This window comes from Agromyces molybdatiresistens (assembly GCF_052748445.2).
This window is the reverse complement of record NZ_CM188258.1, coordinates 2,153,422-2,210,057: the sequence shown is the minus strand read 5'-3', so window position 1 is coordinate 2,210,057 and position 56,636 is coordinate 2,153,422. Positions and strand designations below refer to the sequence as shown.

The 56,636-nt window shown below is 71.8% G+C and carries 54 protein-coding genes and 4 tRNA genes (2 of these 58 only partly in view); 49 read left to right on the top strand and 9 right to left on the bottom strand.

The features are described from left to right. Positions 1–838 carry the 5' portion of a sulfurtransferase gene (locus ACULK2_RS10220; RefSeq protein ID WP_445967143.1) on the bottom strand. 62 nt of this gene lie to the left of the window's left edge, so 838 of the gene's 900 nt are visible here — the first part of the coding sequence; the start codon lies at positions 836–838; its stop codon lies beyond the left edge, outside the window. Between the two features lie 142 nt (positions 839–980). Between ACULK2_RS10220 and zapE the strand changes: the two genes are divergently transcribed. The 3 genes from zapE to ACULK2_RS10205 all read left to right on the top strand — a co-directional run bounded on the left by zapE (position 981) and on the right by ACULK2_RS10205 (position 4,092). Then, the gene (zapE, locus tag ACULK2_RS10215; protein ID WP_445967142.1) at positions 981–2,036 is read left to right on the top strand and encodes a cell division protein ZapE; all 1,056 of its coding nucleotides are present in this window, start codon (positions 981–983) and stop codon (positions 2,034–2,036) included. Positions 2,037–2,266: 230 nt separating this feature from the next. After that, positions 2,267–3,490, top strand: a complete 1,224-nt coding sequence (locus ACULK2_RS10210) for an ammonium transporter (RefSeq protein ID WP_445967141.1) — start codon at positions 2,267–2,269, stop codon at positions 3,488–3,490. A gap of 41 nt (positions 3,491–3,531) precedes the next feature. Continuing rightward, positions 3,532–4,092 (top strand): type II toxin-antitoxin system PemK/MazF family toxin, encoded by a 561-nt coding sequence (locus ACULK2_RS10205; RefSeq protein WP_445967140.1) that lies wholly within the window; start codon positions 3,532–3,534, stop codon positions 4,090–4,092. A gap of 74 nt (positions 4,093–4,166) precedes the next feature. Here ACULK2_RS10205 and ACULK2_RS10200 read toward each other — a convergent pair. Beyond that, a tRNA-Val gene (locus ACULK2_RS10200) sits at positions 4,167–4,242 on the bottom strand. A gap of 304 nt (positions 4,243–4,546) precedes the next feature. Here ACULK2_RS10200 and ACULK2_RS10195 point away from each other — a divergent pair. The 5 genes from ACULK2_RS10195 (at position 4,547) to ACULK2_RS10175 (ending at position 7,580) form a co-directional block, all read left to right on the top strand. Further along, positions 4,547–4,619, top strand: a tRNA-Gly gene (locus tag ACULK2_RS10195). A 52-nt stretch (positions 4,620–4,671) separates the two neighbouring features. Further along, positions 4,672–4,742, top strand: a tRNA-Cys gene (locus ACULK2_RS10190). 34 nt (positions 4,743–4,776) lie between these two features. Further along, positions 4,777–4,848: transfer RNA gene (locus ACULK2_RS10185), tRNA-Val, on the top strand. Between the two features lie 261 nt (positions 4,849–5,109). Next, on the top strand, positions 5,110–7,020 hold the full coding sequence (gene thrS, locus ACULK2_RS10180; RefSeq protein ID WP_445967583.1) for a threonine--tRNA ligase: 1,911 nt from the start codon (positions 5,110–5,112) through the stop codon (positions 7,018–7,020). Further along, on the top strand, positions 7,017–7,580 hold the full coding sequence (locus ACULK2_RS10175) for an HIT family protein (protein ID WP_445967139.1): 564 nt from the start codon (positions 7,017–7,019) through the stop codon (positions 7,578–7,580). The genes thrS and ACULK2_RS10175 overlap by 4 nt, the downstream gene beginning before the upstream one ends. Before the next feature lie 57 nt (positions 7,581–7,637). On the opposite strand, the gene pdxY is transcribed toward ACULK2_RS10175, so the two are convergent. Beyond that, positions 7,638–8,489, bottom strand: a complete 852-nt coding sequence (pdxY, locus tag ACULK2_RS10170) for a pyridoxal kinase PdxY (protein ID WP_445967138.1) — start codon at positions 8,487–8,489, stop codon at positions 7,638–7,640. A 7-nt stretch (positions 8,490–8,496) separates the two neighbouring features. After that, positions 8,497–9,840, bottom strand: a complete 1,344-nt coding sequence (locus tag ACULK2_RS10165) for an aminotransferase class I/II-fold pyridoxal phosphate-dependent enzyme (RefSeq protein WP_445967137.1) — start codon at positions 9,838–9,840, stop codon at positions 8,497–8,499. A gap of 123 nt (positions 9,841–9,963) precedes the next feature. Between ACULK2_RS10165 and pdxS the strand changes: the two genes are divergently transcribed. From pdxS to ACULK2_RS10100, 13 genes are all read left to right on the top strand, one after another. Further along, positions 9,964–10,854 (top strand): pyridoxal 5'-phosphate synthase lyase subunit PdxS, encoded by an 891-nt coding sequence (gene pdxS, locus ACULK2_RS10160; protein ID WP_445967136.1) that lies wholly within the window; start codon positions 9,964–9,966, stop codon positions 10,852–10,854. Continuing rightward, positions 10,848–11,516 carry a pyridoxal 5'-phosphate synthase glutaminase subunit PdxT gene (gene pdxT, locus ACULK2_RS10155; protein WP_445967135.1) on the top strand — a complete coding sequence of 223 codons (669 nt, stop codon included), beginning with the start codon at positions 10,848–10,850 and terminating at the stop codon, positions 11,514–11,516. Before pdxS ends, pdxT begins: the two co-directional genes overlap by 7 nt. 33 nt (positions 11,517–11,549) lie before the next feature. Further along, on the top strand, positions 11,550–11,855 hold the full coding sequence (locus ACULK2_RS10150) for a hypothetical protein (protein ID WP_445967134.1): 306 nt from the start codon (positions 11,550–11,552) through the stop codon (positions 11,853–11,855). 25 nt (positions 11,856–11,880) lie between these two features. Continuing rightward, a complete protein-coding gene (locus ACULK2_RS10145; RefSeq protein WP_445967133.1) occupies positions 11,881–12,408 on the top strand; it encodes a DUF1697 domain-containing protein in 528 nt (175 codons plus the stop codon). Between the two features lie 171 nt (positions 12,409–12,579). Then, positions 12,580–13,293 carry a hemerythrin domain-containing protein gene (locus ACULK2_RS10140; protein ID WP_445967132.1) on the top strand — a complete coding sequence of 238 codons (714 nt, stop codon included), beginning with the start codon at positions 12,580–12,582 and terminating at the stop codon, positions 13,291–13,293. 117 nt (positions 13,294–13,410) lie between these two features. Beyond that, positions 13,411–14,172 carry a YebC/PmpR family DNA-binding transcriptional regulator gene (locus ACULK2_RS10135; RefSeq protein WP_445967131.1) on the top strand — a complete coding sequence of 254 codons (762 nt, stop codon included), beginning with the start codon at positions 13,411–13,413 and terminating at the stop codon, positions 14,170–14,172. Between the two features lie 5 nt (positions 14,173–14,177). After that, positions 14,178–14,813: a crossover junction endodeoxyribonuclease RuvC gene (gene ruvC, locus ACULK2_RS10130; protein ID WP_445967130.1), complete on the top strand. Its 636-nt coding sequence runs from the start codon at positions 14,178–14,180 to the stop codon at positions 14,811–14,813. Continuing rightward, a complete protein-coding gene (gene ruvA / locus ACULK2_RS10125; RefSeq protein ID WP_445967129.1) occupies positions 14,810–15,430 on the top strand; it encodes a Holliday junction branch migration protein RuvA in 621 nt (206 codons plus the stop codon). The genes ruvC and ruvA overlap by 4 nt, the downstream gene beginning before the upstream one ends. After that, the gene (ruvB, locus tag ACULK2_RS10120) at positions 15,427–16,467 is read left to right on the top strand and encodes a Holliday junction branch migration DNA helicase RuvB (RefSeq protein WP_445967128.1); all 1,041 of its coding nucleotides are present in this window, start codon (positions 15,427–15,429) and stop codon (positions 16,465–16,467) included. Before ruvA ends, ruvB begins: the two co-directional genes overlap by 4 nt. A gap of 96 nt (positions 16,468–16,563) precedes the next feature. Continuing rightward, complete coding sequence (gene yajC, locus ACULK2_RS10115; RefSeq protein ID WP_501044915.1) at positions 16,564–16,914, top strand: preprotein translocase subunit YajC; 351 nt, start codon at positions 16,564–16,566, stop codon at positions 16,912–16,914. Positions 16,915–16,976: 62 nt separating this feature from the next. After that, on the top strand, positions 16,977–18,722 hold the full coding sequence (gene secD / locus ACULK2_RS10110) for a protein translocase subunit SecD (protein WP_445967126.1): 1,746 nt from the start codon (positions 16,977–16,979) through the stop codon (positions 18,720–18,722). After that, complete coding sequence (secF, locus tag ACULK2_RS10105; protein ID WP_445967125.1) at positions 18,722–19,735, top strand: protein translocase subunit SecF; 1,014 nt, start codon at positions 18,722–18,724, stop codon at positions 19,733–19,735. The genes secD and secF overlap by 1 nt, the downstream gene beginning before the upstream one ends. Positions 19,736–19,809: 74 nt before the next feature. Beyond that, a complete protein-coding gene (locus ACULK2_RS10100; protein WP_445967124.1) occupies positions 19,810–22,065 on the top strand; it encodes a RelA/SpoT family protein in 2,256 nt (751 codons plus the stop codon). Here ACULK2_RS10100 and ACULK2_RS10095 read toward each other — a convergent pair. The 3 genes from ACULK2_RS10095 to ACULK2_RS10085 form a co-directional block, all read right to left on the bottom strand. Next, a complete protein-coding gene (locus tag ACULK2_RS10095; RefSeq protein WP_445967123.1) occupies positions 22,044–22,619 on the bottom strand; it encodes a type IV toxin-antitoxin system AbiEi family antitoxin in 576 nt (191 codons plus the stop codon). The genes ACULK2_RS10100 and ACULK2_RS10095 overlap by 22 nt on opposite strands. A 151-nt stretch (positions 22,620–22,770) precedes the next feature. Further along, positions 22,771–24,003 (bottom strand): DUF349 domain-containing protein, encoded by a 1,233-nt coding sequence (locus ACULK2_RS10090; RefSeq protein WP_445967122.1) that lies wholly within the window; start codon positions 24,001–24,003, stop codon positions 22,771–22,773. Positions 24,004–24,112: 109 nt separating this feature from the next. Further along, positions 24,113–24,880, bottom strand: a complete 768-nt coding sequence (locus ACULK2_RS10085; RefSeq protein WP_445967121.1) for a peptidylprolyl isomerase — start codon at positions 24,878–24,880, stop codon at positions 24,113–24,115. 115 nt (positions 24,881–24,995) lie between these two features. Here ACULK2_RS10085 and ACULK2_RS10080 point away from each other — a divergent pair, with 115 nt between their 5' ends. The 13 genes from ACULK2_RS10080 to nusB all read left to right on the top strand — a co-directional run bounded on the left by ACULK2_RS10080 (position 24,996) and on the right by nusB (position 38,157). Further along, complete coding sequence (locus tag ACULK2_RS10080; RefSeq protein WP_445967120.1) at positions 24,996–26,432, top strand: replication-associated recombination protein A; 1,437 nt, start codon at positions 24,996–24,998, stop codon at positions 26,430–26,432. 185 nt (positions 26,433–26,617) lie between these two features. Beyond that, a complete protein-coding gene (gene rpsD, locus ACULK2_RS10075) occupies positions 26,618–27,241 on the top strand; it encodes a 30S ribosomal protein S4 (RefSeq protein WP_445967119.1) in 624 nt (207 codons plus the stop codon). 156 nt (positions 27,242–27,397) lie between these two features. Next, complete coding sequence (locus ACULK2_RS10070; RefSeq protein ID WP_445967118.1) at positions 27,398–27,586, top strand: hypothetical protein; 189 nt, start codon at positions 27,398–27,400, stop codon at positions 27,584–27,586. A gap of 69 nt (positions 27,587–27,655) precedes the next feature. Further along, a complete protein-coding gene (gene alaS / locus ACULK2_RS10065; RefSeq protein WP_445967117.1) occupies positions 27,656–30,313 on the top strand; it encodes an alanine--tRNA ligase in 2,658 nt (885 codons plus the stop codon). 2 nt (positions 30,314–30,315) lie between these two features. Continuing rightward, positions 30,316–30,786 carry a Holliday junction resolvase RuvX gene (ruvX, locus tag ACULK2_RS10060; RefSeq protein WP_445967116.1) on the top strand — a complete coding sequence of 157 codons (471 nt, stop codon included), beginning with the start codon at positions 30,316–30,318 and terminating at the stop codon, positions 30,784–30,786. A 4-nt stretch (positions 30,787–30,790) separates the two neighbouring features. Then, positions 30,791–32,902, top strand: a complete 2,112-nt coding sequence (gene mltG, locus ACULK2_RS10055) for an endolytic transglycosylase MltG (protein WP_445967115.1) — start codon at positions 30,791–30,793, stop codon at positions 32,900–32,902. A 2-nt stretch (positions 32,903–32,904) separates the two neighbouring features. Next, positions 32,905–33,741, top strand: coding sequence for a shikimate dehydrogenase (locus ACULK2_RS10050; protein WP_501044914.1), 837 nt, complete (start codon positions 32,905–32,907; stop codon positions 33,739–33,741). Positions 33,742–33,765: 24 nt separating this feature from the next. Next, positions 33,766–34,977 (top strand): chorismate synthase, encoded by a 1,212-nt coding sequence (gene aroC, locus ACULK2_RS10045; protein WP_445967113.1) that lies wholly within the window; start codon positions 33,766–33,768, stop codon positions 34,975–34,977. Further along, the gene (locus tag ACULK2_RS10040; RefSeq protein ID WP_445967112.1) at positions 34,970–35,518 is read left to right on the top strand and encodes a shikimate kinase; all 549 of its coding nucleotides are present in this window, start codon (positions 34,970–34,972) and stop codon (positions 35,516–35,518) included. The genes aroC and ACULK2_RS10040 overlap by 8 nt, the downstream gene beginning before the upstream one ends. Continuing rightward, positions 35,515–36,603 carry a 3-dehydroquinate synthase gene (gene aroB, locus ACULK2_RS10035; RefSeq protein WP_445967111.1) on the top strand — a complete coding sequence of 363 codons (1,089 nt, stop codon included), beginning with the start codon at positions 35,515–35,517 and terminating at the stop codon, positions 36,601–36,603. Before ACULK2_RS10040 ends, aroB begins: the two co-directional genes overlap by 4 nt. A 61-nt stretch (positions 36,604–36,664) precedes the next feature. After that, a complete protein-coding gene (locus tag ACULK2_RS10030) occupies positions 36,665–37,105 on the top strand; it encodes a type II 3-dehydroquinate dehydratase (RefSeq protein WP_445967110.1) in 441 nt (146 codons plus the stop codon). Between the two features lie 75 nt (positions 37,106–37,180). Then, complete coding sequence (gene efp, locus ACULK2_RS10025; RefSeq protein WP_445967109.1) at positions 37,181–37,744, top strand: elongation factor P; 564 nt, start codon at positions 37,181–37,183, stop codon at positions 37,742–37,744. After that, the gene (gene nusB / locus ACULK2_RS10020) at positions 37,744–38,157 is read left to right on the top strand and encodes a transcription antitermination factor NusB (RefSeq protein WP_445967108.1); all 414 of its coding nucleotides are present in this window, start codon (positions 37,744–37,746) and stop codon (positions 38,155–38,157) included. The genes efp and nusB overlap by 1 nt, the downstream gene beginning before the upstream one ends. A 46-nt stretch (positions 38,158–38,203) precedes the next feature. Here the strand turns inward: nusB and ACULK2_RS10015 are convergent, their stop codons facing one another. Then, a complete protein-coding gene (locus tag ACULK2_RS10015) occupies positions 38,204–39,514 on the bottom strand; it encodes a glycosyltransferase (RefSeq protein WP_445967107.1) in 1,311 nt (436 codons plus the stop codon). A 239-nt stretch (positions 39,515–39,753) separates the two neighbouring features. Between ACULK2_RS10015 and ACULK2_RS10010 the strand changes: the two genes are divergently transcribed. Next, positions 39,754–40,278, top strand: coding sequence for a DoxX family membrane protein (locus tag ACULK2_RS10010; RefSeq protein ID WP_445967106.1), 525 nt, complete (start codon positions 39,754–39,756; stop codon positions 40,276–40,278). Between the two features lie 70 nt (positions 40,279–40,348). Here ACULK2_RS10010 and ACULK2_RS10005 read toward each other — a convergent pair whose 3' ends face one another. Beyond that, on the bottom strand, positions 40,349–40,996 hold the full coding sequence (locus ACULK2_RS10005) for a hypothetical protein (RefSeq protein ID WP_445967105.1): 648 nt from the start codon (positions 40,994–40,996) through the stop codon (positions 40,349–40,351). A gap of 135 nt (positions 40,997–41,131) precedes the next feature. Here ACULK2_RS10005 and pyrR point away from each other — a divergent pair, with 135 nt between their 5' ends. The 14 genes in view from pyrR to ACULK2_RS09935 are tightly spaced (at most 20 nt apart) and all read left to right on the top strand, a layout consistent with a single transcriptional unit that may run on beyond the window. After that, complete coding sequence (pyrR, locus tag ACULK2_RS10000) at positions 41,132–41,665, top strand: bifunctional pyr operon transcriptional regulator/uracil phosphoribosyltransferase PyrR (protein WP_501044913.1); 534 nt, start codon at positions 41,132–41,134, stop codon at positions 41,663–41,665. Continuing rightward, positions 41,662–42,615 (top strand): aspartate carbamoyltransferase catalytic subunit, encoded by a 954-nt coding sequence (locus tag ACULK2_RS09995; protein ID WP_445967104.1) that lies wholly within the window; start codon positions 41,662–41,664, stop codon positions 42,613–42,615. The genes pyrR and ACULK2_RS09995 overlap by 4 nt, the downstream gene beginning before the upstream one ends. Then, positions 42,612–43,958, top strand: coding sequence for a dihydroorotase (locus ACULK2_RS09990; protein ID WP_445967103.1), 1,347 nt, complete (start codon positions 42,612–42,614; stop codon positions 43,956–43,958). Before ACULK2_RS09995 ends, ACULK2_RS09990 begins: the two co-directional genes overlap by 4 nt. Beyond that, the gene (locus tag ACULK2_RS09985) at positions 43,951–44,517 is read left to right on the top strand and encodes a PH-like domain-containing protein (RefSeq protein ID WP_445967102.1); all 567 of its coding nucleotides are present in this window, start codon (positions 43,951–43,953) and stop codon (positions 44,515–44,517) included. Before ACULK2_RS09990 ends, ACULK2_RS09985 begins: the two co-directional genes overlap by 8 nt. Further along, entirely contained in the window at positions 44,510–45,715 is a 1,206-nt protein-coding gene (carA, locus tag ACULK2_RS09980; protein ID WP_445967101.1) for a glutamine-hydrolyzing carbamoyl-phosphate synthase small subunit, read from the top strand. Before ACULK2_RS09985 ends, carA begins: the two co-directional genes overlap by 8 nt. After that, positions 45,715–49,008 (top strand): carbamoyl-phosphate synthase large subunit, encoded by a 3,294-nt coding sequence (carB, locus tag ACULK2_RS09975; RefSeq protein ID WP_445967100.1) that lies wholly within the window; start codon positions 45,715–45,717, stop codon positions 49,006–49,008. Before carA ends, carB begins: the two co-directional genes overlap by 1 nt. Next, the gene (gene pyrF / locus ACULK2_RS09970; RefSeq protein WP_445967099.1) at positions 49,005–49,880 is read left to right on the top strand and encodes an orotidine-5'-phosphate decarboxylase; all 876 of its coding nucleotides are present in this window, start codon (positions 49,005–49,007) and stop codon (positions 49,878–49,880) included. Before carB ends, pyrF begins: the two co-directional genes overlap by 4 nt. Continuing rightward, entirely contained in the window at positions 49,873–50,859 is a 987-nt protein-coding gene (gene gmk, locus ACULK2_RS09965) for a guanylate kinase (RefSeq protein WP_445967098.1), read from the top strand. Before pyrF ends, gmk begins: the two co-directional genes overlap by 8 nt. Then, complete coding sequence (gene rpoZ, locus ACULK2_RS09960; protein WP_092669843.1) at positions 50,852–51,109, top strand: DNA-directed RNA polymerase subunit omega; 258 nt, start codon at positions 50,852–50,854, stop codon at positions 51,107–51,109. Before gmk ends, rpoZ begins: the two co-directional genes overlap by 8 nt. A gap of 19 nt (positions 51,110–51,128) precedes the next feature. Continuing rightward, on the top strand, positions 51,129–52,409 hold the full coding sequence (gene coaBC, locus ACULK2_RS09955) for a bifunctional phosphopantothenoylcysteine decarboxylase/phosphopantothenate--cysteine ligase CoaBC (RefSeq protein WP_445967582.1): 1,281 nt from the start codon (positions 51,129–51,131) through the stop codon (positions 52,407–52,409). Continuing rightward, a complete protein-coding gene (metK, locus tag ACULK2_RS09950; protein ID WP_445967097.1) occupies positions 52,406–53,599 on the top strand; it encodes a methionine adenosyltransferase in 1,194 nt (397 codons plus the stop codon). Before coaBC ends, metK begins: the two co-directional genes overlap by 4 nt. Before the next feature lie 20 nt (positions 53,600–53,619). Further along, positions 53,620–55,578, top strand: coding sequence for a primosomal protein N' family DNA-binding protein (locus ACULK2_RS09945; protein WP_445967096.1), 1,959 nt, complete (start codon positions 53,620–53,622; stop codon positions 55,576–55,578). Between the two features lie 17 nt (positions 55,579–55,595). Further along, positions 55,596–56,549 (top strand): methionyl-tRNA formyltransferase, encoded by a 954-nt coding sequence (fmt, locus tag ACULK2_RS09940; RefSeq protein WP_445967095.1) that lies wholly within the window; start codon positions 55,596–55,598, stop codon positions 56,547–56,549. After that, positions 56,546–56,636, top strand: partial view of an RsmB/NOP family class I SAM-dependent RNA methyltransferase gene (locus tag ACULK2_RS09935; RefSeq protein ID WP_445967094.1) — the 5' portion only. The gene runs 1,382 nt beyond the window's last position; 91 of the gene's 1,473 nt are visible here — the first part of the coding sequence; its start codon is at positions 56,546–56,548; its stop codon lies beyond the right edge, outside the window. Before fmt ends, ACULK2_RS09935 begins: the two co-directional genes overlap by 4 nt.

Genomic DNA, 56,636 nt, shown 5'->3' with positions numbered 1-56,636 from the left:
CCCACTCGGTCCACGACCCGTCGTAGTTGCGCACTCCCTCGAAGCCGAGCAGGTGCGTGAGCACGAACCAGGTGTGACTCGATCGCTCGCCGATCCGGCAGTAGGCGATGACGTCGTCGCCGTCCTGCAGCCCGACCTCGTCGCGGTAGATCGCGTCGAGTTCGGCGCGCGTGCGGAAAGTGCCGTCCTCGGCGGCGGCGCGGGCCCAGGGCACGGATGCCGCGGTGGGGATGTGGCCGCCGCGCAGTGCGCCCTCCTCCGGGTAGGCGGGCATGTGCGTGCGCTCGCCCGTGTACTCCTCGGGGGAGCGCACGTCGATGAGCGGGTTGCCGAAGTGCGCGAGCACGTCCTCCTTGAATGCGCGGATGGCGCGGTCGTCGCGTTCCACGACCGGGTACTCGACGGGCTCGCGTGCGGGAGCATCCGTCGTGAGCCGGCGCCCCTCGGCGATCCACTTGTCGCGCCCGCCGTCGAGGAGACGCACGTCCTCGTGGCCGAAGAGCGTGAACACCCACAGCGCGTACGCAGCCCACCAGTTGTTCTTGTCGCCGTAGATCACGACGGTGTCGTCGCGTGCGATGCCCTTGCCGCCGAGGAGCTCGGCGAACTGCTCGCCGGAGAGGTAGTCGCGCACCACCGGGTCGTTGAGCTCGGTGTGCCAGTCGACCTTCACGGCGCCCGGGATGTGCCCGACCTCGTAGAGCAGGACGTCCTCGTCGGATTCCACGACCGCGAGCCCCGGCTGTCCGAGCCGTTCGGCGAGCCAGTCGGTGGTGACGAGGCGCTCGGGGTGGGCGTACTCGGCCAGCTTGGCGGCGGGGTCGAACTCGACGGACATGGGGAACCTCCAGTGGTCGCCCGGTCGGGCGATGCGGATCGGGGAGCGGACTAGGCTGGTGACCCGTCCACACCGAATCTACGCGGCATGCCGGTCGTCGTCACCGCACATGTCACGAGGTGCAACAGGAGATCCCACGCGAATGAGCACCCCCGCGGCATCCGTCGTCGAGCACCTCGTCGACCGCAACCCGTCCATCACGGGTGCCGAGATCGCCTCCGAGCTGGTGCCCCCGCCGCAGTTCGAGCACGCCTCCTTCGAGTCCTACCGTCCCGACCACGACTTCCCGTCGCAGCAGGCCGCGCTCGACCGGCTGAACGCCTTCGCGGGCGCCTGGCGCGCCGCGCAGCGGCCGGGCGGGTTCTTCTCGCGCAAGCGCCCCGCGCGCATCGAGCTCCCCGGGGTGTACCTCGACGGCGGCTTCGGCGTCGGCAAGACGCACCTGCTCGCCGCGCTCTGGCACGTCGCGCACGGCCCGAAGTACTTCGGCACCTTCATCGAGTACACCGCGCTCGTCGGCGCGCTCGGCTACGCGCAGGCCGTGGAACTGCTGCGCGGCGCCAGGCTCATCTGCATCGACGAGTTCGAACTCGACGACCCGGGCGACACGATGCTCATGACCCGCTTCCTCGGCGAGCTCATGGCCGGCGGCACGCGCGTCGCGGCGACGAGCAACACGCCGCCGAACGCGCTCGGGGAGGGGCGGTTCGCCGCCGCCGACTTCCTCCGGGAGATCCACGCGCTGTCCTCCAACTTCGAGACGCTGCGCATCGACGGGCTCGACTACCGCCGCCGCGACACCGAGGGGCACGCCGAGTCGCTCGTCGACGACGCCGCCGTCGAGCACGCCGCCGAGACGCTCGCGGGGCGCGGCCATCGGGTCTCCCTGGACGGCTTCGACGCGCTGCTGACGCACCTCTCGACCGTGCACCCCTCGAAGTACATCAAGCTCATCGAGGGCGTCGAGTTCATCGGGCTGACCGGGGTCCGCGAACTCGACGACCAGAATGCGGCGCTCCGGCTCGTCGCCTTCATCGACCGCGTCTACGACGCCGAGGTCCCGATCCTCGCGAGCGGCACGCCGCTCGACCAGGTGTTCGGCGGCGACATGCTCTCCGGCGGCTACCGCAAGAAGTACCTGCGCTCGATGTCGCGCATGATCGCCCTCACCACGGGCGAGCTCCCTCCGCACGACTGAGCCGTCGGCGGAGGCCGGACACACGTCCTCGGCAGCGATTTCGGAGGGTCGTCGCGGCATCCGGAAACATGCTCGTTACATCACGCGCGATTCCGTAACCGTTGCGAAACGCAGCGTGCCCCGTGGTCGAAACGTTCCCGCACCATTCTGATCGACGTACCTCGAGACCGAGCCCCAGTCTCCCCCCTCGCGGTACGTCCCCTGCAAACCAAGAGGTGTGAGGATTACCTATGGACAGCGGCAATATCGCGTGGGCCGTCACGGCGACTGCGCTCGTGCTCTTCATGACGCCGGGTGTGGCGTTCTTCTACGGCGGCCTGGTCAAGGCCAAGAGCGTCGTCAGCATGATGATGATGAGCTTCGGCGCCATGGGACTGATCAGCGTCCTGTGGGTGCTGTACGGATTCAACATGAGCGCGGTCGGCAGCCCGTGGGAGTTCGCGGGCAACCCGTTCTCGGACTTCGGGCTCGCGGGCATCGCCTCCGGTGAGACGGCCAACGCCGACCTCCTCGGCGTGGTCTTCGGTGCCACCTTCGCCATCATCACGGTCGCGCTGATCTCCGGCGCCATCGCCGACCGCGCGAAGTTCGGCGCATGGATGATCTTCGCGGGGATCTGGGCGACGCTCGTGTACTTCCCCGTCGCCGCGTGGGTCTGGGGCGGCGGCTGGATCCTCTCGCTCGGCGACACGCTCGGCCTCCCCTCGGTCATCGACTACGCCGGTGGTACCGCGGTGCACATCAACGCGGGCGCCGCCGCCCTCGCCCTCGCCCTGGTGCTCGGCAAGCGCGTCGGCTTCCAGAAGGGCATGGACAAGCCGCACAACGTCCCGCTCACGCTGCTCGGCGCCTCGATCCTCTGGTTCGGCTGGTTCGGCTTCAACGCCGGTGCCGAGTTCCTCGCCGAGGGCATGCCCGGCGTCGGCCTGATCGCCGTCAACACGCTGGTCGCGACCGCCGCCGCGATCCTCGCCTGGCTCGTCGTCGAGAAGTTCAAGGACGGCAAGCCCACCTCGGTGGGTGCCGCCTCGGGCGCCGTCGCCGGCCTCGTCGCGATCACGCCGGCCTGTGCGAACCTGACCCCGGGCTGGGCGACCGTGCTCGGCGTCGTCGCCGGCGCGCTGTGCGCCCTGGCGGTCGAGCTGAAGTTCAAGTGGGGCTTCGACGACTCCCTCGACGTGGTGGGCATCCACCTGGTCGGCGGCCTGATCGGCACGCTCTACCTCGGCTTCTTCGCCACCGGAACCGGCCTCTTCGTCGGCGGCGACGCCGGCCAGCTGGCCGTCCAGGCGATCGCAGCCTTCGGCGTCCTGGTGTACTCGTTCATCGTGGCCTTCGTGGTCGGCTTCGCCATCGAGAAGACCATCGGCTTCCGCGTGAAGAACGAGGACGAGCTGGCGGGCATCGACACCATCGTCCACGGCGAGGAGGGCTACAAGCTCGAGACCGTCTGATCCTGCGATCACCGCGAGGGCGGTGAGGGTAGTGTGCGGGTGTGCCTGACACCCGCCGCTTCCTCACCGCCCTCGGGCGTGTCATCCGTTCGCTCGCGACGTCGGGGAACCGGCCGCACTCGACGGCGCCGGAGATCACGGATGCCGCGCCGCGGCCGCGCACGGACGGCGACGAGGCGTGGCCCGGTCGCGAGGGAGCCGCCGCGACGCTCGAACTGGATCCGGCCCGCGTGCGGCGCGTGCGCTTCGGCTACACGCCCGAGCGCGACGGCGAACCCGACCCCGGCGAGGTCGTCTGGACGTGGGTGCCCTACGAGGAGCGCGACGGGCGTGGCAAGGACCGGCCGGTCGTCATCGTGGCGGCGGGTTCGGCCGGGGAGTTTCTGGCTGTGCAGCTCACGAGCAAGCCGCAGGACGGTGATCGTGACGCCGTGGCGCTCGGTCCGGGCGCGTGGGACGGCGAGGGGCGTCCGAGCTGGGCCCGGATCGATCGGGTCTTCCGGGTTCACGCCGACGGAATGCGACGGGAGGCGGCCTCGCTCGACGCTGCGAGATACGGACGTGTGGTCCAGGCCCTCGCCGAACGCTACGGCTGGGGCTGAGACGGATCGGTCCGGGCGGATCGAGCGACCCGAGAACGAGAAACGCCCCCGGGTGGACCGGGGGCGTTTCGTGATGGTGGGCGATGCCGGGCTCGAACCGACGACCTCTTCCGTGTGAAGGAAGCGCGCTACCAGCTGCGCCAATCGCCCAAGGGGATTCCGCGGACCCGATCGGAACGTGACCGCGGACTCGATACTAGCCCACGGCGCGGGTCGAATGCACATCGGCGCCCCAGCCGGAACGCGCCGGTCCTGACGGGCGCGATGGCGTCGCGGTGCGCCGCCCCGCGCGTGTTCGAAACGGCGGTCGCGGGGTGCCTCCATGCGGCGACACGCCCGGGGTGAATGCCGGAATACGGCCTGTGACCGGCCGGAACCGTGGGGGAGGAGCGCTCAGTTTGTCATTCGTTCATGGGTCGGTTATTGTCTTTCTGCACGCAGAAATGCGGGCAACGCGGATGTGGCGCAGTTGGTAGCGCATCACCTTGCCAAGGTGAGGGTCGCGAGTTCGAGTCTCGTCATCCGCTCTGACCAAGCCGGCGCAAGCCGGTTTGTTCTTTGGTGGTGAACCCAAGCAACGGTGGATTGGCCGAGAGGCGAGGCAGCGGCCTGCAAAGCCGTATACACGGGTTCGAATCCCGTATCCACCTCGAGACGAGCTCCTGGAGCTCACTCAACACACCCGGGCGATTGGCGCAGCGGTAGCGCGCTTCCCTGACACGGAAGAGGTCACTGGTTCGATCCCAGTATCGCCCACAAGCACGAAGGCCCCGGCAGCAGCCGGGGCCTTCGTCGTCTCCTGATCTCACGATCGCGACGGTGCCGGCGGGCGGGGCCCACGTGGACCACCCGGACGCACGTCGAAGGACCCGGCGCGGGTGGTGACCCGAGACCGACCCGCACAGCGCCGACCCCCGGCGGGCGCGACTACAGTTGAGGGGTTGCAACTCAGACTGCAGGGAGTGGATCCACTTGGCCGACGGCTTCGAGCTCTTCACCGATCGATCCGTTGTCGCGATGCGCGTCAACGGCGAGCTGAAGGACCTGGCGACGACGGTGACCGACGCCGACGACGTCGAGCCGGTGACGATCGACTCGCCCGACGGGCTCGCGATCCTGCGGCACTCGACGGCGCACGTGCTCGCGCAGGCCGTGCAGAAGGTCAACCCCGACGCCAGGCTCGGCATCGGCCCGCCCGTGACCGACGGCTTCTACTACGACTTCGACGTCGCCGAGCCGTTCACTCCCGAGGACCTCAAGACGCTCGACAAGGAGATGGCCCGGATCATCCGCTCGGGCCAGCGCTTCGTGCGCCGGGTCGTGAGCGACGACGAGGCGCGCGCGGAACTCGCTGCCGAGCCGTACAAGCTCGAGCTCATCGGGCTGAAGGGCCACCCGACGGGCGGTGAGGCCGGCCAGGACGACAACGAGTCGGTCGAGGTCGGCGGCGCCGAGCTCACCATCTACGACAACGTCGACCCGAAGACGGGGGAGGTCTTCTGGAAGGATCTCTGCCGCGGGCCGCACCTGCCGAACACGCGCATGATCGGGAACGGCTGGGCGCTCATGCGCGTGGCCGCCGCGTACTGGCGCGGCTCCGAGAAGAATCCGCAGCTGCAGCGCGTCTACGGCACCGCGTGGCCCACGAAGGACGAACTCCGCGCCTACCAGCACCGCCTGGAGGAGGCGCAGCGCCGCGACCACCGCAAGCTCGGCGTGGAGCTCGACCTCTTCAGCTTCCCCGACGAGATCGGCTCGGGCCTGCCCGTCTTCCACCCCAAGGGCGGCGTGATCAAGCGCGAGATGGAGGACTACGTCCGCCGGCGCCACATCGAGGAGGGCTTCCAGTACGTCTCGACCCCGCACATCACGAAGGCCCACGTCTTCGAGCTGTCCGGGCACCTGCCGTACTACAAGGACACGATGTTCCCGCCGATGGAGCTCGAGAACTCCGAGTACTACCTCAAGGCGATGAACTGCCCGATGCAGAACCTCATCTACCGCTCGCGCGGCCGCTCGTACCGCGAGCTGCCGCTGCGGTTCTTCGAGTTCGGCACCGTCTACCGCTACGAGAAGTCCGGCGTCGTGCAGGGGCTGACCCGCGTGCGCGGGCTCACCCAGGACGACTCCCACAGCTACGTCACGCCCGAGCAGGCGCCCGCCGAGATCGAGCACCTGCTGAACTTCGTGCTCGGGCTGCTGCGCGATTTCGGCCTCGACGACTACTACCTCGAGCTCTCGACGCGTGACGCGGATTCCGAGAAGTTCAAGGGCACCGACGAGCAGTGGGAGGTCGCGACGAACGTGCTGCGCGAGGTCGCCGAGGCCTCCGGACTCGAGCTCGTGATGGATCCGGGCGGCGCGGCGTTCTACGGCCCGAAGATCTCGGTGCAGGCGCGCGACGCCATCGGCCGCACCTGGCAGATGTCGACGATCCAGTACGACTTCAACCAGCCCGAGGGCTTCGGCCTCGAGTACACCGCAGCCGACGGCACCCACCAGCGGCCGGTGATGATCCACTCGGCGAAGTTCGGCTCGATCGAGCGGTTCTTCGGCGTGCTCACCGAGCACTATGCGGGAGCCTTCCCGGTCTGGCTCGCGCCGGTGCAGGTCGTCGGCATCCCGGTCGCCGACGAGTACGCGCCGTACCTCGGCGGCATCCTCACCCAGCTCGCAGGCTCGGGCGTGCGCACCGAACTCGACACGAGCGACGACCGCATGCAGAAGAAGATCCGGACCCACACCACGCAGAAGGTGCCGATCCAGCTCATCGCCGGCGAGAACGACCGCACCGGCGAGACCGTCAGCTTCCGGTTCCGCGACGGCACCCAGGAGAACGGCGTGCCGATCGCGGATGCCGGGCGCCGCATCCTCGAGGCGATCGCCGATCGCCGGCAGGTGACGACGAGGGACGACCTGTTCGCATGACCGCGTACCAGCCCGACGAGTTCGACGGCGTGCAGACGGATGCCGCGGCCGACCTCGCGGGGGTGCCGGACGCGTTCCAGCGGCTCTGGACCCCGCACCGCCTGGTCTACATCCAGCACGGCCAGCAGCCCGACGAGCACTCGTGCCCGTTCTGCCGCGCTCCCGAGCTGAGCGACGAGCAGTCCCTCATCGTCGCTCGCGGCGAGCACGCCTACGTGCTGCTCAACCTGTACCCGTACAACAGCGGCCACCTGCTCGTCTGCCCGTATCGCCACATCGCGACCTACGACGAGGCGAGCCCGGAGGAGGTCGCCGAGATCGGCGAGCTCACGCAGGTCGCGATGCGCACGGTCAAGCAGGTCTCCCGCTGCGACGGGTTCAACATCGGAATGAACCAGGGGCGGATCGCGGGCGCCGGCATCGCAGAGCACCTGCACCAGCACATCGTGCCCCGATGGGCCCTCGACGCGAACTTCTTCCCGATCATCGCCGGGACGAAGGCCCTGCCGCGCCTGCTCGGCGAGGTGCGCGAGGAGATCGCGGCGGCCTGGCCGCGCTGAGCGGGGATCTCGACACGGCGCCGAGCCGCCGCTCGTCCAGCGGGGAACGCCGTCGCGTCAGCGGACCCGGCGCGCCTCGAACTGCATGCGCGGATGGGCATACGCCTCCTGGGACTCCACGAGCTGCAGCTCGCGCTCGCCCGACCGGTGGGTGGTCGTCAGGAGGTCGAACACGCTCGACGCCGTGCGTGCGAGCGCGTCGGCCGCGTCGCCCGTGCGGCGGTAGTGCGCCGTGAAGAGGGCCGCCGTGACATCCCCCGAGCCGTTGGCCTTGATCGGCAGCATCGGGGTCTGCACGATCCATCCACCGCGCTCGTCGACCGCGAGCATCTCGATCGTGCCCTCCTCGCGGTCGGGGCGCTCGACGCTCGTGACGAGCACGGTCCGAGGGCCCATGGCGCGCGCCAGGTCGACCGACTCGAGGGTCGACTCGAGCGAGTCGGGTTCGGTGTCGGTGAGGTATCCGAGCTCGAACTGGTTCGGGGTGATCAGGTCGGCGGCGGGGACCACTCGGTCGCGCAGCAGGACCGGGATCGCCGGGGCCACGAAGCATCCGCTCCTCGCATTGCCCATGACCGGGTCGCACGAGTAGATCGCGGCGGGGTTCGCCGCCTTGATGCGGGCGACCGCGTCGAGGATGACGTCGGCGATGCCCTCGGACCCCTGGTAGCCCGACAGGACGACGTCGATCTTCGGGAACGCGCCGCGGTCCTCGATGCCCACGATCACCTCGCGGACCTCGTCGGGGGCGATCAGCGGGCCGCGCCACGCGCCGTAGCCGGTGTGGTTCGAGAAGTTGACCGTGTAGACGGGCATGACCTCGACGCCGATGCGCTGCAGGGGGAACACAGCCGCGGAGTTGCCGACGTGGCCGTACGCGACGGCGGACTGGATCGAGAGGACCTTCACGCCTCGATCATTCCATCCCCGCGGCGACGAGCCGTCCGCCGGCCGCGCGGACGGCGGCGACGATGTCGGTCGCGAGGCGATCGGCGTCGCCGTCGGCGAGGTCGTGCACCGTGAGTCGCAGCCGGCGGCTGGCCGCGGGCGCGTCGGCGAGGGCGAACTCGTCGCCGGCGCGGACGAGCCATCCACGGCGCATGAGCTGCTCGGTGACGTCGCGTGCCGGAACCGGGAGCGGCACCCAGAGGTTCAGCCCGTCCCCGGCGGTCGCGGGCAGGCCGAGCGCGGTGAGCCGAGCGGCGAAGGCGTCGTTGCGTTCGGCGTAGTGGGCGCCCGCGTCCGCGATGCCCTGCATCACGTCCGGATCGGACACGAGGGCGAGCGTCAGGCGCTGCAGCAGGTGGCTGACCCACGTCGTGCCCGGGGTGAGGCGCATCGCGAGGCGGGCCGCGGTGGCGGGATCGGACGCCGCGACCGCGAGGCACATGTCCGGCCCGAGGGACTTCGAGACCGAGCGGACGAGAGCCCAGCGACGGTGCTCGGGTCCGATGAGGGATCGGTACGGGGAGCGGGAGAGCATCGAGAAGTGGTCGTCCTCGATGACGAGGACGTACGGGTGCTCGCGGAGGACGGCGCGCAGCTCCGCGGCCCGGCCCTCGGAGAGGCTCGCGCCGGTCGGGTTCTGCGCGCGCGGCGTGCAGACGAGGGCTCGCACGCCCTGCTCGAGCGCGGCGCGGAGCCCGTCGACGGTCATGCCCTCGTCGTCCACGGGGACGGGCACCGGCCGGTAGCCGCCGACGCGGACCGTGTGGATGCTGGTCAGGAAGCACGGGTCCTCGAGCGCGACGGCGTCCTCGCGCACGAGCGCCTGGGCGAGCAGCCGCTCCACGGCGTCGGCGGCCCCGCTCGTGATCGTCAGTCGCAGGTCGGACGGCGCGAGGTCCGCGGCCATCCAGCTCCGGGCCCACTGCTCGAGGTCGGGGTCGATGACGGGTTCGCCGTAGAGGACGGGTCGCCCGGCCATGCCCGCGAGCGCGCGGGAGGCGTCGGGGATGCGGTCGGGGTCGGGGTTCCCGGTCGCGACGTCGCGCAGCACGCTGTCGGCGGCGAACCCCTCCTGCGGCACTGCGGACCGATCCGCGACCCTGGTGCCCGCGCGCCCCCTGGTGATCACGACGCCCGCCGCCGTGAGCTGCCGGTATGCCGCGACGGCGGTGTTGCGGTTGACGCCGAGGTCGTCGGCGAGGTTGCGCACCGGAGGCAGCGCATCGCCCGGGAGGAGCGCCCCGCGCTCGATGAGGGCACGGACGCTCGCGGCGATGTCGGCCGCCGACCGGCCGGTGATCTCGAGCGTCATGTCATGATCCATCACTGTTCGGGGAGCAGGGCTCGGCCCATGCTATCTTTTGGCCTAGGTCAAGCCAACCGCTTGTCTGCATCACTGCGCGAGTCTGCGCCATCCGTTCGAAAGGGACCACCGATGAGCACTGCCGAGACCGGCTCGAGCCGCGTGAAGCGCGGCCTCGCCGAGATGCTGAAGGGCGGCGTCATCATGGACGTCGTCACGCCCGAGCAGGCGCGCATCGCCGAGGACGCCGGCGCCGTCGCGGTCATGGCCCTCGAGCGGGTCCCCGCCGACATCCGCGCCCAGGGCGGCGTCGCCCGCATGAGCGACCCCGACCTCATCGAGGCGATCATCGCCGAGGTCTCGATCCCCGTCATGGCGAAGGCCCGCATCGGCCACTTCGTCGAGGCGCAGGTGCTTCAGGCGCTCGACGTCGACTACATCGACGAGTCCGAGGTGCTCTCGCCGGCCGACTACGTCAACCACATCGACAAGTGGGGCTTCACCACGCCCTTCGTCTGCGGTGCGACGAACCTCGGCGAGGCGCTCCGCCGCATCAACGAGGGCGCGGCCATGATCCGTTCGAAAGGCGAGGCCGGCACCGGCGACGTCTCGGAGGCCACCAAGCACATCCGCAAGATCACCTCGGAGATCAACCAGCTGAAGTCGATGACGCGCGACGAGCTCTACGTCGCCGCCAAGGAGCTGCAGGCGCCGTACGAGCTCGTGCTCGAGGTCGCCCAGACCGGCAAGCTGCCCGTGGTGCTCTTCACCGCCGGCGGCGTGGCCACGCCGGCCGACGCGGCGATGATGATGCAGCTCGGCGCCGACGGCGTGTTCGTGGGCTCGGGCATCTTCAAGTCGGGCAACCCCGAGGCTCGCGCCGCGGCCGTCGTCAAGGCGACGACCTTCTACGACGACCCGAAGGTGATCGCCGAAGTCTCGCGCGGCCTGGGCGAGGCCATGGTCGGCATCAACGTCGGCGACTTGGCGGCACCGCATCGACTCGCCGAGCGCGGATGGTGAGTCTCCGCGACGACTCCCTGGGGGCGATGGATGCCGCGGGCCCGACCGTCGGCGTCCTCGCCCTCCAGGGCGACTTCCGCGAGCACGCCCGCGTGCTCGGGGAGCTCGGCGCGCGTGTCGTGCTCGTCCGCCGGCCCGAGGACGTGGAGGGCATCGACGGGCTCGTGATCCCCGGCGGGGAGTCGACCGTGATGGACAAGCTCGCGCGGGCCTTCGGCGTCGCCGAGCCGCTCAAGCGGCGCATCGCCGAGGGGATGCCGGTGTACGGCACGTGCGCCGGGCTGATCATGATCGCGGACACGCTGCTCGACGCGATCGACGGGCAGGAGAACTTCGGCGGACTCGACGTGGTCGTGCGCCGGAACGCGTTCGGCTCGCAGAACCAGTCGTTCGAGACCGAGCTCGAGGTGCCGGCGCTCGGCGACCGGCCGGTGCACGCCGTGTTCATCCGCGGGCCCGTGGTCGAATCGGTGGGCGAGCGGGCGACCCCGCTCGCCGCGCTCGCCGACGGGCGCGTCGTCGCCGTCGAGCAGGGCAACCTCGTGGGCACGAGCTTCCACCCGGAGATCCAGGGCGACCACCGCTTCCACGAGTACTTCCTCGCCAAGGTGCGGGCGCGCGCGAGCGCCGAGTCGTCGGCCGCGCCGTCGTCCCTCGTGTAGTGCCGGCGCCGCGCCCCACGCCAGAGTGGGGGGATGCAGCTGTACTCGGACTTCCGCCGCCGGCGTGCGGTGCAGGTCATCGGAGCCGTCCTCGCACTCGGCCTCATCGTGCGCGCGATCCGCGCCGGACGCACGACCGCCGTGCTCGCCCGGCCGGGTGGCGCCGACCTGCTCGCGCTCCGTGCGCTGACGGGACGGAGCCTGGTCGGCGTCCTCGCCGCCGACCCCGACGCGGCTGTCACCGGATGGCGAGAAGGCGACCCCGACACGATCCGCGCGCTGGCCGCGCTGGAGGCGGGAGCCGTCGGCGTGCGACTGCCGGCGGGCGCCGTCCGATGACGGCGGCCCGGCCTACGCTGGCGCCATGAGCGAGTGGATCGCCCTGCTGCGCGGGGTCAACGTGGGCGGCGTCACGATCAGGTCCGCCGAGTTGCGCGAGGTGTTCGATGGGCTCGGGTTCCGGGGGGTGCGCACGGTGCTCGCGAGCGGCAACGTCGCGTTCGAGAGCGATCGAGCGGATGCCGCGGGGCTGAAGCGCGACATCGAGCGGGCCCTGTCGGACCGCTTCGGGTACGAGGCCTGGATCGTGCTGCTCTCCGCCGGGCGATTGCAGGCCGTGGTCGAGGCGTTCCCCTTCGACGCGCACGACGGCCGACGCCAGCCGTACGTCGTCTTCTCGTCCGATCGCTCGGCGATCGAGGCGCTGCTCGAGGCGATCGGCGAGGCCGATCCGCAGGTCGACCCGCTCGAACGCGGCGACGGCGTCGTCTACTGGAACCCGCTCAAGGGCACGACGGTCGACACGCCCTTCGCCAAGGTGCTCGCGAGGCCGGCTTTCAGGGCCACCACCACGAACCGCAACCTCCGCACGCTCGAGAAGCTGCTCGCCTGACTCGCGCCGTGCGCGCCCGCCGTGCGACCCGGGCCGGATGCAGGGAAGGCGCCGGGCCGATCTGCGGACCCGCACGGAGGCCGTCGGAGCCGTCATCTCGCCCCCGAACTGGGGGCTCGATCTGCGTGCATCGATCTGGCGGCCGGCCTCGTGCAGGAGTTCGATGGCCGCATGACCGAGCGACTGCCCAGCACCTCCGACCCGCTGCCGGAGGGCGAGACCGCCGGGTGCGACACCTCCGACATCCTCCTCGTCCATCGGATCTTCCGCTGGGGCTTCCGTGAGATGCCCAGGCTCGTGCGCGCGGTGGCGCCGGGCGACCGGGCGCGGACCGAGACCGTGGCAGATTCGGTCGACCTCGTGCTGCTCGGCCTGCACGTGCACCATGAAGCGGAGGACCTGCTGCTGTTCGACCGGGTCGAGGCGCGACGTCCGGCCTGCGCCGGGACCGTCGACCTGATGCGCGACCAGCATCGTCGCGTGGCCGAGCTCCTCGGACGCGCCGAGCCGCTCTCGGTCGACTGGCGCAACTCTGCCGACGCGCCGTCGGCGGAACGGCTCATCGCCGCGCTCGACGAGATCGGGACGGTGCTCGGCGTCCACCTCCACGACGAGGAGCACGACGTCATCCCCGTCGCGGCGGAGGAGTTCAGCCAGCGCGAATGGGACGCGCTCGGCGAGCACGGGCGCGAGAGCATCCCGAAGGAGGGGCTTCCGATCCAGCTCGGCCTCATGATGGATGCCGTCCCGGCGGCTGAGCGCGTGGACTGGTCGAGGAGCCACCTGCCGGTCCCCATCCGCCTGCTGTGGGCCATCCTGCTCAAGCGGCGCTACACCGCCTGGCAGCGCGGGCTCTTCCCCGAGGGCATGCCGGCGCTCGTGTGACGGCCGGCCCGCGGCATCCGCTGCGGTCGTGGACTCGCCCCTCGACGGCGTCGCTCCGGGGGCGGTGCCCGTGACCGCCTAGAATGTCGTGGTACCGACCACCATCACGGGAGACGCATGTCCGGGCATTCCAAGTGGGCGACGACCAAGCACAAGAAGGCCGTCATCGACGCGCGCCGCGCCAAGTCGTTCGCCAAGCTCATCAAGAACATCGAGGTCGCGGCGAAGCTCGGCGGCGCCGACCTCGGCGGCAACCCGACCCTGTACGACGCAGTGCAGAAGGCCAAGAAGACCTCGGTGCCGAACGACAACATCGACCGCGCGATCAAGCGCGGCGCCGGCATCGGCGGCGAGGCGGTCGAGTACCAGAACATCACCTACGAGGCGTACGGACCGAACGGCGTCGCGCTCATGATCGAGGTGCTCACCGACAACAAGAACCGGGCCGCCGCAGAGGTGCGCACCGGCCTCAGCCGCAACGGCGGCACGCTCGCCGACCCGGGCTCGGTCGCCTACAACTTCACCCGGAAGGGCGTCATCGTCGTCACCGGCGAGGGCACGACCGAGGACGACGTCATGATGGCGGCCCTCGAGGCCGGTGCCGAGGAGATCGAGCCGCACGCGCAGGGCTTCGAGGTCGTCACCGACCCGTCCGACATGGTCGAGGTGCGCAAGGCCCTGCAGGAGGCCGGTCTCGACTACGAGTCCGCCGACATCGAGTTCGTCCCCAACCTCAAGGTCGAGATCGACGCCGACACCGCCAAGAAGGTGTTCCGCCTCATCGACGCGCTCGAGGACAGCGACGACGTGCAGAACGTCTACAGCAACTTCGACCTCACCCCCGAGGTGCAGGCCGAACTCGAGGCGGACTCGGAGTAGCGGCCGTGCGGGTCCTCGGCATCGACCCCGGGCTGACCCGCTGCGGCGTCGGCGTCGTCGACGTGGCTCCCGATCGTTCGGCCAGGCTCGTCGACGTCGTCGTGCTGCGCTCTCCGGCAGAGCTCGCGACGCCGTCCCGTCTCGCGCGCATCGCGGACGGCCTGGAGGCGATCATCGAGGAGCACCGTCCGAACGCGGTCGCGCTCGAACGCGTCTTCGCGCGCAGCGACGTCTCCACGATCATGGGCACGGCGCAGATCTCGGGGGTCGCGATGCTCATCGCCGCACGTCGCGCGCTGCCGGTCGCGTTGCACACGCCGAGCGAGGTGAAGGCCGCGATCACCGGCTACGGTCGCGCCGACAAGAAGCAGGTCGGCACGATGGTGGCGCGCATCCTCGGCCTCGACGAGGTGCCGAAGCCGGCGGACGCCGCGGACGCCCTCGCACTCGCGATCTGCCATGCGTGGCGGACGGGGGGCGTGGCGGGTGCGGCGATCGCCGATGCACAGGCGGGCGCCGGCAGCACCGCGCGCACGGGTCGGGATGCCTCGGGGAACGCACTCACCCCGGCGCAGCGGGCCTGGCTCGCCGCCGAACGCGCCGCGGCCGTGTCGGGGGCAGCCCGTAGGGTGAAGGAGTGATCTCCTCCCTGCGCGGCCGCGTGCTCCAGGCGTCCGGCAGTTCGCTCGTCGTCGAGGTGGCCGGGGTCGGCTACCTCGTGAACGCCACCCCTGCGTTCGTCCTCGCGAGCCGGGTCGGCGACGAGGTGTTCGTGCACACGTCGCTGGTGGTCAGGGAGGACTCGTTGACGCTCTTCGGCTTCGCCACGCGTGACGAGCTCGAGGTCTTCGAACTGCTGATCGGGGTCACCGGCGTGGGGCCGAAGTCCGCGCTCGGCGTGCTCTCGGCCATGTCGCCGATCGACGTCGCTCGCGCCGTGGAGGCAGACGACGACGCCGCCTTCCGCAGGGTGAGCGGCATCGGCCCGAAGACCGCGAAGCTCATCACGGTCTCGCTCGCCGGCAAGCTCGTCGCGCCCGCCGCGGCGGCGCCGGGCGCGCCGGTCGCGACGGGCGGCGTCGCCGACGACGTGCTCGCCGCGCTCACCGGGCTCGGCTGGTCGGAGAAGCTCGCCGGCGAGGCCCTCGCCGAGACGCTCGAGACGGCCGACGATGCCGCCGCGACCTCGGTGCCCGTTCTGCTGCGCCTCACGCTCGCCCGACTCGGCCCGGCGCAGCAGGGGGTCCGCGCCCGATGAGCGACGATGTCGACCTGACCGACCCCGAACTGGCCTCCGAGGCCGAGCTCGCGTTCGAGGGCGCGCTGCGACCGAAGAGCCTCGAGGAGTTCGTGGGGCAGACGCGGGTGCGCGGCCAGCTGCAGCTGCTGCTCTCGGCCGCGGCCATGCAGCAGCGCACTCCCGACCACATCCTGCTCGCCGGTCCGCCGGGGCTCGGCAAGACCACGCTCGCGATGATCGTCGCGCACGAGGGCGGGCGGCCCCTGCGCATGTCGAGCGGACCCGCCATCCAGCACGCGGGCGATCTCGCCGCCATCCTGTCCTCGCTCGTGCCGGGCGAGGTGCTCTTCATCGACGAGATCCACCGCATGGCGCGCTCGGCCGAGGAGATGCTGTACCTCGCGATGGAGGACTTCCGCATCGACATCATGGTGGGCAAGGGGGCCGGCGCGACCTCGGTGCCGCTCGATCTCTCGCCTTTCACGCTCGTGGGGGCGACGACCCGCGCCGGTCTCCTGCCGAACCCGCTGCGCGACCGCTTCGGCTTCACGGCGCACCTCGAGTTCTACGACGAGGCCGAACTCGAACAGGTGCTCGGCCGAGCGGCCACGATGCTCGGGCTCGACATCGACCGCTCGGCGATCGCCGAGATCGCGGGCCGATGCCGCGGCACGCCCCGCATCGCGAACCGCCTGCTCCGGCGCGTGCGCGACTTCGCACTCGTGCACGGCGGACGCGCCGACGTCGACGCCGTGCGCGCGGCGCTCGAGCTGTACGACGTCGACCCGCTCGGGCTCGACCGGCTCGACCGGGCGGTGATGATGACGATCCTCACCAGGTTCGGCGGCGGGCCGGTCGGGCTCAACACCCTCGCCGTGTCGGTCGGCGAGGAGGCGGAGACGATCGAGGCGGTCGTCGAGCCGTTCCTCGTGCGGATCGGCCTGATCACGCGCACGCCGCGTGGTCGGGTGGCCACGCCGTCCGCCTGGCGTCACTTCGGACTCGTTCGCGAGGCGGAGGATGCCGGGGTGACGCTGCCCATCGATGACCTATAATCCTTTGAGGCTCCGGCCACCCCGCCCCTGATCGTGCGCAACGGCGCACACCGGAAGGTTTCCCACCCCATGGTCCTTGATCCGCTGACTCTCATCATGCTCGCCGTCCTGGCGGTCCTGATCTTCTTCATGTTCCGGAACTCCCGGAAGCGCCAGGCGGAGCAGCGCGAGCTGCAGACGAAGGTCCAGCCGGGCGCGACCGTGATGACGAACTTCGGGGTGTTCGGAACGATCCTCTCGATCGACGAGGAGGAGAACCGCGTGGAGCTCGAGTCGTCGCCGGGCACCGTCCTCACGGTGCACCGCCAGACGATCGCCCGCGTGGTGGAGCCCGTCGAGGCGCCGGCCGAGGCCGCTGCCGCGATCGACGGTGAGCCCGAGTTCGGCCAGCGCGTCGACGAGACGCCGAACGACGAGACGCCCGACACCAAGAAGTCGGACGACTGAGGCCCACCCCATAGCTCTGCCCGCGCGATGCTGCGCGGGCTCCCTGCAGAGAAGGCACAACCGTGGCTGCACCATCCAAGCGGTCCTCGCGACCGACGCCCGTCCGCAAGGCCGTGCGATCACTGACCTGGCTCGGCGTCATCATCGTCGCGCTGTTCGGCATCAACGCGGCCGGGGTGATCTGGGGCGGCGGCTCCTGGACCCCGAAGCTCGCGCTCGACCTCGAGGGCGGCACGCAGATCATCCTCGCGCCGCAGCTCGCCGACGGCGAGTCCGTCTCGCAGGAGCAGCTCGACCAGGCGGTGTCGATCATCCGCCAGCGCGTCGACGCCTCCGGCGTATCCGAGGCGGACATCACGACGCAGGGCGGCCAGAACGTCGTCGTCGCGATCCCGGGCGAGCTCGACGAGCAGACCCGGAACCGCATCGAGTCCTCGGCGAAGCTGGAGCTCCGGCCGGTGCTGCTCGCGGACGCCGCGACGAACTCGTCGATCGACCCGAGCGCCAGCCCCGAGCCGACCGAGGGGGCCGAGGGGGAGGAACTCTCGGACACGCCGACCGTCGAGCCGACCGACGCGAGCGACCCGAACTGGGTGACGCCCGCGCTGCAGGACGAGTTCGACACCTTCGACTGCGCGGCGCTCGACGAGAGCGGCGCGAACGTCGCCCCCTCCGACGAGCCGCTCGTCACGTGCGACTCGACCCGGACCATCAAGTACCTGCTCGGACCGGTCGAGGTCAGCGGCGAGGACATCGTCGACGCGACCAACGGCATGGTGCAGACGCAGACGGGCGCCACCACCGGCCAGTGGGCGGTCAACATCGTCTTCAACGAGCGGGGTACCGAGGCGTTCGCCGAGGTCAGCCAGCGGCTGTTCGCGCTCAACGGCCAGACGCCGCGCGACCAGTTCGCCTTCGTGCTCGACGGTGCCGTGCTGTCGGCGCCCCAGATGAACGGCGTCATCACCGACGGTCGACCGCAGGTGACGGGCAACTTCTCGCAGGAGTCGTCGAAGGCGCTCGCCGACCAGCTGAAGTTCGGCGCGCTGCCGATCAGCTTCGAGGTGCAGTCCTCCGACACGATCTCCGCGACCCTCGGAACCTCGCAGCTGCAGTCGGGCCTCATCGCGGGCATCATCGGCCTGATCCTCGTGGTGATCTACACGATCTTCCAGTACCGCGCGCTCGCGTCGGTCACGATCGCGTCGCTCATCATCGCCGGAGTCATCACGTACCTGATGATCACGATCCTCGGCTGGTACCAGGGCTACCGACTGTCGCTGGCGGGCATCGCGGGTCTGATCGTGGCGATCGGCTTCACCGCCGACTCGTTCATCGTGTACTTCGAACGCGTGCGAGACGAACTGCGCGACGGGCGGCCGCTCGTCGGCGCCGTCGAGGCGGGCTGGAAGCGCGCGCTGCGAACGGTCCTCTCCTCGAAGTCGATGAACCTGCTCGCGGCGGTCGTGCTCTACATCCTCGCCGTCGGCAGCGTGCGCGGCTTCGCGTTCACCCTCGGTCTGACCACGATCATCGACGTCATCGTCGTGATCCTGTTCACGCACCCGATGCTGCAGTTGCTCGCGCAGACGCGGTTCTTCTCCAGCGGTCACTCCTGGTCGGGTCTCGACCCGCAGGCGCTGGGGGCGGTCTACCGCGGTCGCGCCGAGTTCCGCAAGCCGGTCGCCGTTCCGGCGAAGAAGGCGGCATCCAGCTCGCGCGAGGCGCAGAGGCGCCAGACCATCGCGGAGCGCAAGGCCGCGCAGGCCGACGCCACCGTCGGCGCCGGCGAGAGCAAGGAGTCCTGATGGCCAGCCGTCTCACCACCTTCGGCAACGACCTCTACACGGGCAAGCGCTCGTTCAACTTCGTCGGCGGACGCCGGAAGTGGTACGCCATCGCCGCGGTGCTCATCATCCTCTCGGTGCTGGTCCCCGTCGTCCGCGGCTTCAACTTCGGCATCGAGTTCCGCGGCGGTTCGCAGTTCCAGATCGTCGGGGTCGAGAACGCGACCGAGCAGCCGGCCATCGACGCCGTCGGAGAGGTCGTCCCCGGCGCGGTCGCCCGCGTGACGATCGTCGGCGACGACGGCGTGCGGGTGCAGACCGACCAGCTCGAGCAGGCGGAGTCGCGCGAGCTGACCACCGCCCTCGCCGACGCGTACGGCGTGCCGGAGTCCGAGGTCACGTCCTCGTTCATCGGTGCGAGCTGGGGTGCGGACATCACGAGGCAGGCGCTCCTCGGCCTGCTCGCGTTCCTGCTCCTCGCCGCGGTCATCATGGCGTTGTACTTCCGCACCTGGAAGATGTCGCTCGCTGCGATCCTGTCGCTCCTCGGCGACCTCGTCGTGACGGCGGGGCTCTACGCCGCCGTGGGCTTCGAGGTGACGCCGGCCGCGGTCATCGGCATCTTGACGATCCTGAGCTACTCGCTCTACGACACCGTCGTGGTCTTCGACAAGATCCGCGAGAACACGTCGGAGGACGGCCAGGAATCCCGTCGCACCTTCGCCGAGTCGGTGAACCTCGCCGTGAACCAGACCCTCGTCCGCTCGATCAACACCAGCGTGGTGGCGGCCCTGCCGGTCGCGGCCATCCTCTTCATCGGTGCCGGCGTGCTCGGGGCCGACACGCTGCGGGACATCTCGCTGGCGCTGCTCATCGGCATCCTCGTGGGCACCTGGTCGACGGTCTTCATCGCCGCGCCGCTGTACTCGCAGCTGCGCGAAGGCGAGCCCGCGATCAAGCGCCACGAGCAGAAGGTGCTCAAGGAGCGCGAGCGCGCGGGCGGCTCCACGGCCGAGGCCGTCCCCGTCTCCTGAGGCGGCCTCCGGACCTCGATGGCGCGTTCCCGCTCCGGAAGCGGTGATAATTGAGGTCTGGAGGTGCGGGGCTCATGACCGATACCGGTGTCAACTCGACGGCGTCACTGCGTCGACTCGTGCCTCGGATCTTCTCCAAGGCACTTCCTGCTGGAGCGGTCGACAGCGTGGTGCGCACCGTGCGCATGCACCATCCGAAGGCCGACCTGTCGGTCATCGAGCGCGCCTACACGGTCGCCGAGCGCGCCCATGAGGGCCAGAAGCGCCGGAGCGGCGAGCCGTACATCACCCACCCGATCGCGGTCGCGCAGATCCTGGCCGACCTCGGCATCGGTTCGAAGGCCGTGGCCGCGGCCCTCCTGCACGACACGGTCGAAGACACCGCCTACACCCTCGACCAGCTCCGCGCGGACTTCGGCGACGAGATCGCGATGCTCGTCGACGGCGTCACCAAGCTCGACAAGGTCAAGTACGGCGACTCGACGCAGGCCGAGACCGTCCGCAAGATGATCGTCGCGATGTCGAAGGACATCCGCGTGCTGATCATCAAGCTCGCCGACCGCCTGCACAATGCGCGCACCTGGGGATTCGTTCCCGCGGCGTCCGCATCGCGGAAGGCGACCGAGACGCTCGAGATCTACGCGCCGCTCGCGCACCGGCTGGGCATCCAGACCATCAAGTGGGAGCTCGAGGACCTCTCGTTCGCGGTCCTCTACCCGAAGCTCTACGCCGAGATCGAGAGCCTGGTCAAGCAGCGCACCCCGCAGCGGGAGGAGTACGTGCAGTCGGTCATCGACCTGGTCTCCGATGACCTCAAGGCCGCACGCATCCGCGGCAAGGTGGTCGGCCGTCCGAAGCAGTACTACTCGATCTACCAGAAGATGATCGTCCGGGGCCGCGACTTCGACGACATCTACGACCTCGTCGGCATCCGGATCCTCGTGAACTCGGTTCGCGACTGCTACGCAGTGCTCGGCTCGATCCACGCGCGCTGGACCCCGGTACCCGGCCGTTTCAAGGACTACATCGCGACGCCGAAGTTCAACCTGTACCAGTCGCTGCACACCACCGTGATCGGGCCCAAGGGGCGGCCCGTCGAGATCCAGATCCGTACGCACGACATGCACCAGCGCGCCGAGTACGGTGTCGCGGCGCACTGGAAGTACAAGGAGCGGATGGCCGCCGGTCATGTCGACAGCGGCTCGACCAAGGGCGACGCCGACATGGCGTGGCTCGCGCACATCTCGGATTGGCAGGCCGAGACGGCCGACCCGGGGGAGTTCCTCGACTCGCTGCGGTTCGAGATCGGCGCGAAGGAGGTCTACGTCTTCACGCCGAAGGGGCGCGTCATCGGCCTGCCCGCGGGTGCGACTCCCGTCGACTTCGCCTACGCCGTGCACACCGAGGTCGGTCACCGCACCATGGGCGCGAAGGTGAACGGGCGGCTCGTTCCGCTCGAGAGCGAGCTCGCGAGCGGCGACGTCGTCGAGGTCTTCACGTCGAAGAACCCCGACTCCGGCCCGAGCAAGGACTGGCTGAACTTCGTCAAGAGCCCGCGTGCGAAGAGCAAGATCCGCCAGTGGTTCACGAAGGAGCGTCGCGACGAGGCGATCGAGCACGGCCGCGATGCGATCGCGCGGGCGATGCGCAAGCAGAACCTCCCGCTGCAGAAGCTGATGAGCCAGGAGTCGTTCGCCGAAGTCGCGGCACAGCTGCGCTACGACGACGTCTCGGCGCTCTACGCCGCCGTCGGCGAGGGCCACGTGTCGACCCAGTCGGTCATCGAGAAGGTGATCGCCCTCGTCCGCGACGTCGACGACGCCGACGAACCGGAGCTCCCCGCCATCCCCGTCCGATCGCGTCCGCTTCCGCGCACGAGCGATTCGGGCGTGCTCGTGCGAGGGGCGCCCGACATCCTCGTCAAGATCGCACGGTGCTGCACGCCCGTGCCGGGAGACGACATCATCGGCTTCATCACGCGCGGGTCGGGCGTCTCGGTCCACCAGGCGTCGTGCCACAACGTGCAGTCGCTGCTTCGAGAGCCGGACCGCATGATCGACGTCGAGTGGGCGCCGAGTTCGAAGAGCGTGTTCCTGGTGCAGATCCAGATCGAGGCGCTCGACCGGGCCGGCCTGCTCTCCGACGTCACGCGGGTGCTGAGCGAACACCACGTCAACATCCTGTCGGCGAACGTGTCGACCTCCACCGACCGGCTGGCGATCAGCCGATTCGTCTTCGAGATGGGCGACACGACCCACCTCGACCGGGTCCTCAACGCCGTGCGCCGCATCGACGCGGTCTACGACGTCTACCGCGTCAGCGACGGCTGACTCGCGGCGAACACCGCGGCGTCGCCGAGACGCCGGAGCGCCGCGGACTTGTGCGGCATCCGGCGGGAGTGCTCCATCCGTGCACGGACGCGTCCCTCCGCGCCCGCGTCGAGGGCGAGCAGGGCGGCGACGATCCGGACCGCGTCGGGCGCGGGCTCGGCGTCGCGGACGAGGTCGTAGACCGTGCGGTCGAGCGTGGTGCAGCGGATGCCGCCCACCTCCGCGATCTCGTCGGACGTGATCGCGACCTCGCGCAGCACCATGGCGCGGGGGAGCGACCTGGTCGACACCCGCGAGGCGTGCGGCACGCAGCACTCCGGCGCGACGGGCGGCGCCGGTAGCGCGCCGTGCACCCAGGCGGCCGACCGTCGCTCGACGATGAACGGCGCGGGCAGGCCGGGCGCGACGATCGCGGCGCGCAGGCTCGGCAGGTCGGGCTCGTCGACCGGGCACCACCCGTCGCCGATCCGCATGAGCTCGCCGTCGAGTCGGGCGGCGCAGAGCTCGGCGAGGGGAAGGTCGTGGACGTCGAGGACGGAGGAGAGTCGGGCCATGCGCCCATGGTGCGTCAGCCGGGGACGCTCCGGGACGCGGTCGCCCCGGATTGTGGATGGTGCAGGTCGTGGGCGGCCGGTGCAGGAGGATCGGACGATTCGACCCGCCGTCGCGGGCGCGAGGGCGGGTCGGAGTCGGATCCGCGCCGGATCAGCCGCCGACGGCTTTGAGCCAGGCCCGGCGAGCGTCGAGCGCCTCACGGGCCGCGGCGATCGCCTTCGCGTCGCCCGCGGACTCGGCCTCGGCGAGCTCGGACTCGAGCTTCGAGATCGCGTCGTGCAGCTGGCCGAGCATGCCCTCGGACCGCGCCTTCTTCTCCGGATCCTCGCGTTCCCAGCGCTCGTCCTCCAGGGCGCGGACGTGGTTCTCGACCTTGCGCAGACGGTCCTCGACCGTGCGGACCTGGTCGCGGGGCACTCGGCCGATCTCGTCCCACCGGCGCTGGATGCCGTTCAACGTGGAGCGAGCGACCCGGGCGTCCTTCGACGCGAGCAACGCGTCGGCCTCGTCGAGCAGCGCGAGCTTCTCGGTGAGGTTCGCGCGATACTCCTCGTCGTCCTTCGCGTCGATCTCGGCCTTCGCCTGGAACAACACGTCGCCCGCGGCCTTGAACTTCGCCCAGAGCGCGTCATCGACCTTCTTGCCGGCGCGGCCGGCCTGCTTCCACTCGTCGAGCAGCGCCCGGTACTCGACGACGCCGTCGGCGCCGCGCGGCGCGAGCGCCTCGGCGCGCTCGATCAGGCGCTGCTTGCGCTGGCGCACCTCGCGGTGAGCCGCGTCGAGCTCGGCGAAGAACGCCTTGCGGTGCTGCTCGATCGTCGAGCGGGCGGCCCGGAACCGCTTCCAGAGCTCGTTCGCCTCGCCCTTGGGCAGGCGCGGCCCGTCCTGCTGGTGCCTCTGCCAGCGGGAGAACAGTCCGTCGAGCTCGGCGGAGGTCTGCTTCCACTGCGTCTTCGCCGGGTCCTGTGCGGCGAGCGCCTCGGCCTCCTCGACGATGCGCGTGCGCTCGGCGATCGCGTCGGCGAGCGCCGCCTTGGCCTCTGCCTGCTGCTGCGCCGTGAGTTCCTGCGTCGTACCCGAGAGGGCCTCGAGTCGGCGGGTGAGCGCGTCGAGGTCGCCGACGGCGTGCGCGTCGGCGACGCTCGCCTGGAGCGTCGCGACGGCCTTGGCGACATCCGCTGCGGGGGCACCGCGTCGCACGCGCTGCTCGAGCAGGCCGACCGCGCCGGCGAGGTCGGCGTACTTCCGCTCGAAGTAGGCCAGCGCCTCCTCAGCGGTCGCGTCGGGGTACTGCCCGACCTCGCGCTCGCCCTCGCTGGTCCGCACGAAGACGGTGCCCGTCTCGTCGACGCGGCCCCACGGTTGCTGTGCTGAATCGGTCACGAACTCACCCTGTCGTCGTGCGGATGCCGCATGCGCGGCGGATAGACGGCATCAAGCCTATTGCACCCTCGGGGAGGCCGTCGGTCCCTTGCGAGCGTCGGCCGGAGGCTCATTCCACGACGAACGAGGTGATGCTCACGGGTCGCACCGGGGCCCCGTCGGTCGCGCCGTCGGCGACGCCCCCGTCGGTGATGTCGGTGCGCAGCGCATCGAGCCCGTCGGTCACGCGACCGATCACGGTGTACCCGCCTGCGGCGTCGGACGGGATCGTGGAGTCCTCGTAGACGACGAAGAACTGGCTGCCCTGGCTGTCGGCCGCGCCGCCCTGGCGTGCCATCGCGATGGTGCCGGCCGGGTAGACCTCGTCGGCCGGCGCGTTCTCGATCGGGCCGTAGCTGTAGCCCGGCCCGCCCGAGCCGTCGCCGTTCGGGTCGCCGCACTGGAGCACGAAGATGCCCTCGGTGGTGAGGCGGTGGCAGGTGAGCCCGTCGTAGAAGCCGGAGTCGACGAGGCTCACGGTGCTCGCCACCGCCTGCGGCGCAGCGGCGCCGTCGAGCTCGATCGAGAGCGTGGTGTCGTTCAGCGTGAGCGCGCCGACCCACGTGCGGTCCTCCGCCAGGTCGGGAGAGGGGACCTCGGCGGCCTCGGCGGTCGGCGTCGGGGTCGGCGTGGGCTCGGCCTCCGGTGCGCCCGGGCCCCCGGAGAAGTAGAAGAGCTGTGCGGCGGTGGCGAGCGCGAGCACCACGACGAGGGCGACGCCGGCGATGACGTTGTCGCGGGTCCGTCGGCGCACCGCACGGCGGTGCACCTCCTGGCGGGCCTGGTACGTGCGGAGGCGCGTCCGCTCCTCGCGCGCCTGACGGTCGTTCGTTGCCACGCTGCTCCTTCGGGGGAATCCTGCGGGGAGAGCCTACGGGGCCGTGCCCTGCGCTCGCGAATCGCGCGACCCCGCACCGACGGCGGTGTCGGTTCCCCGGATTACGCTGGTCGGCATGGTGGATTCGGCCCAGGGGCTGCGCTCGGGCGCGACCCCCCTCGCGGTGCGCATGCGGCCGCGGAGCCTCGACGAGGTGGCCGGCCAGCGGCACCTGCTGACCCCCGGCTCGCCGCTCGTGGCGCTCGCCGCCGACCGCACGGGGGAGTCGGGCGCGGTCTCGGTGATCCTGTGGGGTCCGCCCGGTACCGGCAAGACGACGCTCGCGCAGGCGATCGCGCGTTCGTCGGGGCGCAAGTTCGTCGAGCTCTCGGCGGTCACCGCGGGCGTGCGCGACGTGCGGCAGGTGATGGAGGCCGCGCGCGCCGATCGCGACCTCTACGGCGTATCGACCGTGCTGTTCCTCGACGAGATCCACCGCTTCACGAAGGCCCAACAGGACGCGTTGCTCCCGGGCGTGGAGAACGGCTGGGTCATCCTCGTCGCGGCAACCACCGAGAACCCGTCGTTCTCGGTGATCTCGCCGCTGCTGTCGCGCTCGTTGCTGCTCACGCTCGAGACCCTCGACGACGACGACCTCGGGATGCTCGTGGACCGCGCGGTCGCCGACCCCCGGGGCCTCGACGGTCGGGTCGACCTCGCTCCCGAGGCGCGGGCGGCGATCGTGCGCCTGGCATCGGGCGACGCACGTCGTGCGCTCACGGCCCTCGAGGCGGCATCCACCTCTGCGCTCAGCGAGGTCGCCCAGAGCGCTGCGGCCGACGAGTCGACGGCGGATGCCGCCGGCGACGACGGTGGCGCCGACGAGGAGGGCGGCGCCGGCGACGCCGGAGTCTCGGACGGCGTGGCGCCGCGCGCGCTCATCACGCCCGAGGTGGTCGCTCGAGCGGTCGACCGCGCGCTCCTGCGATACGACCGCGACGGCGACGAGCACTACGACGTGATCAGCGCGTTCATCAAGTCGGTGCGCGGCAGCGACGTCGACGCCGCACTCCATTACCTCGCGCGCATGATCGAGGCCGGCGAGGATCCGCGCTTCATCGCGCGCCGGATCATCGTGCTCGCGTCGGAGGACATCGGCATGGCCGATCCCACCGCGCTCGGGGTGGCCGTGGCCGCGGCCGACGCGGTGCAGTACATCGGCATGCCGGAGGGGCGCATCCCATTGGCGCAGGCGGTGGTGCACCTCGCGACCGCGCCGAAGTCGAACGCCGCCTACCTCGGTATCGACGCCGCGCTGGCCGACGTCCGCGCGGGTCGGGCCGGCCGCGTCCCGAAGCACCTGCGCGACGCGCACTACCCGGGCGCGAAGCGCCTCGGCCACGGCAAGGGATACGCATACCCGCACGACGACCCGATCGGCGTCGTGCCGCAGCAGTACCTGCCCGACCCGCTGAAGGGCGCCGTCTACTACACGCCGACCGAGCACGGGAACGAGCGCGAGGTGTCGGCGCGTCTGGCCAAGCTCCGCCGCATCGTGCGCGGTGAACGCTGACCGTGCGTCCATGATAAGATCGTCGCTGGCCTGAAGCCAGATTCTCGCGTGCGGCTGCGCGGTTTCCACGGCGAAGGGATGCGACCTGTAGCCGGTCGCCCCGTGGCGAACCCCTCTGAACATCGTCTTTCCGGCGACGAGCGCGCCCGGAACCACACCGTTTGAGAATCCTCCGAAAGGACATCGTGACCAACCAGTCCCGAAGCAAGACCCGCCTCTCCCGCGCGCTCGGCGTCGCCCTCACCCCGAAGGCCGCCAAGTACATGGAGAAGCGTCCGTACGCCCCCGGCGAGCACGGCCGCACCAAGCGCAAGCAGGACTCCGACTACGCGGTCCGCCTCCGCGAGAAGCAGCGCCTGCGCGCCCAGTACGGCATCCGCGAGAAGCAGCTCCGCATCGCGTTCAACGAGGCCCGCCGCACCGACGGCCTGACCGGTGAGAACCTCGTCGAGCTCCTCGAGATGCGCCTCGACGCGCTCGTGCTCCGCGCCGGCTTCGCCCGCACCATCTCGCAGGCCCGCCAGTTCGTGGTGCACCGCCACATCACCGTCGACGGCAATATCGTCGACCGCCCCTCGTTCCGCGTGAAGCCGGGCCAGGTCGTGGGCGTCAAGCAGCGCTCCGAGGGCACCGAGCCGTTCCAGGTCGCGGCGGCCGGCGGCCACGTCGACGTGCTCCCCAAGACCCCGGGCTACCTCGAGGTCGAGCTCGACAAGCTGCAGGCCAAGCTCGTGCGTCGCCCGAAGCGCGCCGAGGTGCCCGTCACGTGTGACGTCCAGCTCGTCGTCGAGTACTACGCCGCGCGGTAGTCGGCGGTTCTCCCGGACGGGGTCGCGGTTCGCCGCGGCCCCGTTCGTCGTCTCCACGGAGGTTCGAGGCCTCCCCGCGGCATCCGTCGCACGCCCTAGACTGAGACGACGCGTGCGCACCGCGCGGCGCGAGCACGACCCATCGAGGAGTGAGACGTGAAGAGCATCCTGTGGTTCACCGTCGGCGTCGCGGCCGGGTTCGCGGTCGCGCACCAGGTCAACCGCACGGCCCAGGGCCGTGAGTTCTTCTCGGGGATCGACGCCAAGGCGCGCGCGTTCGGACGTGCGGTGGCCGAGGGCTACCACGCCCGTGAGGCCGAGCTCCGGGCGGCCGAAAACCACTAGACGCGGCGCGAGAGCCGTCCCGCGTGCGAGCGCGGGAGTTCCACAATCCCCACGAACCAGAACGGAACCATGCAGACTGCCGAGATCCGCCAGCGCTGGCTTGACTTCTTCGCGGCACGCGGCCACACGGTCGTGCCGTCGGCCTCGCTCGTGTCCGACGACCCCTCGTTGCTGTTCACGGTGGCCGGCATGGTGCCGTTCGTCCCGTACCTCACGGGAGTCGTCCCCGCGCCGTACCCGCGCGCCACGAGCGTGCAGAAGTGCATCCGGACGAACGACATCGAGGAGGTCGGCAAGACCCCTCGCCACGGCACGTTCTTCCAGATGAACGGCAACTTCTCGTTCGGCGACTACTTCAAGGAGGGGGCGATCACGTTCGCGTGGGAGCTCCTGACCTCTCCGGAGGCAGACGGCGGCTACGGCTTCGACCCGGAGGACCTCTGGGTCACCGTCTACGAGGACGACGACGAGGCGCGCGAGATCTGGAAGCGCGTCGCGGGCCTGCCCGAGGAGCGCATCCAGGGCCTCGGCAAGGACACCAACTACTGGCACACCGGCCAGCCCGGACCCGCCGGCCCGTGTTCGGAGATCTTCTTCGATCGCGGCCCCGAGTACGGCATCGACGGCGGCCCCGCCACTGACGACGACCGCTACGTCGAGATCTGGAACCTCGTGTTCATGCAGTACCTCATCGCCGACGTGAAGTCGAAGACCGACTTCACGATCGTGAAGGAGCTGCCCAAGAAGAACATCGACACCGGCATGGGCCTCGAGCGCGTCGCGTTCATCAAGCAGGGCGTCGACAACATGTACGAGATCGACCAGGTGCGGCCCGTCCTCGACGAGGCCGCGCGCCTCTCCGGTCGCCGGTACGGCGCCGATCACGAGGACGACGTGCGCATGCGCGTCATCGCCGACCACATCCGCTCATCGCTCATGCTCATGAGCGACGGCGTGACGCCCTCGAACGAGGGCCGCGGGTACATCCTGCGCCGCCTGCTCCGCCGCAGCATCCGCGCGATGCGCCTGCTCGGCGTCGAGGGACCGACCTTCCGCGAGCTGTTCGCCGCGTCGCGCGACGCGATGAAGGCCGCCTACCCCGAGGTCGCGACGAGCTACACCCAGATCGAGCAGCTCGCCCTCGGCGAGGAGGCGACCTTCCTCCGCACCCTGACCGCGGGCACCGCGATCCTCGACACCGCGGTGGCGAGGACCAAGGCGGATGGCGCGGCCGAACTCGCCGGCGACACCGCGTTCCTCCTGCACGACACGTACGGCTTCCCGATCGAGCTCACGCTCGAGATGGCCGAGGAGGCGGGGCTGGCCGTCGACCGTCCGGCGTTCGACACGCTCATGGCCGACCAGCGATCGCGCGCGAAGGCCGATGCGAAGTCGAAGAAGAAGGTGCTCGCCGACCTCTCGGTCTACAGCGACTTCCGTGCCAGGGGCGAGACCGTCTTCACGGGCTACACCGACCTGGTGACCGACTCGAGCGTGCTCGGGATCCTCGTGGACGGCCGGCCCGTCGCGTCGGCGACCGCCGGCCAGACGGCCGAGGTGATCCTCGCCGAGACCTCGCTGTACGCCGAGTCCGGCGGCCAGGCGCCCGACCAGGGCCGCATCGTCGGCGACGGGTTCGAACTCCGGGTGCTCGACGTGCAGAAGCCGGTCAAGGGCCTCATCAGCCACACCGTGACCGTCACGGCAGGCGAGGTCGGAGTCGGCGTGCCTGCGACGAGCATCGTCGACGAGGACTACCGGCGCGGTGCGACGCAGGCCCACTCCGGCACGCATCTCGTGCACGCGGCGCTCCGCCAGGTGCTCGGACCGACGGCGCACCAGTCCGGTTCGTTCAACAAGGCGGGCTACCTGCGACTCGACTACGGCTGGAACCAGGCGCTCTCGACAGAGACGCGCAGCGAGATCGAGGAGGTCGCGAACGGGGCCGTCCGTGAGAACCTCGAGGTGGTCACTCGCGAGATGCCGATCGACGAGGCGAAGGCGCTCGGCGCCATGGCGCTGTTCGGCGAGAAGTACGGCGACGTGGTGCGCGTGGTCGACATCGGCGGGCCGTGGTCGCGCGAGCTCTGCGCGGGCACCCACGTCACCCGGAGCGCCGAGATCGGCATGATCAACATCGTCGGCGAGTCCTCGGTCGGCGCGTCCAACCGCCGCGTCGAGTCGCTCGTCGGGCGGGACGCGTTCCAGCGCTTCGCCGCCGAGCGTGCCCTCGTCACCGAGCTGACGGGCACCTTGAAGACACGCCCCGAGCTGCTCGTGGACCGGGTCGGCGAGCTCGTCGCGAGCCTCAAGGCGGCGGAGAAGAAGATCCAGGCCTTCGAGGCGAAGGCCCTGAACGATCGCGTGCCCGATCTCGCCGCGAAGGCGGAACGGGCCGGCGATCTGCTGATCGTCACCGAGACGGTGGGGAAGCTCGGCTCGGGCGACGAGCTCCGCTCGCTCGCGACGGCCGTGCGCGCGCGGCTCGGCGACGCGGCATCCGTCATCGCGCTCGTCGGCGAGGTCGGCGGCAAGCCGCTGGCGATCGCCGCGACCTCTCCGGCCGCCCGTGAGGAGGGTGCGAACGCGGGCGCGATCGCGAAGGCGATGGCGGCGGCCCTCGGCGGCGGCGGTGGCGGCAAGCCCGACCTGGCGCAGGGGGGCGGCACCGATCTCGCCGCGATCCCCGCGGCACTGAGGGCCGCGCGAACCGCGTCAGGGGCCTGATCGTGCGACCCGGAGCGCGCCTCGGCATCGACGTCGGCCGAGCGCGCATCGGCGTCGCGCGCTGCGATCCGTCGGCGATCCTCGCGGTCCCCGTCGAGACGGTCGCCCGGCGCGCCGACGACGAGGGCGGCGACGTCCGCCGGGTGCTCGAGCTGGCCGGCGAGTTCGAGGCGATCGAGCTCGTCGTCGGCCATCCGCTCTCGCTCTCGGGGCAGGCGACGGCGTCGACGGCCGACGCGGTGGGCTTCGCCGAGCGGCTTGCGCGGGCCGGCGCGAGGGTTCGGCTCGTCGACGAGCGGATGTCGACCGTGAGCGCCCAGCAGGCGCTCCGGTCGGCGGGGAAGTCCTCGAAGAAGCAGCGTCCGATCATCGACCAAGCTGCAGCCGTTATCATTCTGCAACACGCCATCGATGCCGAACGCGCATCGGGCACCGCCCCCGGACGCACGATCTCCGTCGAGGAAGGCCCCTGACCTCGTGACACAGCTCCCCCCCGAGCGCCGCAGCGGCGCCGTGCCGCCGCCATCCGACCAGCGATGGGGTGACCACGCGGCCGGGACCGGCGCGGCGCCCGCGCAGCCGTCGGTGCCGCGGACCCGACGGGAGCTCCGGGAGATGGAGCAGCGGGCGGCCGCCGAGGCAGCGCAGCACGCCGCAGAGGAGGAGGCGCGTCGCGGCGCCGCGGAGGAGTCTCGCCGGGCGGCCGCGTACGAGGCGGAGCGCGCGGCTGCGGAGGAGGCCCGGCGTCGTGCCGAGGAGGGCGCGCGGCAGCAGCGGCCGCAACCGCCCGCGGCGCCACGGAGCCCGACGCACGCGGTTCCGTCGCCGCAGTCGGCACGCGCCGCCGCGACCGGTCCGACCGGACTCCCGGGCCAGCATCCGCGATCCCGGGCGCCCGAGGCGGCTCCGTACCCGACTGCCGACGCGTACGCCGAGCACGACCGGTACGCCGAGCACGACCGGTACGCCGAGCACGACGCGTACGCCGAGCACGACCGGTACTCCGGGCAGGACGCGACCGCCGGGCAGGACGCCTACGCCGGGCCCGACCGGTACGCCGAGCGGGACGCGTACGCCGAGCAGGACGCGTACGCCGGGCACGACCCGTACGACGGTTCCGAACGATACGCCCGGCGCGACGCGTACGCCGAGGACGACGCGTACGCCGAGCACGACCCGTACGCCCAGCACGACCCGTACGGTCAGGCGTCGCAGTACGCCGAGGAGTCGCAGTATCCGACGGACGCGCGCCGTCCGGAGGACGGCGCCCAGTGGAGCGACCAGGGGTACGACCTCGACGACGCCCGGTACGCAGCGTCCGGCGCGGGCGCCGCGGCATCCGCCCGGCCGACGCATGGCCGGCCCGACGACGGGGAATGGCCGACCGGCGGTCGCGGCCTCGTCACCGAGACCGACCCCAACGAGCAGGACCCGTTCGCCGACTGGCGCAGCGACGACCCGCGCCCGTCGCGCGCCGACCGCCGCGCCGCGGCGTCCTGGGAGTTCGAGGAGCACGAGCGCGAACCGAACCGCCGCCGGCGCGGGGCATGGGGCTGCCTCATCGCCCTGATCGTGCTCGGCGCGCTCGTCGCCGGCGCCGTGTTCTTCTTGCAGGGCCCGATCACCTCGCTGATCGAGCGGTTCCAGCCGCCCGAGGACTACTCGGGCGCGGGCACCGGCGAGATCGTCTTCATGATCAACGAGGGCGACGGCGGCGAGACCATCGCGGTGAACCTCGAGGAGCAGGACGTCGTCGCCTCCTCGGAGGCCTTCATCGAGGAGGTCACGAGCCGCTCCGAGCAGCCCACCTTCTACCCGGGCGCCTACCGTCTGGCGAACCAGATGAGCGCCGAGGAGGCGCTCGACGCGCTGCTCGATCCCGAGAACAAGCTCGAGAACACCTTCGTGATCCAGGAGGGGCTGTGGGCGCGCGATGCGCTCGCGAACGCCGCCGCGGCGACCGGGATCCCGATCGAGGAGCTCGAGGCCGCGGCATCCGACCCCCAGGCGCTCGGCCTGCCCGCTGAGGCCACCAGCGTCGAGGGCTTCCTATTCCCGGCGACCTACACCTTCGGCCCCGACGTGACGGCCGACGAGGTCGTGCAGACGCTCGTCGACCGGTCGTTCCAGGCACTCGACGATGCCGGCGTCGCCCCTGAGGACCGGTGGGAGACGGTGGTCATCGCCTCGCTCATCGAGCGGGAGGCCGGTTCCGAGGCCGACGCCTACAAGGTGTCCCGAGTGATCAGGAACCGGCTCGATCCGAACCAGTTCCCGTCGCAGCTGCTGCAGTTCGACTCGACGGTGCACTACGGCACCGGCGACGACACCGTCGTGACGACGACCGACGCCGAACGCGCCGACGCGTCGAACCCGTACAACACGTACGTGCATCCCGGCCTCCCGCCGGGGCCGATCGGCAACCCGGGCGACGTCACGATCGACGCCGCGCAGAACCCGGCCGACGGGCCGTGGCTGTACTTCGTCACGGTGAACCTCGAGACGGGCGAGACCGTGTTCTCGGCGACGCTGGAGGAGCACGAGGCCGCGGTCGAGCAGTTCCTGCAGTACCTCGACGAGAACGGATGACCATGGCGACGAGGCTGGCGGTGCTCGGCTCCCCGATCGAGCACTCGAAGAGCCCGCCGCTGCATCTCGCGGCGTACGAGCGGCTCGGGCTCGACTGGCGGTACGACGCGATCGAGGTGCGGTCGGGCGAGCTCGCGGGCTTCCTCGGGCGGGTCCGGGCCGATGCGGATGCCGCGTGGCGGGGCCTGTCGCTGACCATGCCGCTGAAGCACGAGGTGCTCGAGCACCTCGACGGCGCGGACCGCCTCGTCGAACTCGCCCGCGCCGCGAACACCGTCCGGTTCGCAGAGGACGGCACGCTGCAGGGCTTCAACACCGATGTCGGCGGCATCGTCCGAGCGCTCGGCGAGGCCGGTCTCGAGCGCGTCCACCGGGGCGTGCTCATCGGCGGCGGGGCGACCGCGTCGTCGGCGCTCGTCGCGATGGCCGAGCTCGGCGCCGTCGAGGTCGATGCGGTCGTGCGCAACCCCGACCGGGCGATCGGCGTCGAGGAGCTCGGCCGACGCCTGGGGCTCGTCGTGCACGTGCGCCCGCTCGCGGAGCTCGCGGACGCGGCATCCGCCGACCTCGTCGTGAGCACCGTGCCCGGTGGCTCCGACCTCGGTGCCGTGCCCTCGGCGCCGCTCACGACCTCGGCGCTCCTGCTCGACGTCGCGTACGATCCGTGGCCGTCGCGGCTCGCCGCCGGCTGGCTCGACCGCGGAGGCCGAGTCGTCCACGGTGTCGGGATGCTCCTCCACCAGGCGCTCCTGCAGGTGCGCATCTTCGTCTCCGGTGACCCGTTCGAGCCGCTGCCCGACGAGGAGGCCGTGCTCGACGTCATGCGCCGGAGCCTTTGATTCCGCTGTGGGAGGATGGTGGGCATGCTCCGATGGCTCACCGCCGGGGAATCGCACGGCCCCGAACTCGTCGCGATCCTCGAAGGCCTCCCCGCAGGCATCCCCGTCTCCCTCGATGACATCCGCGCGGACCTGGCGCGCCGCAAGCTCGGCTACGGCCGCGGTGCGCGGATGAAGTTCGAGCAGGACGAGCTGGCCGTCTCCGGGGGCGTCCGTCACGGCCTGACCCTCGGAAGCCCCGTGGCCCTGCGGATCGGCAACACCGAGTGGCCGAAGTGGCAGCAGGTCATGAGCCCCGAGCCCGTCGACGCCGAGGCGCTCGGCGGCGGCCGTGGGGCGCCGCTCACGCGGCCGCGTCCGGGGCACGCCGACCTGGTGGGCATGCAGAAGTACGGCTTCGACGAGGCCCGCCCGGTGCTCGAGCGCGCGAGCGCGCGCGAGACGGCCGCGCGCGTCGCGCTCGGCGCGGTCGCCCGGTCCTTCCTCGGCGAGCTCGGCATCCGCCTCGTCTCGCACACGGTCGCGATCGGTCCGGTCCGCGTCCCGGAGGGCAGCGAGCTGCCGATGCCCTCCGACGTCGACCGGCTCGACGCCGACCCGCTCCGCTGCTTCGACGCGGCGACGAGCGAGCGGATGGTGGCCGAGGTCGACGACGCGCACAAGGAGGGCGACACGCTCGGCGGCGTCGTCGAGGTGCTCGCCTACGGCCTGCCGCCCGGGCTCGGCTCGCACGTGCACTGGGACCGCCGACTCGACGCGCAGCTCGCGGCCGCGCTCATGGGCATCCAGGCGATCAAGGGCGTCGAGGTCGGCGACGGCTTCGAGACGACCCGCCGGCGAGGATCGGCGGCGCACGACGAGCTGCACCTCGCCGACGGCCGGATCGTGCGCGCGAGCGACCGCGCGGGCGGCACCGAGGGCGGCATGTCGACGGGCACCGTGCTGCGGGTCCGTGCGGGCATGAAGCCGATCGCGACCGTCCCGCGCGCCCTGCCGACGATCGATGTCGCGACCGGCGAGCCGGCTCCGGCGCACCACCAGCGCTCCGACGTGTGCGCGGTCCCGGCGGCGGGCGTCGTCGCCGAGGCGATGGTCGCGCTCACCGTGGCGAACGCGGTCATCGAGAAGTTCGGCGGCGACTCGGTGGCCGAGACCCGGCGCAACCTCGAGGCCTACCTCGCGGCGATCCCCGACGCGCTCGCGAGCGAGGTCGCCGACGGCGCGGTCCGTGCCTGAGCCGCACCGGACGGATGCCGCGGCTCGCGGCACACGGGCGGTGCCCCTGCCGATCGTGCTCGTGGGCCCCATGGGCTCGGGCAAGTCGCGCGTGGGCGCCCGCCTCGCGGCATCCGTCGGGGCACCGTTCGTGGACACCGACCAGCGGATCGTCGAACGCTACGGCCCGATCGAGGAGATCTTCGCGCGCGAGGGCGAGGCGGCCTTCCGCGCGATCGAGCGGCAGGTCGTCGCCGAGGCCCTGCGCGAGCCGGCGGTCGTCTCGCTCGGCGGCGGCGCGGTCCTCGACGCCGGCACCCGCGCCGACCTCGCCCGCCTCGCGGTCGTCGGATTGGACGTGCGGCCCGAGGCCGTCGCCCCCCGACTGGCCGGGAGCACCCGGCCGCTGCTGGCCGACGGCGGGCTCGATCGGTGGATCCGCATCCGTGCGGAACGCCGGCCGCTGTACGACGAGGTCGCGGGCCTCAGCATCGACACCTCGCGTCGCTCGGTCGCGCGGATCGTCGAGGAGATCACCGAGTGGGCTGGAGGACGCGAATGAGCGAGCACGGGGCGACGGCGACGGTGATCCGCGTCGGCGGCGACGACGGGTACGACGTGCGCATCGGCCGCGGCGTCGTGGACGGGCTCGGCGACGCCATCGGCGCATCGGCGCGCAAGGTGCTGATCGTCCATCCGGCCACCCTCGGCGCGCGCGCCGCAGTGCTGCGCGAGGCGCTCGGCGACCGATTCGACGTGCTCCTCGCCGAGGTGCCGGACGCCGAGCAGGCCAAGCGCGTCGAGGTCGCGGCGTTCTGCTGGCAGATCCTCGGCCAGGCCGACTTCACGCGCACGGACGTGGTCGTCGGCTTCGGCGGGGGAGCCATCACCGATCTCGCGGGCTTCGTGGCGGCGACCTGGCTCCGCGGCGTCCGCATCGTCCAGGTCCCCACGACCGTGCTCGGCATGGTCGACGCCGCCGTCGGCGGCAAGACCGGCATCAACACCAACGAGGGCAAGAACCTCGTGGGCGTCTTCCACGCGCCGGCCGAGGTGCTGTGCGACCTCGAGGTGCTCGACACCCTTCCGAAGAACGAGATCCTCGCGGGCTTCGCCGAGATCGTGAAGGCCGGGTTCATCCGCTACCCGGAGATCCTCGACGTGATCGAGGCCGACCCGGACGTCGCGACCGACCCGACGACGCCCGAGTTCCGCCGTGTCGTGGAACTCGCGATCCGGATGAAGGCCGACGTCGTCTCCGAGGACTTCCGCGAGGCGGGCCTCCGCGAGATCCTCAACTACGGGCACACGCTCGGCCACGCGGTCGAGCACGCCGAGCGCTACCAGTGGCGGCACGGCGCTGCGGTCGCGGTCGGCATGGCGTTCGCCGCCGAGCTCGGCCGGCTCTCCGGGCGCCTCTCCGACGAGGTGGCCGACCGGCACAAGCAGGTGCTCGACCTGCTCAGCCTGCCGACCTCGTACCCCGCCGGGCGGTGGAACACGCTCCTGGCGACCATGCAGCGCGACAAGAAGGCCCGCGCCGGCCAGCTCCGCTTCATCGTGCTCGACGACCTCGCCAAGCCCACGGTCATGCTCGCGCCCGACCAGTCGCTGCTGTTCGCCGCCTACCAGGAGATCGCGTCCTGAGCGCGTTCGGGGCCCCGGCCGCCGGGTCGGGCGACGGATGCCGCGCCGCTAGGCTTCCGGCATGACCACGATCCTCGTCCTGAACGGCCCGAACCTGGGGCGCCTCGGCACCCGCGAGCCCGAGGTGTACGGGTCGGAGACGCTCGCCGACGTCGGCGCGAGCCTCGCGGCATCCGTTCCCGACGGCATCGAGATCGACCTGCGGCAGACCGACGACGAGGCCGAGCTCATCGGCTGGATCCACGAGGCCGTGGACCGGCGGCTGCCGGTCGTGCTGAACCCCGCCGCATTCACGCACTACAGCTATGCGCTGCGCGACGCGGCGGCCCAGTTGAAGACCGCGGGCGTGCCGCTCGTCGAGGTGCACATGTCGAACCCGCACGCCCGCGAGACGTTCCGGCACACGAGCGTGATCTCGGGCGTCGCGACCGGGGTGATCGCCGGCTTCGGGTCGGACTCCTACCGGCTCGCGGTCGACTGGCTCCTGCGATCGCACGGCTGAGTCGACTACACTCGATCAGTCGCATGCCCTTCGGCGTGCCCGCAGACTTCCCTCCATCGAACGGAAAGCACTTCCATGGCATCCACCGCTGACATCAAGAACGGCGTCGTCCTGAACATCGACGGCCAGCTCTGGAGCGTCGTCGAGTTCCAGCACGTCAAGCCCGGCAAGGGCGGTGCGTTCGTGCGCACCAAGCTGAAGAACGTCGTGACCGGCAAGGTCGTCGACAAGACGTACAACGCGGGCGCCAAGGTCGACATCGAGAACGTCGATCGTCGCGACTTCACCTACCTGTACAACGACGGCGACGGCTTCGTGTTCATGGACCAGACCGACTACGACCAGCTCACCGTGCCCGCGGCGACCGTGGGCGACGCCGCGAACTTCATGCTCGAGAACCAGTCGGTCACGATCGCGCTGAACAACGGCAACCCGCTCTACGTCGAGCTCCCCGCCTCGGTCGTGCTCGAGATCACGTACACCGAGCCGGGCCTGCAGGGCGACCGCTCGACCGGCGGCACGAAGGCCGCGACGGTCGAGACCGGGTACGAGATCCAGGTTCCGCTGTTCCTGGAGACCGGTACCAAGGTCAAGGTCGACACCCGGTCGGGCGACTACCTCGGCCGCGTGAACGACTAGTGAGCGCCCGCACGAAGGCGCGCAAGCGCGCCCTCGACATGCTGTACTCGGCCGACATGCGACAGGTCCCGGTCGAGCAGGTGCTGGCCGTCGAGGCCGAGCGCGCGGTGAACGAGCCCGAGCGCCAGGCGTCGTGGCTGTACGCGCGCGAGATCGTCGACGGCATCGTCGACCATCGCGAGGAGATCGACGAGCTCATCACCACGCACTCGCGAGGCTGGACCCTCGAGCGCATGCCGGCCGTCGACCGGGCGCTGCTGCGCATCGGCGTCTGGGAGATCGTCTACAACGACGAGGTGCCCGACCCGGTCGCGATCTCCGAGGCGGTCGAGGCTGCCACCGTGCTCTCGACCGACGACTCCGCGGGCTTCGTCAACGGCCTCCTCGCGGCCGTGTCGCACTCGAAGGGCTGACGCCCGGCGGCACCGCGACCCGCTGGCCGGGCGTTCCCGATCCGGCTCAGGCCGCCGGCCGCTCGCTCCGATGGCGTTCGACGAGCGCCGTCGTGTGCTCGACCACCTCGCGCGGCCCGTCGTGCGCGCGCAACGCGCGGCCGATCGCCTCGGCGCGCTCCCGGTATCCCGGGTCTGTTGCGAGGCGTCGCCACGCGCGCAGGATCGCCCGCGGCCGGGGCGACCCCGTCCGCAGGTCGATCCCCGCGCCGGCCCAGCCGATGCGCGCGGCGATGACGGGCTTGTCGATGTCGCCGCCCGCGACGATGAGCGGGATCCCGTGCGACAACGCGGCGAGCACGCCGCCCCAGCCGCCGTTCGTGATCATCGCCTCGACGCGCGGCAGCAGTGCGGCGTAGTCGACGAGCCCGGCGACGTACGCGTTCGGCGGCACCGGGAACGGGACATCCGGCGCGTCGGCGCGCCCGGTCGTCGCGACGATCGAGACGGGCTGTCGACCGAGGGCCGCGAACGCGGGGCGGATGAGGTCGTCCGGGTCGACGTTCAGCGTGCCCTGCGTCACGTGGACGACGGGCCGGTCGTCCGGCAGGTCGGCCCACCACGCCGGCGGATCCGTCCGGACCGATCCGGTCGGCGCGAGCGCACCGACGAACTCGATGCGGACGGGCCACGAGCTGCGCGGGAACTCGAGCTCGGGAACCCCCGACGCGCAGACCAGGTCGGGGGAGTGCCAGGCGGCCTCGAGCGGGGCGTCGGTCGGCGGCAGGCCGGATGCCGCGCGCTGCGCGTCGTACGCCCGCTGCACGCCGCGCGAACCGAATGAGAGGGCGGCGTTCAGCACCCGGTCGCGGAGCCTGCCGAGCGGGCCCGTCGCGGGGAGCAGCGGGAGGATGGGCGGCGGCAGCTCCGGCGTGGGCATCGAGAGCGGCACGATGCTCACGGTGACCGACGGCGTCCCGGTGCGCTCCGCGGCGAAGTGCGCGCCGAGGCTCAGCCCGTCGGCGACGATGACCTCCCACGGCTGTTCCCGGTACGCCGCGACGAGGTCGTCGCCCTGCGCCGCGCCCGTCCCGACGAACAGGTGCTCGACGTTCGCGAGCAGCTGCCGCGGGCCCCTCCGCCCACGCAGGGCGGGAAAGGTCGCGGCGAGGTCGAGCTCGTCGAAGTCCGGCGCCCTCGACCACGGGACCACCTCGGCGCCGAGTGCGGCGAACCGGTCGGCGTAGGCGCGTCCCGTGTAGACGCGGACCCGATGCCCCGCCTCGACGAAGGCGGCGGTCACGGCCGCGAGCGGTGCGACGTGGCCCGCGAAGGGCATGACGGCGATCATGACGTCGGCCATGCGCCATTGCAGCACGTGCCGCTCCTGCGCCGCCAGACCGCCGCGTCAGGACCCCCCGGACGGGGGTGGAGTACGGGTCCACCCGGAGCAGGGCACCGGGCGTTCCCCCCGCGGGAAACGGGGATGTCCCTCCGCGGCTTCCGGCGCGAGCACTGATCCGGGGGATCGCCTCCGGCTGTTCACTGGGACATGTCGCACTCCGCGGCATCCATGACCCCCGCACTCGACCATCGCTCTGGAAGGAGCACTCCGTCATGACCACCATCTCCGCACACGGACTTCCGCGGGCCGGCGCACGTCGCGCCGCAGATCACCGCTCGCTCGCCGTCCGCCTCGCCGACGCCGAGGGCGCGCTCAAGGCGTTCCTCGAGCGCTGGAGCATCCCCGCGCTGCGGGTCGCGCTCGGCGCCGTGTTCGTCGTCTTCGGCGCCGTGAAGTTCTTCCCCGGCGTCAGTCCCCTCGAGCCGCTCGTCGAGGCGACCTGGGGCGTGCTCACGTTCGGCCTCGTCGGCGGCCAGCTGGCGATCGTCCTCACGGCCGTCATCGAGACCGTCGCGGGCGCCGCGTTGATCTCCGGCGTGTTCGCGCGCCTCGGCCTCGTCGTGCTCGCCGTCGCGTTCGTCGGCATCTTCTCGCCGATCGTGTTCTTCACCGACGAGCTGATCACCGCCGCGGGACCGACGCTCCTCGGCCAGTACGTCGCGAAGAACGTCGTGCTCGTCGCCGCCGCGCTCGTGATCGCCTCGCGCGTGCTGCGGGGCCGGGCGCACGGTCGATGAGTCGGCGCACGCCGGACCAGGGCGAAGGGGCGGGATGCCGATGCATCCCGCCCCTTCGCGTCGCGGCCGTTCAGGTCGCCCCGGCGGCATCCCGGCGCTCGGCCGGGGGCGCGTCCGACCGCGCGCCCCAGGCCGCGAGCGCCGCCGCCTCGAGCCCGAACCCGACGAGCGTGCCGTGCGGCCAGTAGCCGAGCAGCAGCGTCGCCGCGATGAACAGGGGGAGCGTGGCTCCGAGCAGCACCCGCTCCCAGGTCGCGACCGCGTTCGCACGCGGGGCGGCGAATGCGGCGACCACGGCCCAGAGCCCGATCACGGCGAGCAGGACCCCCTCGGCGCCCCAGAGGAACCGCAGCGGAGCGCCGTCGGCGTGGTTGAGGTAGCTCAGCAGCGTGACGACGGCCGCCGCGAGCACGAGACCGCCGAGCACGCGCCCGGACCAGCCGAGCGCCGCGAATGCCGGGCCGGTCGCGAACCAGATGAGCGCGAACGACGCGGATGCCGCGGCGCCGAAGACGAGGTAGAAGTCGGCCGTCCCGCTCGCCACGAGCCATCCGCGGACCGCATCGTAGGGAGGAAGCGTGTTCAGTGCGAAGAGCCACCGGGGCATGCCGTACGCGCCCGACCAGGCATGCTGCTGCGGCGCGAGCAGCACGAAGGCCCAGGCCGCGGCCAGCAGGGCCATCGCCACGGCGACGGATCGACTCGGACGCGCTCGCATGCTCGCACCGTACTGGACGGCGGTCCCCTCGACGCGAGCCGCGGCATCCGTCGCACGCTCGTGTCGCTGGTAGGATCGATCGACCGACAACCTTGAAGCCCGTCCCGTGAGGCGGAGAAGGGAGTCCGCACCGCTGTGCGCACCGTGCTCCAGCAGGCAGACCTCGAGCGGGCGCTGACCCGCATCGCCCACGAGATCCTCGAAGCCAATCGCGGCGCCGACGGTCTCGTCCTCCTCGGCATTCCCACGCGCGGCGTGGCCCTCGCCGAGCGACTCGCCCGGATCGTGTCCCGGATCGCCGGCGTGGACGTGCCCGCCGGGGCCCTCGACGTGACGATGTACCGAGACGACCTGGGCCGCAATCCCGTGCGAGCCACGCATCCCACCGAGGTGCCGGGCGACGGCATCGACGGACGGATCGTGGTGCTCGTCGACGACGTGCTCTACTCGGGCCGCACCATCCGTGCCGCCTTCGACGCGCTCGCCGATCTCGGCCGCGCCCGCGCCGTGCGCCTCGCGGTGCTCGTCGACCGCGGCCACCGCGAGTTCCCGATCCGCGCGGACTACGTGGGCAAGAACCTGCCGAGCTCCACGCGCGAGCGCATCAACGTGCGCCTCGTCGAGATCGACGGCGAGGACGCCGTCACGATCGAGGGAGGCGACCAGTGAGGCACCTGCTCAGCACCCGCGACCTCTCGCGCGACGACGCCATCGCGCTGCTCGACGTCGCCGAGGACATGGCGGCCGTGCAGGAGCGCGAGGTGAAGAAGCTGCCGACGCTCCGCGGCCGCACCGTCGTGAACCTCTTCTTCGAGGACTCCACGCGCACCCGCATCTCGTTCGAGGCCGCGGCGAAGCGGCTGTCGGCCGACGTCATCAACTTCAGCGCGAAGGGCTCGAGCGTCTCGAAGGGCGAGAGCCTGAAGGACACCGCGCAGACGCTGCAGGCGATGGGGGCCGACGGCGTCGTCATCCGTCATCCGTCCTCGGGCGCGCCGCTCACACTTGCGACGAGCGGATGGATCGACGCGGGCGTCGTGAACGCCGGCGACGGCACGCACGAGCACCCCACCCAGGCCCTCCTCGACGCCTTCACCATGCGTCGGCGCCTCCACGGGGCCGCCTCGCGGGGCCGGGACCTCGACGGGGTGCACGTCGTGATCGTCGGCGACATCCTGCACTCGCGCGTGGCGCGCTCGAACGTGTGGCTCCTCGAGACGCTCGGCGCCGAGGTCGCGCTCGTCGCCCCGCCGACGCTCGTGCCCGTCGACGTGTCGGGCTGGCCCGCGACGATCGAGTACGACCTCGATCGGGCGCTCGCCGCGACGCCCGACGTCGTGATGATGCTCCGCATCCAGGCGGAGCGCATGCACGGCGCGTTCTTCCCGAACAGCCGCGAATACGCGCGCACGTGGGGGCTGGACGACGATCGGTTCGCCCGGCTTCCCGAGACTACGATGGTCATGCATCCCGGCCCCATGAACCGCGGGCTCGAGATCGCCGCCCGCGCCGCCGACTCCGCGCAGTCGACGGTGCGCGAGCAGGTCGCGAACGGAGTATCAGTGAGAATGGCCGCCCTCTACCTGTTGCTGTCCGGCGAACGGGGGGAGACCCGATGAGCGAGTCGTTCCTGATCCGCGGCGCGGCCCTGCCCACGGGCGAGCGGGCCGACATCCTGCTCGACGGCGGGCGCATCGCCGAGGTGGGCACGGTGGCGGATGCCGCGGGCGCGACGGTCGTCGACGCCGACGGGCTCGTCGCCCTCCCCGGCCTCGTCGACCTGCACACGCACCTGCGCGAGCCCGGGTACGAGCAGAGCGAGACCGTGCTGACGGGTACTCAGGCGGCCGCCGTCGGCGGGTTCACCGCGGTCTTCGCGATGGCCAACACGTTCCCCGTGGCCGACACCGCGGGCGTCGTCGAGCAGGAGCTCTCCCTCGGCGAGGCCGCCGGCTACGCGACCGTGCAGCCGATCGGCGCCGTGACCGTCGGGCTCAAGGGCGAGCAGCTCGCCGAGCTCGGCGCGATGGCCGCGTCGCGCGCCCGCGTGCGCGTCTTCAGCGACGACGGCTTCTGCGTCTTCGACCCGCTGCTCATGCGCCGCGCGCTCGAGTACGTGAAGGCCTTCGACGGCGTGATCGCGCAGCATGCGCAGGAGCCGCGCCTCACGCAGGGCGCGCAGATGAACGAGGGCGCACTGTCCGGCGAGCTCGGACTCGCCGGCTGGCCGGCCGTCGCCGAGGAGTCGATCATCGCGCGCGACGTGCTCCTCGCCGAGCACGTCGGCTCGCGCCTGCACGTGTGCCACGTCTCCACGGCCGGGTCCGTCGAGGTGATCCGCTGGGCGAAGGCCCGGGGCATCGACGTGACCGCCGAGGTGACGCCGCACCACCTGCTGCTCACGGAGGACCTGGTCGGCAGCTACGACCCGCGCTACAAGGTCAACCCGCCGCTGCGCCGCCAGGAGGACGTCGAGGCGCTCCGCGCCGCGCTCGCGGACGGCACCGTCGACATCGTCGCCACCGACCACGCCCCGCATCCCGTCGAGGCGAAGGAATCCGAGTGGGATGCCGCCGCGAACGGCATGGTCGGCCTGGAGTCGGCGCTGTCGGTCGTGCAGCTGACGATGGTCGACACCGGGCTGATCGGCTGGGCGGACGTCGCCCGCGTGCTCTCCGCGACGCCCGCGCGGATCGGTCGCCTCGCGGGCCACGGCGAGCCCGTCGCGGCCGGTTCGGCCGCGGAGCTGACGCTCGTCGACCCTGCCGCGTCCGCGCCGTTCGGCATCGACCGGCTCGCCGGGCGCAGCGTCAACTCGCCCTACCTCGGTCGCACGCTCCCCGGCCGCGTGGTCGCGACCTTCCACCGCGGAACGCCAACGGTGCTCGACGGCGCCGTCCGTCCCGCCGACGAGGTCGCCGCGGCATCCGCCCGCCTCGCGCACGGGGGTGCGCGTGGATAGCCGCTGGATCGGCGCACTCGTCGCCGTCGCGATCGTCGGCGTCGCCGCCTGGTTGATGTGGCGATCCTGGCGACGCCGCACCGCGCGCGACGAGACCCTCGCCGCCTTCGCGCCGCCCGCCGACCCCGGCACCACGACGCTCGAGATCGAGGCGCTCTACGTCGCGACCACACCGGAGGGGGAGCCCCTCGAACGCCTCGCCGTCGAGGGCCTCGCCTTCCGCGGCTCGGCGCGCGTCGAGGTGCACCGGAAGGGCGTGCTGCTGCGCATCGCCGGCGAGCTCCCGAGCTTCATCCCGGCCGACCGCATCGCGGCCGCCGGGACCGCGACCTACGCGATCGATCGCGGGGTCGAGCCCGAGGGCCTCGTCGCCCTCACCTGGCTCGTCGACGACCGGTCGGAGCCCGAGGTTCCGACGCGGGTCGACAGCTACCTGCGGTGCCGGTACCCGGGCGACTCAGCCCGGTTCGTGGCCGCCGTGAACGACATCGCTGCGGCGCCCACCGCGCCGGAGCCGGACGCAGACGCACAAGCAGAGAGCGAGGCCTCGGATGACTGAGACCCCGACCACCGTCGACGAGCAGGCGCCCGCCGCCGCGATCGACCCCACCCGTGCCGTGCTCGTGCTCGAGGACGGCACCCGATACGAGGGCCGCGCCTACGGGGCACGCGGGCGGACGCTCGGCGAGGCGGTCTTCGCGACGGGCATGACCGGCTACCAGGAGACCCTGACCGACCCGTCGTACGCGGGGCAGATCGTGCTCATGACCGCGCCGCACATCGGCAACACGGGCATGAACGACGAGGACATGGAGTCCGCGCGCATCTGGGTCGCGGGCTTCGTCGTGCGCGACCCCTCGCGGGTCGTGTCGAACTTCCGCTCGCAGCGGAGCCTCGACGACGACCTCGCCGCCGCCGGGATCGTCGGCATCAGCGGCATCGACACGCGCGCGGTGACGCGGCACATCCGCTCGCTCGGCGCGATGCGCGCCGGCGTCTTCTCGGGCGAGGAGGCGTACCTCTCTCCCGGCGAGCAGCTCGAGCTCGTGCAGTCCGGCGAGCAGATGGCCGGCCGCAACCTGTCCGGCGAGGTCTCGACGGGCGAGCGGTACATGCTGCCCGCCACGGGCGAGCGCATCGGCTCGGTCGCCGTGCTCGACCTCGGCGTCAAGACCTCCACGCTGAACTTCCTGGCCGAGCGCGGATTCGACGTCCACGTGCTGCCCCAGACCGTGACGGCCGACGACGTGCTGGCCCTCGGCCCGGACGCGCTGTTCTTCTCGAACGGGCCCGGCGACCCGAGCGCCTCGGAGCGCCACGTCGAACTGCTCCGCGAGTCGCTCCGCGCCGGCCTGCCGTACTTCGGCATCTGCTTCGGCAACCAGTTGCTCGGCCGCGCCCTCGGCTTCGACACCTACAAGCTGCCCTTCGGCCACCGGGGCATCAACCAGCCGGTGCTCGACCGGGCCACCGGGCGCGTCGAGATCACGGCGCACAACCACGGCTTCGCCGTCGCGGCGCCCACCGACGTCATCAGCGAGTCGAGCCAGGGCTTCGGCCGCGTCGAGGTCAGTCACGTCGACCTCAACGACGACGTCGTCGAGGGCCTGAACTGCCTCGACATCCCCGCCTTCTCGGTCCAGTACCACCCCGAGTCGGCCGCCGGCCCGCACGACGCCGAGTACCTCTTCGATCGGTTCCGCGACATGGTCATCGCGAACCGCACCACCGACCACAGCCAGGAGGCCGGCGAGTAATGCCCAAGCGCGACGACATCAACTCCGTCCTCGTCATCGGGTCCGGCCCGATCGTCATCGGGCAGGCGGCCGAGTTCGACTACTCGGGCACCCAGGCCTGCCGCGTCCTCCGTGCGGAGGGCGTCCGCGTCATCCTCGTGAACCCCAATCCGGCCACGATCATGACCGACCCCGACTTCGCCGACGCGACCTACGTCGAGCCGATCACCCCCGAGGTGATCGAGTCGATCATCGTGAAGGAGAAGCCGGACGCGGTGCTCCCGACGCTCGGCGGCCAGACGGCGCTGAACGCCGCGATCGCACTGCACGACGCGGGCATCCTCGACAAGCACGGCGTCGAGCTCATCGGCGCGAAGGTCGACGCGATCCGCAAGGGCGAGGACCGCCAGCTCTTCAAGGACCTCGTGATCGAGGCCGGCGCCGACGTCGCCCGCTCGCACGTGGCGACGACGCTCGAGCAGGCGAAGGAGTTCGCCCTCGACCTCGGCTACCCGCTCGTGGTGCGCCCTTCGTTCACCATGGGCGGACTCGGGTCGGGCTTCGCCTACACCGAGGCGGACCTCGTCCGCATCGTGACGCAGGGCCTGCACGACTCGCCGACCACCGAGGTGCTCCTGGAGGAGTCGATCCTCGGCTGGAAGGAGTACGAGCTCGAGCTGATGCGCGACACGCACGACAACACGGTCGTGGTCTGCTCGATCGAGAACGTCGACCCGGTCGGCGTCCACACGGGCGACTCGATCACCGTCGCGCCGGCGCTGACGCTCACCGACCGCGAGTACCAGAAGCTGCGCGACATCGGCATCGACATCATCCGCGCCGTCGGCGTGGACACGGGCGGCTGCAACATCCAGTTCGCCGTCGACCCGGCGGACGGACGCGTCATCGTCATCGAGATGAACCCGCGCGTCTCGCGCTCGTCGGCGCTCGCATCGAAGGCCACGGGGTTCCCGATCGCCAAGATCGCCGCGAAGCTCGCGATCGGCTACCGCCTCGACGAGATCCCGAACGACATCACCAAGGTCACGCCGGCGAGCTTCGAGCCCACGCTCGACTACGTCGTCGTGAAGGTGCCGCGGTTCGCGTTCGAGAAGTTCCCCGCCGCCGACCCGACGCTGACGACCACCATGAAGTCCGTCGGCGAGGCGATGGCGATCGGCCGCAACTTCTCGACCGCCCTGCAGAAGGCGCTCCGCTCGCTCGAGAAGCGCGGGTCGAGCTTCCACTGGGAGGACGAGTCGCGCTCGGTCGACGAGCTGCTCGAGGCGGCCTCGACCCCGACCGACGGCCGCATCGTGCTCGTGCAGCAGGCGCTCCGCAAGGGCGCCACGATCGAGCAGGCGTTCGAGGCCACGAAGATCGACCCGTGGTTCCTCGACCAGATCGTGCTGATCAACGAGGTCGCCGAGCAGGTGGCCCGGGCCGAGGCGCTCGACACCGAGACGCTGCTGCTCGCGAAGGACCACGGCTTCTCCGACGCCCAGATCGGGCAGCTCCGCGGGTTCGGCGAGGCCGACGCGCGCGAGGTCCGCCACATCCTCGGCATCCGCCCGGTGTTCAAGACCGTCGACACGTGCGCGGGCGAGTTCCCGGCGCTGACGCCCTACCACTACTCGAGCTACGACCTCGAGACCGAGGTCGCGCCGAGCGACCGCCGCAAGGTCGTCATCCTCGGTTCTGGCCCGAACCGCATCGGTCAGGGCGTCGAGTTCGACTACTCGTGCGTCCACGCGTCCTTCGCGCTCTCGGCCGCCGGGTTCGAGACGATCATGATCAACTGCAACCCCGAGACGGTCTCGACCGACTACGACACGAGCGACCGGCTCTACTTCGAGCCCCTCACGCTCGAGGACGTGCTCGAGGTCATCCACGCCGAGTCGCAGTCGGGCGAGCTGGTGGGCGTCATCGTGCAGCTCGGCGGGCAGACCGCGCTGGGGCTCGCGAAGGGCCTCGAGGCGGCGGGCGTGCCGATCCTCGGCACCAGCCCCGAGGCGATCGACCTCGCCGAGGAGCGCGGGCAGTTCGCCGGCATCCTCGACGCCGCCGGGCTCCTCGCGCCGCGCAACGGCACCGCGACCGAGCTCGCGGGTGCAGTGCAGGTCGCCGAGCAGATCGGCTACCCGGTGCTCGTCCGTCCGAGCTACGTGCTCGGCGGCCGCGGCATGGAGATCGTGTACGACACCGCCTCGCTCGTCGACTACTTCGCGCGCATCGCCGACCAGGGCATCGTCGGGCCGACGCATCCGCTGCTCGTCGACCGCTTCCTCGACGACGCGATCGAGATCGACGTCGACGCGCTGTACGACGGCACCGAGCTCTACGTCGGCGGCGTGATGGAGCACATCGAGGAGGCCGGCATCCACTCCGGCGACTCGAGCTGCACCCTGCCGCCCGTCACGCTCGGGCGAGCCGAGGTCGACCGCGTGCGCGAGGCGACCCGGGCCATCGCCGAGGGCGTCGGCGTCCGCGGCCTCCTCAACGTCCAGTTCGCGATCGGCGCGGGCGTGCTCTACGTGCTCGAGGCCAACCCGCGCGCGAGCCGGACCGTGCCGTTCGTCTCGAAGGCGCTCGGCATCCCGCTCGCGAAGGCCGCGTCGCGCGTCATGGTCGGCGACTCGATCCGCGACCTCGTCGCCGAGGGCCTGCTGCCCGAGGTCGACGGGTCCCGCGTGCCGCTCGACGCCCCGGTCGCGGTCAAGGAGGCGGTCCTGCCCTTCCACCGCTTCCGCACGCGCGAGGGCATCATGGTCGACTCCGTGCTCGGCCCGGAGATGCGCTCGACGGGCGAGGTCATGGGCATCGACCGCGACTTCCCGCGTGCGTTCGCGAAGAGTCAGCTGGCCGCGTACGGCGGGATGCCGCTGTCGGGTCGCGTGTTCGTCTCGGTGTCCGACCGCGACAAGCGCGCGATCATCCTCCCGGTGCTGCGGATGCAGCAGCTCGGCTACGACCTCGTCGCGACCGAGGGCACGGCGGAGGTGCTCCGCCGCAACGGCATCGCGGCCGACGTCGTGCTGAAGTACAGCGAGAAGCAGGGCGAGGACGCGACCTCGGTGGTCGAGCTCATCCACCGCGGCGAGATCGACGTCGTCGTGAACACGCCGAGCGGTCGCTCGGCGCGCGCCGACGGCTACGAGATCCGAGCCGCGGCGGTCGCGGCCGACATCCCGCTGTTCACGACGATCGCCGAGCTCTCGGCCGCGGTGGCCTCGCTCGACGTGAACGACGGCGGCTTCGAGGTCACGAGCCTGCAGGAGTACGCGCGACGCCGCGCCGCAGGGGTGGTCGCGTGAGCACGGTCGCCTCGTTCGGCGAGCGCCTCGACGCGGTGTTCGGCACCCGCGGACGCCTGTGCGTCGGGATCGATCCCCACGCGTGGCTCCTCGACGAGTGGGGCCTGCCCGATTCGGGCGCGGGAGTCCGCGAGTTCGGCCTGAGGGTCGTGGATGCCGCGGCCGGCCGCGTCGGGATCGTGAAGCCGCAGGTCTCGTTCTTCGAGCGCCACGGGTCGGCCGGCTACGCAGCTCTCGAGCGCGTGCTCGACCTGGCCCGCGACGCTGGCCTGCTGGTGATCGCCGACGTCAAGCGCGGCGACATCGGCTCGACCGTCGAGGCGTACGGCCAGGCCTGGCTGTCGCCGGCCTCGCCGCTCCGCGCCGACGCGATGACGATCTACGCCTACCAGGGCCTCGGTTCGATCGAGGGCGTCATGCGTCAGGCCGAGGCCGCACAGGCGGGCCTGTTCGTCGTCGCGGCGACGTCGAACCCCGAGGCGGCCGCGATCCAGCAGGCCGTGCTGCAGGGCTCGAGCCGCGAGGGATCGTCGGTGGCGGGTGCCATCGTGTCGGGTGTGGACGCGTGGAACCGGAGCAGGGACGACGCCGACGTGCGACCGTTCGGCTCGATCGGCGTCGTGCTCGGCGCGACGATCGTGCCCGAGGAGTTCGGCATCGACGTCTCGAGCGACGCGCGCCCGCGGGTGCCCGTGCTCGTGCCGGGCATCGGCTTCCAGGGCGGCGAGCTCCGCGATGTGCCCGCCCGGCTCGGCGCGCTCGCACCGGGAGCGATCCTGACCGACAGCCGCGGGCTCCTCGCCGCAGGTCCCGACGGCGTCGCCGACGCGATCGCGCGCCGCGCCGACGAGGTGGGGGCGCTCGATGTCTGATCGCACCGCGTCATCCGCGCCGCCCGAGGTCGACCGCGTCGCCGCGTCGCGCGCCGCGGTCGCCGCGCGCCGCGCGCGTGCCGCCGTGAAGCACGACATCGCGGAGGGCACCCGCAGCCCGCTCGACGTGCTCCGGGCCGCGTTCGACGACCCGGAGGGCGTCGAGGGCCGGGTCCGGGTCTCGGAGTTCCTCACCTCCATCCCCGCGATCGGGCAGACGAAGTGCGCCCGCATCATGGAGGATCTGCAGATCGCGAACTCCAAGCGCCTCGGCGGGCTCGGCCGGCTGCAGCGTCGGCGCCTGCGCGAGTTCACCGCGGGCTGGATCGCCGACCACGGCGGCACGGGCGACCGGCTCGTCGTGCTCGCCGGCCCCACGGCGGTCGGCAAGGGCACGGTCGCTGGCTACATCCGCGAGCACCACCCCGACGTGAAGCTCTCGGTGTCGGCGACCACCCGCGCACCGCGGCCGGGCGAGGTCGAGGGCGAGCACTACTACTTCGTCTCCGACGAGGAGTTCGACCGCATGATCGCCGCGGGCGAGCTGCTCGAGTGGGCGACGGTGCACAACGCCCACCGGTACGGCACGCCGCGCGGACCGGTCGACGAGGCGATCGCGGGCGGCAACAGCGTGCTGCTCGAGATCGACATCCAGGGCGCGCGCTCGGTGCGCCGGGCGATGCCCGAGGCCACACTGGTGTTCCTGCTCCCTCCGACGTGGGACGAACTGGTCCGCCGGCTCGTCGGGCGGGGCACCGAGAGCCCGGCCGAGCAGCAGCGACGGCTCGAGACCGCGAAGGTCGAACTGGCGGCCGTCGAGGAGTTCGATCACCAGGTCGTCAACCACGAGGTCCGCGAGGCCGCGCAAAAGGTCGTAGACTTGATGCGGCCTCGTCGGGGTCGGCGTCAGCCTGCCTCGCGCCACGAACTTCCGCGCACGTCGAGTGCGCCACACCTGAAGGAGTCCCTCCATGGCTGAGAAGCTGTCCGGCATCATCGACCCGCCGATCGACGACCTGCTGTCGAAGGTCGACTCGAAGTACCAGCTGGTCATCTTCGCGTCCAAGCGGGCACGCCAGATCAACGACTACTACGCCGACCTCCACGAGGGCAGCCTGTTCGACAACGTCGGCCCGCTGGTCGACTCGTCGATCGACGACAAGCCCCTGTCGGTCGCGCTCCACGAGGTCAACGAGGACAAGCTGCGCCTCCGCCCGATCGGCGAGTAGCCGGCAGGCCCGGATGCCGCTGAACATCGTCGTCGGCATCACCGGCGGCATCGCGGCGTACAAGGCCGTGTCGGTGGTGCGGTCGCTGGTCCTCGCGGGCCACGACGTGCACGTGGTGCCGACGGAGTCGGCGCTGCGGTTCGTCGGGCGCCCGACGCTGGAGGCGATCTCGCGCAACCCGGTGCACGTCGACCTCTTCGAGGGGGTCGCCGAGGTGCGCCACGTGGCGATCGGCCAGGCCGCCGACCTCATCGTGATCGCACCCGCGACGGCGAACTCGATCGCGAAGCTCGCGACCGGCCTCGCCGACGACCTGCTCGGCAACACGGTGCTCGCGAGCGAGGCGCCGCTCGTGATCGCTCCGGCGATGCACACCGAGATGTGGCGGCATCCCGCGACGCAGGCGAACATCGCGACGCTGCGCGAGCGCGGCGCCACGATCGTCGGTCCCGCCGTCGGTCAGCTCACGGGCGCCGACCGCGGCCCCGGGCGGCTCGAGGAGCCCGACGTGATCGTCGCGGCGGCCCTCGACGTCGCGCGGCGGAACGGCCTCGACGCGGGCACGGGCGACGCGGAAACGGCCTCGACCGGGGCCGGCGACCTCGCCGGCCGACGCGTCGTCGTCACCGCGGGCGGCACGCGCGAGCCGCTCGACCCCGTGCGCTTCCTCGGCAACCGCTCGAGCGGCAAGCAGGGCGTCGCGATCGCCGAGGCGGCCGCGGCGCGCGGCGCCGAGGTGACGCTCGTGGCGGCGAACCTCGAGGTGGCCTCGCCGGGCGGATGCCGCGTGGTGCCGGTCTCGACCGCGCTCGAGCTGCAGGAGGCCGTCATTTCGGCCGCCTCACTCGCAGACGTGGTCGTGATGGCCGCCGCCGTCGCCGACTTCCGCCCCGCCGACGTGAGCGACGCGAAGATCAAGAAGGTCGACGGCCAGGAGACCATGTCGATCGAGCTGGTCCGAAACCCCGACATCCTCGCCGGCCTCGGCGCCGCGCCGCACGACGGCACCGTGCTCGTCGGATTCGCGGCCGAGACCGAGCCCGACCCGGAGCGACTGCTCGAGCTCGGTCGCGCCAAGCGCCGGGCCAAGGGCGCCGACCTGCTCGTCGTCAACCGCGTCGGCTGGCGCCACGGCTTCGCCGCCGACGAGAACGCCGTGAGCGTGATCGGCGCCGACGACGCGGTCGCGGCCGTGGCGTCCGGCACCAAGATGTCGGTGGCGCACGCCATCCTCGATGTCATCGCCGCGCGTCTCGCGCCCGGCTCCGAGCCCATCACGAAGGACACCCACCCCGTATGAGCGCACTGCGCCAGTTCACCTCCGAGTCCGTGACCGAGGGCCACCCCGACAAGATCTGCGACCAGGTCTCCGACGCGATCCTCGACGCGCTGCTCACGGTCGACCCGGGGGCGCGCGTCGCGGTCGAGACGCTCGTGACCACCGGTCTGGTGCACGTCGCCGGCGAGGTGTCGACGTCGGGGTACGTCGAGATCCCCGCGATCGTGCGCGAGCGCATCACCTCGATCGGGTACGACTCCTCCGACGTGTGGTTCGACGGTCGCTCCTGCGGCGTCTCCGTCTCGATCGGCGCCCAGTCGCCCGACATCGCGCAGGGCGTCGACGACGCGTTCGAGACGCGCGAGGGTGCGAGCGTCGACGCGCTCGATCGTCAGGGCGCGGGCGACCAGGGCATCATGTTCGGCTACGCCGTGCGCGAGACCCCCGAGCTCATGCCCGTGCCGATCTGGATCGCGCACCGCCTCGCCGAGCGCCTCGCCGAGGTCCGCAAGCAGGGCGAGCTCGACTACCTGCGTCCCGACGGCAAGACGCAGGTCACCATCGGCTACGAGGGTCAGTCCGCGCGAACCATCGAGACGGTCGTGCTCTCGACCCAGCACTCCCCGAAGGTGTCGACCGAGCAGCTGCGCGCCGAGGTCGAGGAGCTCGTCATCCGCCCGACGCTCGACCGGGTCGAGCTCTCGCGGCCCGACCTCAAGGTCCTCATCAACCCGACGGGCCGGTTCGAGATCGGCGGCCCGCAGGGCGACGCCGGGCTCACCGGCCGCAAGGTCATCATCGACACCTACGGCGGCGCGAGCCGGCACGGCGGCGGCGCCTTCAGCGGCAAGGACCCGTCGAAGGTCGACCGCTCGGCGGCGTACGCGATGCGCTGGGTCGCGAAGAACGCGGTCGCCGCCGGCCTCGCCGACCGCCTCGAGATCCAGGTGGCCTACGCGATCGGCGCGGCGGCCCCCGTCGGCCTGTACGTCGAGACGTTCGGCACCGGCCACCTGCCTGAGGAGCGCATCACCGAGGCGATCCGCGAGGTGTTCGACCTGCGCCCGGCCGCGATCATCCGCGACCTCGACCTCCTGCGCCCGATCTACGCGACGACGGCGACCTACGGCCACTTCGGCCGGGAGCTGCCCGACTTCACCTGGGAGCGGCTCGACCGCGTCGACGACCTGCGCGCGGCCGCCGGGCTCTGACGTGGCCGCCGGGCGCTGAGGTGACCGACCGGCCCGTCGCGCGCGTCCTCGTCGACTCGCCGCTGCCGCAGCTCGACCAGCTGTTCGACTACCGCGTCCCGTCGCGCCTGGCGGACGCGGCCGTGCGCGGCGCTCGCGTCCGCGTGCCGTTGCGTTCGGGCGGGCGGATCGCCGCCGGCTGGATCGTGGACCTCGCCGAGCGCTCGGACTACCGTGGCGAGCTCAGCGAGCTCGACGACGTCGTCTCCGACGTCCCGGCGCTCATGCCCGACGTGTGGCGTCTCGCGCGGGCGGCGGCCGATCGGGCGGCGGGCAACGCGAGCGACATCCTGCGCATCGCGATCCCCGCGCGCTACGTCCGCGCGGAGAAGGCGTGGCGGTCCGCCGAGCCGGACCCCGGCCAGCGGCCGGGGGCGCCAACGGCGATCGACGGCTACGAGCCGGGTCGTGTCGAGCGGGGCATCGGCCGGGGCGAGCGGATGGCGCTGGCCGCCGACGCACGTCCGGTGCGGCTGCCGTCCGGAACGTGGGTCGGCGGGTGGGCGATGACCGTCGCACAGGCCGCCGCGCACGCGCTCGCCCACGACCGCTCGAGCATCGTCGCCGTCCCCGACTACCGCGACCAGGAGCAGCTCGAGACCGCCCTCGCCGAGTTCGTCGACCCTCGCCGCGTGCTGCGGACCGACGCGCGCCAGACCGGCCCGGCACGGTACCGGGCGTTCCTCGACGCGACGGGGGATGCCGCGCGCATCGTGATCGGCAGCCGGTCGACGGTCTACGCGCCCGCCTCCCGGCTCGGGCTCATCGTGGTCGTCGACGACGGCGACGCGCTCCATGCCGAGCCGCTCGCCCCGGGCGTGCACAGTCGCGACGCGGCGCTCATCCGCCAGGAGCAGTCCGGCGCCGCGCTCGCGTTCGTCGCACACAGCCGGAGCGTCGAGGTGCAGCGGCTCGTCGAGGTCGGCTGGGTCCACGACGTGCCGCTGCGGCGCGGTGCCCGTCCGCGCGTCGTCCTGACCGACCAGCAGGCGGCGCCCGAGTCCGGCGGCGCCCGCATCCCGTCGGCGGCGTGGCGCGAGGCGCAGGCGGCGATCGCCGACGGCCCGGTGCTCGTGCAGGTGGCGCGACCCGGGCACACCCCGATGCTCGTATGCGACCGCTGCCGGGAGCCCGCCCGATGCGCCGCCTGCGGGGGAGCGCTCTCGGTGCCCCGCGGCGGCGGCCCGCCCGCGTGCTCCCTGTGCGGCACGGTCGCGACGTCGTGGCGCTGCGGCGTCTGCGAGGGCACGAAGCTGCGGGCGGCGGTGGTCGGCGCAACCCGCACGGCCGAGGAGCTCGGGCGTGCGTTCCCCCGATCCCGGGTGGTGGTGTCGGATGGCGAGCGTCCGATCGTGCGGGTCGGCGCGGAGCCGCAGCTCGTCGTCGCGACGCGCGGGGCCGAGCCGTTCGCCGACGGCGGGTACCGTGCCGTCCTCCTGCTCGACGGCGAACGGATGCTGCTGCGCGAGTCGCTCCGCGTCGCCGAGGACTGCCTGCGGTGGTGGTCGAACGCCGCGGCCCTGGCGGCGCCGGCGGCCCCGGTGTTCCTCGTGGGCGTCGGCGGGGCGCTCGGCACGGCGCTGGCGACCTGGCGCCAGCCGGCGTGGGCGGCGGAGGAGCTCGAGACGCGCCGCACCCTGCGCTTCCCGCCCGCGGTGCGGATGGCCTCGGTCGTGTCGTCGCGCGAACGCCTCGCCGGGGCGCTCGAGCGCGTGCGCGGCATCGACGGCGTCGACGTGCTCGGGCCGACGCCGACGGGCGAGGAGGGGCTCGAGCGCGCGATCGTCCGCTTCGGCTACGGTCTCGGGGGCGAGGTCGCCCAGGCCCTGAAGGGCGAGGCCATCCGCGCCGCGACCGAGCGCCGGCGTCCGGTCGCCGGTCGCCGACCGGGCCGACCGCCAGTGGTCCGCGTCCGGATGGACGATCCTGAGCTCCCCTGACACTGGGACAATGGGGTGTGCCACACCTCCGGATCGTCTTCGCGGGAACGCCCGCCGTCGCCGTGCCCACCCTCGAGCGGCTGGCCGCCTCCGGCCACGAGGTGGTCGGCGTCGTCACCCGCCCGCCTGCACCGCTCGGCCGGAAGCGCGTGCTCACGCCGTCGCCGGTCGCCCAGGCGGCCGAGCGGCTGGGGCTGCCCGTGATCGACGCGGCACGGCTCGACGCCGACGCGACCGAGCGCATCGCGGCACTCCGCCCCGACCTCGGCGTCGTCGTCGCCTACGGCGGGCTCGTCCGCGAGCCGCTGCTGTCGACGCCGGCCCACGGGTGGATCAACCTGCACTTCTCGGCGCTGCCCGCCTGGCGCGGGGCCGCTCCCGTGCAGCGCGCGCTCATCGCGGGCGATGCCGAGCTCGGGGCCAGCGTGTTCCGGCTCGTGCCCGAGCTCGACGCCGGTGACGTGTACGCCGCCCGAACCCGGCGGGTCCACCCGGGGGAGACCGCGGGTGCGGCGCTGGAGTCGCTCGCGGAGTCGGAGGCCGAGCTCGTCCTCGAGGTGGTCGACGCGATCGCCGGCGGCACCGCCGTCGCGACGCCGCAGGCCGGCGAGCCGACCTTCGCCCCGAAGCTCTCCATCGAGGACGGCCGGCTCGACTGGACGCGGCCCACCGCCGAGGTCGATGCCCGCCTCCGCGGGGTCACTCCCGAGCCGGGCGCGCACACCGAGATCGGCGGCATCCGGGTGAAGGTCCTCGAGGCGGTTCCGGCCACGGAGGGCGCCGATGGCTCGAGTGGCGCGATCCCGACGAGCCTCGAGCCCGGCGAGCTCAGGTTCGAGCGCAAGCGCGTGCTCGCGGGGACCGCCGACGGGGCCTTGGAGCTCCGGCGCGTGCAGCCCGCCGGCCGGAACCCGATGACCGCCGCCGACTGGTGGCGCGGCCTCGGCGTCGAGCGGGTGGAGGCGCGATGAGCGACGAGCGTCGCGGCGGCGGCCGCCCCGACCATGCCGGAAGCGGGCGGCGTGACGGCGGCGCGCGGCAGGCGCCTCGCGGGGGCC

What these genes read in the sequence shown, in the direction of transcription:
- ACULK2_RS10100 (WP_445967124.1), top strand. Translation starts at nt 19,810, where the DNA reads ATGACCGATACCGGTGTCAACTCGACGGCGTCACTGCGTCGACTCGTG.
- ACULK2_RS10010 (WP_445967106.1), top strand. Translation starts at nt 39,754, where the DNA reads ATGACCACCATCTCCGCACACGGACTTCCGCGGGCCGGCGCACGTCGC.
- efp (WP_445967109.1), top strand. Translation starts at nt 37,181, where the DNA reads ATGGCATCCACCGCTGACATCAAGAACGGCGTCGTCCTGAACATCGAC.
- pdxT (WP_445967135.1), top strand. Translation starts at nt 10,848, where the DNA reads ATGGTGAGTCTCCGCGACGACTCCCTGGGGGCGATGGATGCCGCGGGC.
- aroC (WP_445967113.1), top strand. Translation starts at nt 33,766, where the DNA reads ATGCTCCGATGGCTCACCGCCGGGGAATCGCACGGCCCCGAACTCGTC.
- ACULK2_RS10080 (WP_445967120.1), top strand. Translation starts at nt 24,996, where the DNA reads ATGGTGGATTCGGCCCAGGGGCTGCGCTCGGGCGCGACCCCCCTCGCG.
- gmk (WP_445967098.1), top strand. Translation starts at nt 49,873, where the DNA reads ATGTCTGATCGCACCGCGTCATCCGCGCCGCCCGAGGTCGACCGCGTC.
- ruvB (WP_445967128.1), top strand. Translation starts at nt 15,427, where the DNA reads ATGAGCGACGATGTCGACCTGACCGACCCCGAACTGGCCTCCGAGGCC.
- ACULK2_RS10030 (WP_445967110.1), top strand. Translation starts at nt 36,665, where the DNA reads ATGACCACGATCCTCGTCCTGAACGGCCCGAACCTGGGGCGCCTCGGC.
- ACULK2_RS10095 (WP_445967123.1), bottom strand. Translation starts at nt 22,619, where the DNA reads ATGGCCCGACTCTCCTCCGTCCTCGACGTCCACGACCTTCCCCTCGCC.
- thrS (WP_445967583.1), top strand. Translation starts at nt 5,110, where the DNA reads ATGCGCGTCAACGGCGAGCTGAAGGACCTGGCGACGACGGTGACCGAC.
- ACULK2_RS10135 (WP_445967131.1), top strand. Translation starts at nt 13,411, where the DNA reads ATGTCCGGGCATTCCAAGTGGGCGACGACCAAGCACAAGAAGGCCGTC.
- carB (WP_445967100.1), top strand. Translation starts at nt 45,715, where the DNA reads ATGCCCAAGCGCGACGACATCAACTCCGTCCTCGTCATCGGGTCCGGC.
- ACULK2_RS10140 (WP_445967132.1), top strand. Translation starts at nt 12,580, where the DNA reads ATGACCGAGCGACTGCCCAGCACCTCCGACCCGCTGCCGGAGGGCGAG.
- metK (WP_445967097.1), top strand. Translation starts at nt 52,406, where the DNA reads ATGAGCGCACTGCGCCAGTTCACCTCCGAGTCCGTGACCGAGGGCCAC.
- ACULK2_RS10005 (WP_445967105.1), bottom strand. Translation starts at nt 40,996, where the DNA reads ATGCGAGCGCGTCCGAGTCGATCCGTCGCCGTGGCGATGGCCCTGCTG.
- ACULK2_RS10165 (WP_445967137.1), bottom strand. Translation starts at nt 9,840, where the DNA reads ATGACGCTCGAGATCACCGGCCGGTCGGCGGCCGACATCGCCGCGAGC.
- alaS (WP_445967117.1), top strand. Translation starts at nt 27,656, where the DNA reads ATGCAGACTGCCGAGATCCGCCAGCGCTGGCTTGACTTCTTCGCGGCA.
- secF (WP_445967125.1), top strand. Translation starts at nt 18,722, where the DNA reads ATGGCCAGCCGTCTCACCACCTTCGGCAACGACCTCTACACGGGCAAG.
- ACULK2_RS10050 (WP_501044914.1), top strand. Translation starts at nt 32,905, where the DNA reads ATGGCGACGAGGCTGGCGGTGCTCGGCTCCCCGATCGAGCACTCGAAG.
- ACULK2_RS10145 (WP_445967133.1), top strand. Translation starts at nt 11,881, where the DNA reads ATGAGCGAGTGGATCGCCCTGCTGCGCGGGGTCAACGTGGGCGGCGTC.
- carA (WP_445967101.1), top strand. Translation starts at nt 44,510, where the DNA reads ATGACTGAGACCCCGACCACCGTCGACGAGCAGGCGCCCGCCGCCGCG.
- rpoZ (WP_092669843.1), top strand. Translation starts at nt 50,852, where the DNA reads ATGGCTGAGAAGCTGTCCGGCATCATCGACCCGCCGATCGACGACCTG.
- aroB (WP_445967111.1), top strand. Translation starts at nt 35,515, where the DNA reads ATGAGCGAGCACGGGGCGACGGCGACGGTGATCCGCGTCGGCGGCGAC.
- yajC (WP_501044915.1), top strand. Translation starts at nt 16,564, where the DNA reads ATGCTCGCCGTCCTGGCGGTCCTGATCTTCTTCATGTTCCGGAACTCC.
- ACULK2_RS10210 (WP_445967141.1), top strand. Translation starts at nt 2,267, where the DNA reads ATGGACAGCGGCAATATCGCGTGGGCCGTCACGGCGACTGCGCTCGTG.
- zapE (WP_445967142.1), top strand. Translation starts at nt 981, where the DNA reads ATGAGCACCCCCGCGGCATCCGTCGTCGAGCACCTCGTCGACCGCAAC.
- pdxS (WP_445967136.1), top strand. Translation starts at nt 9,964, where the DNA reads ATGAGCACTGCCGAGACCGGCTCGAGCCGCGTGAAGCGCGGCCTCGCC.
- ACULK2_RS10150 (WP_445967134.1), top strand. Translation starts at nt 11,550, where the DNA reads ATGCAGCTGTACTCGGACTTCCGCCGCCGGCGTGCGGTGCAGGTCATC.
- ACULK2_RS10175 (WP_445967139.1), top strand. Translation starts at nt 7,017, where the DNA reads ATGACCGCGTACCAGCCCGACGAGTTCGACGGCGTGCAGACGGATGCC.
- ACULK2_RS09990 (WP_445967103.1), top strand. Translation starts at nt 42,612, where the DNA reads ATGAGCGAGTCGTTCCTGATCCGCGGCGCGGCCCTGCCCACGGGCGAG.